This window comes from Prevotella phocaeensis (assembly GCF_900065875.1).
Classification (GTDB): domain Bacteria; phylum Bacteroidota; class Bacteroidia; order Bacteroidales; family Bacteroidaceae; genus Prevotella; species Prevotella phocaeensis.
The window spans coordinates 864,524-908,140 of record NZ_LT160626.1 but is presented as its reverse complement, the minus strand read 5'-3'; the positions used below and the strand labels follow the sequence as shown (position 1 = coordinate 908,140).

The 43,617-nt window shown below is 49.0% G+C and carries 38 protein-coding genes (1 of these 38 running past the window's edge); 20 read left to right on the top strand and 18 right to left on the bottom strand.

The features are described 5' to 3' along the window. The first annotated feature begins 295 nt into the window (after positions 1-295). From BN3912_RS11810 to mobV, 5 genes are all read left to right on the top strand, one after another. Positions 296-1,519, top strand: a complete 1,224-nt coding sequence (locus BN3912_RS11810; protein WP_004341056.1) for a site-specific integrase — start codon at positions 296-298, stop codon at positions 1,517-1,519. Continuing rightward, positions 1,516-1,905 (top strand): virulence RhuM family protein, encoded by a 390-nt coding sequence (locus BN3912_RS11805; RefSeq protein WP_004341058.1) that lies wholly within the window; start codon positions 1,516-1,518, stop codon positions 1,903-1,905. The genes BN3912_RS11810 and BN3912_RS11805 overlap by 4 nt, the downstream gene beginning before the upstream one ends. A gap of 506 nt (positions 1,906-2,411) precedes the next feature. Further along, positions 2,412-3,623 (top strand): primase-helicase family protein, encoded by a 1,212-nt coding sequence (locus BN3912_RS11800; RefSeq protein ID WP_036881910.1) that lies wholly within the window; start codon positions 2,412-2,414, stop codon positions 3,621-3,623. An 11-nt stretch (positions 3,624-3,634) separates the two neighbouring features. Further along, complete coding sequence (locus BN3912_RS11795) at positions 3,635-4,051, top strand: hypothetical protein (RefSeq protein WP_064972250.1); 417 nt, start codon at positions 3,635-3,637, stop codon at positions 4,049-4,051. Between the two features lie 220 nt (positions 4,052-4,271). Then, complete coding sequence (gene mobV, locus BN3912_RS11790) at positions 4,272-5,633, top strand: MobV family relaxase (protein WP_004341065.1); 1,362 nt, start codon at positions 4,272-4,274, stop codon at positions 5,631-5,633. A gap of 36 nt (positions 5,634-5,669) precedes the next feature. On the opposite strand, the gene BN3912_RS11785 is transcribed toward mobV, so the two are convergent. Further along, the gene (locus BN3912_RS11785; protein WP_004341067.1) at positions 5,670-6,458 is read right to left on the bottom strand and encodes a hypothetical protein; all 789 of its coding nucleotides are present in this window, start codon (positions 6,456-6,458) and stop codon (positions 5,670-5,672) included. 211 nt (positions 6,459-6,669) lie between these two features. Here BN3912_RS11785 and BN3912_RS11780 point away from each other — a divergent pair, with 211 nt between their 5' ends. From BN3912_RS11780 to asnS, 5 genes are all read left to right on the top strand, one after another. Further along, on the top strand, positions 6,670-7,455 hold the full coding sequence (locus tag BN3912_RS11780; protein WP_064972251.1) for a class I SAM-dependent methyltransferase: 786 nt from the start codon (positions 6,670-6,672) through the stop codon (positions 7,453-7,455). A gap of 267 nt (positions 7,456-7,722) precedes the next feature. Beyond that, positions 7,723-9,183 carry a lipopolysaccharide biosynthesis protein gene (locus BN3912_RS11775; RefSeq protein ID WP_023983853.1) on the top strand — a complete coding sequence of 487 codons (1,461 nt, stop codon included), beginning with the start codon at positions 7,723-7,725 and terminating at the stop codon, positions 9,181-9,183. 333 nt (positions 9,184-9,516) lie between these two features. Then, on the top strand, positions 9,517-10,866 hold the full coding sequence (gene purB, locus BN3912_RS11770) for an adenylosuccinate lyase (protein ID WP_023983854.1): 1,350 nt from the start codon (positions 9,517-9,519) through the stop codon (positions 10,864-10,866). Between the two features lie 105 nt (positions 10,867-10,971). After that, positions 10,972-12,411, top strand: a complete 1,440-nt coding sequence (locus BN3912_RS11765; protein WP_023983855.1) for a pseudouridine synthase — start codon at positions 10,972-10,974, stop codon at positions 12,409-12,411. Positions 12,412-12,506: 95 nt separating this feature from the next. Beyond that, positions 12,507-13,901, top strand: a complete 1,395-nt coding sequence (asnS, locus tag BN3912_RS11760) for an asparagine--tRNA ligase (protein WP_023983856.1) — start codon at positions 12,507-12,509, stop codon at positions 13,899-13,901. Between the two features lie 47 nt (positions 13,902-13,948). Here the strand turns inward: asnS and BN3912_RS11755 are convergent, their stop codons facing one another. From BN3912_RS11755 to BN3912_RS11745, 3 genes are all read right to left on the bottom strand, one after another. Next, on the bottom strand, positions 13,949-14,806 hold the full coding sequence (locus BN3912_RS11755) for a CvfB family protein (RefSeq protein WP_064972328.1): 858 nt from the start codon (positions 14,804-14,806) through the stop codon (positions 13,949-13,951). Positions 14,807-14,811: 5 nt separating this feature from the next. Then, a complete protein-coding gene (locus BN3912_RS11750; protein WP_004368766.1) occupies positions 14,812-15,504 on the bottom strand; it encodes an ABC transporter ATP-binding protein in 693 nt (230 codons plus the stop codon). A 404-nt stretch (positions 15,505-15,908) separates the two neighbouring features. Then, a complete protein-coding gene (locus BN3912_RS11745; RefSeq protein WP_023983858.1) occupies positions 15,909-18,032 on the bottom strand; it encodes a cation:proton antiporter in 2,124 nt (707 codons plus the stop codon). Between the two features lie 203 nt (positions 18,033-18,235). Here BN3912_RS11745 and BN3912_RS11740 point away from each other — a divergent pair, with 203 nt between their 5' ends. The 4 genes from BN3912_RS11740 (at position 18,236) to BN3912_RS11725 (ending at position 24,357) form a co-directional block, all read left to right on the top strand. After that, positions 18,236-19,249 (top strand): aspartate-semialdehyde dehydrogenase, encoded by a 1,014-nt coding sequence (locus BN3912_RS11740; protein WP_064972327.1) that lies wholly within the window; start codon positions 18,236-18,238, stop codon positions 19,247-19,249. A gap of 537 nt (positions 19,250-19,786) precedes the next feature. Then, complete coding sequence (pflB, locus tag BN3912_RS11735) at positions 19,787-22,036, top strand: formate C-acetyltransferase (protein ID WP_023983860.1); 2,250 nt, start codon at positions 19,787-19,789, stop codon at positions 22,034-22,036. Between the two features lie 144 nt (positions 22,037-22,180). Then, positions 22,181-22,975, top strand: coding sequence for a pyruvate formate-lyase-activating protein (pflA, locus tag BN3912_RS11730; RefSeq protein WP_051403439.1), 795 nt, complete (start codon positions 22,181-22,183; stop codon positions 22,973-22,975). Positions 22,976-23,082: 107 nt separating this feature from the next. Beyond that, positions 23,083-24,357, top strand: coding sequence for a serpin family protein (locus tag BN3912_RS11725; protein ID WP_036859480.1), 1,275 nt, complete (start codon positions 23,083-23,085; stop codon positions 24,355-24,357). A gap of 154 nt (positions 24,358-24,511) precedes the next feature. On the opposite strand, the gene BN3912_RS11720 is transcribed toward BN3912_RS11725, so the two are convergent. Continuing rightward, complete coding sequence (locus BN3912_RS11720) at positions 24,512-24,886, bottom strand: RidA family protein (protein ID WP_023983863.1); 375 nt, start codon at positions 24,884-24,886, stop codon at positions 24,512-24,514. A gap of 440 nt (positions 24,887-25,326) precedes the next feature. On the opposite strand from BN3912_RS11720, the gene BN3912_RS11715 reads away from it, so the two are divergent. Continuing rightward, positions 25,327-26,046 (top strand): IspD/TarI family cytidylyltransferase, encoded by a 720-nt coding sequence (locus BN3912_RS11715; protein ID WP_004368775.1) that lies wholly within the window; start codon positions 25,327-25,329, stop codon positions 26,044-26,046. Then, a complete protein-coding gene (locus BN3912_RS11710) occupies positions 26,034-27,083 on the top strand; it encodes an NAD-dependent epimerase/dehydratase family protein (RefSeq protein WP_023983864.1) in 1,050 nt (349 codons plus the stop codon). Before BN3912_RS11715 ends, BN3912_RS11710 begins: the two co-directional genes overlap by 13 nt. Here BN3912_RS11710 and BN3912_RS11705 read toward each other — a convergent pair. After that, positions 27,061-27,867 (bottom strand): LicD family protein, encoded by an 807-nt coding sequence (locus tag BN3912_RS11705; RefSeq protein WP_004368777.1) that lies wholly within the window; start codon positions 27,865-27,867, stop codon positions 27,061-27,063. The two genes, BN3912_RS11710 and BN3912_RS11705, sit on opposite strands and share 23 nt — an antisense overlap. A gap of 389 nt (positions 27,868-28,256) precedes the next feature. Between BN3912_RS11705 and BN3912_RS11700 the strand changes: the two genes are divergently transcribed. Next, entirely contained in the window at positions 28,257-29,282 is a 1,026-nt protein-coding gene (locus BN3912_RS11700) for a hypothetical protein (RefSeq protein WP_004368779.1), read from the top strand. 29 nt (positions 29,283-29,311) lie between these two features. Next, a complete protein-coding gene (locus BN3912_RS11695; RefSeq protein ID WP_023983865.1) occupies positions 29,312-30,322 on the top strand; it encodes an acyltransferase family protein in 1,011 nt (336 codons plus the stop codon). Positions 30,323-30,338: 16 nt separating this feature from the next. Here the strand turns inward: BN3912_RS11695 and BN3912_RS11690 are convergent, their stop codons facing one another. The 8 genes from BN3912_RS11690 to BN3912_RS11655 all read right to left on the bottom strand — a co-directional run bounded on the left by BN3912_RS11690 (position 30,339) and on the right by BN3912_RS11655 (position 39,303). Further along, entirely contained in the window at positions 30,339-31,688 is a 1,350-nt protein-coding gene (locus BN3912_RS11690; RefSeq protein WP_036859306.1) for a DUF6080 domain-containing protein, read from the bottom strand. Between the two features lie 9 nt (positions 31,689-31,697). Next, on the bottom strand, positions 31,698-33,119 hold the full coding sequence (locus BN3912_RS11685) for a DUF6080 domain-containing protein (protein WP_023983867.1): 1,422 nt from the start codon (positions 33,117-33,119) through the stop codon (positions 31,698-31,700). A gap of 192 nt (positions 33,120-33,311) precedes the next feature. Further along, entirely contained in the window at positions 33,312-33,716 is a 405-nt protein-coding gene (locus tag BN3912_RS11680) for a GtrA family protein (RefSeq protein WP_023983868.1), read from the bottom strand. Further along, positions 33,673-34,302, bottom strand: coding sequence for an HAD family hydrolase (locus BN3912_RS11675; protein ID WP_023983869.1), 630 nt, complete (start codon positions 34,300-34,302; stop codon positions 33,673-33,675). Before BN3912_RS11675 ends, BN3912_RS11680 begins: the two co-directional genes overlap by 44 nt. Continuing rightward, positions 34,299-35,177: a decaprenyl-phosphate phosphoribosyltransferase gene (locus BN3912_RS11670; RefSeq protein WP_023983870.1), complete on the bottom strand. Its 879-nt coding sequence runs from the start codon at positions 35,175-35,177 to the stop codon at positions 34,299-34,301. The genes BN3912_RS11675 and BN3912_RS11670 overlap by 4 nt, the downstream gene beginning before the upstream one ends. Continuing rightward, a complete protein-coding gene (locus BN3912_RS11665) occupies positions 35,174-36,175 on the bottom strand; it encodes an acyltransferase family protein (RefSeq protein WP_023983871.1) in 1,002 nt (333 codons plus the stop codon). Before BN3912_RS11665 ends, BN3912_RS11670 begins: the two co-directional genes overlap by 4 nt. A gap of 54 nt (positions 36,176-36,229) precedes the next feature. Continuing rightward, on the bottom strand, positions 36,230-37,384 hold the full coding sequence (locus BN3912_RS11660; protein WP_023983872.1) for an acyltransferase family protein: 1,155 nt from the start codon (positions 37,382-37,384) through the stop codon (positions 36,230-36,232). A 2-nt stretch (positions 37,385-37,386) separates the two neighbouring features. Further along, a complete protein-coding gene (locus tag BN3912_RS11655; RefSeq protein WP_036859485.1) occupies positions 37,387-39,303 on the bottom strand; it encodes a phosphoethanolamine transferase in 1,917 nt (638 codons plus the stop codon). Between the two features lie 37 nt (positions 39,304-39,340). Between BN3912_RS11655 and BN3912_RS12600 the strand changes: the two genes are divergently transcribed. Then, entirely contained in the window at positions 39,341-39,475 is a 135-nt protein-coding gene (locus tag BN3912_RS12600) for a hypothetical protein (protein WP_262502684.1), read from the top strand. 45 nt (positions 39,476-39,520) lie between these two features. On the opposite strand, the gene BN3912_RS11650 is transcribed toward BN3912_RS12600, so the two are convergent. The 4 genes from BN3912_RS11650 to BN3912_RS11635 all read right to left on the bottom strand — a co-directional run bounded on the left by BN3912_RS11650 (position 39,521) and on the right by BN3912_RS11635 (position 42,953). Further along, positions 39,521-40,228: a porin family protein gene (locus BN3912_RS11650; RefSeq protein WP_023983874.1), complete on the bottom strand. Its 708-nt coding sequence runs from the start codon at positions 40,226-40,228 to the stop codon at positions 39,521-39,523. A gap of 92 nt (positions 40,229-40,320) precedes the next feature. Continuing rightward, positions 40,321-40,926: a nicotinate (nicotinamide) nucleotide adenylyltransferase gene (gene nadD / locus BN3912_RS11645; protein ID WP_023983875.1), complete on the bottom strand. Its 606-nt coding sequence runs from the start codon at positions 40,924-40,926 to the stop codon at positions 40,321-40,323. A gap of 17 nt (positions 40,927-40,943) precedes the next feature. Continuing rightward, complete coding sequence (gene gmk / locus BN3912_RS12065) at positions 40,944-41,984, bottom strand: guanylate kinase (RefSeq protein ID WP_023983876.1); 1,041 nt, start codon at positions 41,982-41,984, stop codon at positions 40,944-40,946. Between the two features lie 93 nt (positions 41,985-42,077). Further along, positions 42,078-42,953, bottom strand: a complete 876-nt coding sequence (locus tag BN3912_RS11635; protein WP_004368793.1) for a YicC/YloC family endoribonuclease — start codon at positions 42,951-42,953, stop codon at positions 42,078-42,080. Positions 42,954-43,042: 89 nt separating this feature from the next. Here BN3912_RS11635 and tsaB point away from each other — a divergent pair, with 89 nt between their 5' ends. Next, positions 43,043-43,617, top strand: partial view of a tRNA (adenosine(37)-N6)-threonylcarbamoyltransferase complex dimerization subunit type 1 TsaB gene (gene tsaB / locus BN3912_RS11630; protein ID WP_036859312.1) — the 5' portion only. The gene runs 121 nt beyond the window's last position; only the first 575 of its 696 coding nucleotides appear in the window; it begins with the start codon at positions 43,043-43,045; its stop codon lies off the right edge, out of view.

The window sequence follows — 43,617 nt, the reverse complement described above, 5'->3', positions numbered from 1 at the left end:
AAAATCGCTGTAATATTTGCAGGAAATCGGAAGTTTAACGCAATTCGGCTTGATTATTAGGGCTATACGGTGTAAATCGCAGCAAATCCGCCACCTGCCACGAGGCAGGAAAATGCGGATTATTGAAACAGAAATGTTTTCAAATCGTTACCCGAAAGCAGGATAATTACCTCCGCTAAAGAGGAGAAAAACAGCGGTTTTCCGTGCATCCGTTGCTGTTGCTCTATTGCTCTATATTTTGCATAGCAGGGTTAGGCTCTTTCATGTTTAATTTTGCAACCAAAAAGAAAAGACAATGGCAAGAAGCACATTCAAGGTGCTGTTCTATGTGAACGGCAGCAAGGAGAAAGACGGCATCGTCCCCATCATGGGACGGGTTACAATCAACGGCACGGTGGCTCAGTTCAGCTGCAAGCGCACCATCCCAAAGGAGTTGTGGGATGTGAAAGGCAACAGGGCGAAAGGCAAGAGCAGGGAAGCCATCGCCACCAACCTCTCGCTCGACAACATCAAGGCGCAAATCATCAAGCACTATCAGCGTCTTTCCGACCGTGAGGCGTTCGTCACGGCGGAGATGGTGCGCAACGCCTATCAGGGGCTGGGCAGCGAGTACGACACCCTGATGAAAGCGTTCGACAGGGACTGCGCCTCTCTGTTCAAGCGTGTGGGTAAGGACAGGAGCATGGGAACATACAAGGTGATGCTCAGGGCGAGGAACAACACGGCGAGGTTTATCCGCCACAAGTACAACCGCAGCGACATGTCGATGCTGGAACTCACCCCCGACTTCATCAGGGACTTCGCCGTGTACCTCAGCACGGTGAAAGGAAACAGGAACGCCACGATATGGATAAACTGCATGTGGCTCAAAGGCGTGGTGATGCGTGCGCACTTCAACGGCAAGATACCGAGAAACCCGTTCGCGCAGTTTCATATCAGCCCGAACACGAAGGAGCGTGCGTTCCTCACGGAGGACGAGTTGAAGACACTGGTTTCGCACGAGTTCAAGGACAGCCATTCCGCCTTCGTGCGTGATTTGTTTGTCTTCGCCTCCTTCACCGCCCTTTCCTTCGTGGACTTGAAGGAACTCACCACCGATGAGATTGTGGAGGTGAACGGCGAGAAGTGGATACTTGCAAAAAGGCACAAGACACAGGTGCCGTACCAAGTGAAACTGCTCGATATACCCTTGCAAATCATCGACAGATACCGACCGTTCCAGAAGGACAACTCCATATTCGGGGACATCAACTACTGGACGGTCTGCAAGAAGCTCAAAAAAGTCATCAGCGAGTGCGGGATAACAAAGGACATCTCCTTCCATTGCGCAAGGCACGGCTTTGCGACATTGGCTCTGAGCAAGGGCATGCCGATTGAGAGCGTGAGCCGTGTACTCGGACACACGAACATCGTAACCACACAACTCTATGCGAAGATAACCACCGAGAAACTCGACACCGACCTCTCCATGCTCGGCAGCAAGCTCAACGCCTCATTTGGCAATATTAAGATGGCATGACAATGAAAGGGAAAGACATAAGCAGCAATGCCCGTCGAATAATCACGATAGACGAGCACGGGAACATCGTCATACCCAACGGCGAAATATGGATGGGCGAGTTTGAGATTGCCGACCTGTTTGGCGTGTTCGGACATACCATCCACACGCTGGTCAAGAAGATATACAGGGATGGACTGCTGCACCCCTGCACGGCAGAGAGGAACATCAGGGTGGCGGAGGGTCGCTGGCTTGATGCGTACAGCCTTGAAATGGTCATAGCCCTTGCGTTCCGTATCAGGTCGCAAAGGGCAAAAAGGCTTTGGGAGCATGTCATCGCAATGCTGAACGAACGGCACGAAAGGTTTGTCATGCTCCTTCCTGCACGGGCAGGCAGTCCCTGCTGAAACGCCTTGACAGAGGTTTATAGAGGTTTATCCCCTTGTGTCGATGGGGGAAATAAACCTTTTTCTTTTTGGGTGGTTGAAGGGCAGGGATAACAGTTAGGGACGAGTCGTATAGGACTGCCGAGAAAAGAAAAACATACCGAACACAACTTCTTTTATTTTGATGAATTGATGAATATTGATATAATATGATTGAATATCAAGCGATTGCAAGTTCATCAACATATCATCAGACGCTTGCGAACGATGAAAGAAAAAGGCATTTTCCCTTTTTCAGCAACCCTCGACAAATCCTGCAAAATTATCCTCCTGTTCCCCTCAATTATTGCTCCGCACCTCCCTGCTTTCCCCTGTTTTTATTCCATTCCGTTTTTCTTTCACCGTTCCGCGCCATTCTTCACAAGTAGTTTTCCGAACGATGTCCGTAACTTTGCACGATGCTATATATCAACCATTTAAGCAAGAAAGAAATGGATAAGAAAAACAATGACGGGCTGCTGGAAGATATGCCCGAAAAAAGAAAAAAGGACGGGGCTTTCGTCCGTGTGGGCACAACGCTCTACAAACTTGCAGACATGCCTCTTGTCGGAGGCGGTTTTGTAAGGAAGCGCATCGTGTGGAACAACGAGACGCTCCGTCAGGACTACGGCAGGGACTATCTGGCGACCGTCCCGAAGTATGACGGTTTTTGCACCGTCCCCGACCATGTGAACTATCAGCCCGTAGTAGGCAGTTTCCTCAACCTCTACGAGCCGACGGGGCATCATCCGAAGCAAGGTGTGTTTCCCCATATCGAGGCATTGGCAAGGCACATCTTCGGGGAGCAGTACGAACTTGGCATGGACTACCTGCAACTACTCTACCTGCAGCCCATAGAGAAACTGCCCATCCTGCTGCTCGTATCAGAGGAGCGCAACACGGGCAAGAGCACGTTCCTCAACTTCCTCAAAGCCCTCTTCGGGGGCAATGTAACCTTCAACACCAACGAGGACTTCCGAAGTCAGTTCAACTCGGACTGGGCAGGGAAACTGCTCATCCTCGTGGACGAGGTGCTTCTCGACCGCAGGGAGGACAGCGAGCGGCTCAAGAACCTCAGCACCACCCTTTCCTACAAGGTGGAGGCGAAGGGCAAGGACAGGGATGAGATTTCATTCTTCGCCAAGTTCGTACTATGCTCCAACAACGAACGTCTACCCGTCATAATCGACACAGGAGAGACACGCTATTGGGTGAGGAAGGTGGGGAGGATAGAAAAGGACGACACGGACTTCCTGCAAAGGGTAAAGGAGGAAATACCCGCCTTCCTCTATTTTCTCCAGCACCGCACGCTCTCCACGAAGAAAGAGAGCCGCATGTGGTTCAGTCCCGAACTCATCCACACGCAAGCCCTGAGCAGGATTATACGGAGCAACCGTAACAGGACGGAGGTGGAGATGGCGGAAACCTGCCTTGAAGTCATGGACTGCATGAAAGCGTCCGCTTTCTCTTTCTGCATCAACGACATGCTCCTTCTGCTGAACTGCGCAGGCTGCAGGACGGACAGGACGCAGGTAAGGCGTATCGTGCAGGATATATGGAAACTCACTCCTGCCGAAAACACGCTCACCTATACGACCTGCCAGCCGAGCTATGACAACATGCGCCCATATACGGAGATTAGGCGCACGGGGCGTTTTTACACCATCGGCAGGAAGCAGTTGGAGGAAATGCAGGGATAGAGGAATCGGAAATGATGAAACTCCACTTTGACAAGCGGCTTGATGAGGGCATGATGAAAGCATATTATGTTGATTTCCAGATTATTGGAACGACATTCATCAATTCATCAGAATTTTCATCACTCCGACTTCGGTGGGAAACGGCAGTGGCATTACAGGCTGAAACGGAACAGGCAAGACACGCTGATATAAGCAACAGAAAAAGGCAGTCACGGCAAGCCGTGCATTCTGTATTTCCAAGCATGCAGGGTATTCAGATATTCGGGTGCAGTCCAAGTATGCCTTCGGAGAAACAAGTCCAATCGGCAGCACCGATGGAGAAACCGTGGGGACTTCAGGTTATAAGGGAAAGAAGTGGCAGGGGCAAATGCCCACGTGGTAAGCACGGTAAGGATATTTTCAAAAGAGAAAATACCGTAGCTTATTAGGGGATTTTCCTCACGCTTCACTCCGTGTCCGCTGAAAATCTCCCAATAAGCCAACGGGGTTGCACCCCTCTGGACACCCCTGCCGAGCCTGTCGGCATAAAGAAACGAGCAAGCCGAAAGGAAGTCTTTCCTCCTTTCAACGATTGTCCACCGACCGTATCTAAGGACATCAAGGCAACGAAAACAAGATAATGACAACATCTAAAAAAGACAAAAGGATATGGGATATTGCGTATTGCATTTGGAAAAGGCAAAGGGAGCCGACAGCGGAATGTCGGCTCACATCGAGCGCACCATCGTGCCGAAGAACATAGACCCTACGAGAACGCACCTCAACCGTGAGTTAATCAGGTTTCCCGACGGTGTGTGCAACCGCACGGCTGCCATACGCCACCGCCTTGACACGGCAGGGCTGAAACGCAAGATAGGGAAGAACCAAGTACAGGCAATCCGCATCGTGCTGAGCGGAACGCACGAGGATATGGAACGAATGGAAAACGAAAGGAGGCTCGGAGAGTGGTGCGATGACAGCGTGGCGTGGCTGAGAGAGACCTACGGGGCGGACAACCTCGTGTCGGCAGTCCTGCACATGGACGAGGAAACACCGCACATCCATGCCACCGTAGTGCCGATAGTGCAGGGTGAGCGCAGGAAGCAGAAAAAGGAAGAGAAGGCAAAGCGCAGGTACAGGACGAAAGCGACAGCCCCACGCCTCTGCGCAGACGAGGTGATGAGCCGTGCCAACCTCATCAGGTATCAGGACACCTACGCCGAACACATGGCGAAGTACGAGCTGAAAAGGGGTGTCAGGGGCTCGACAGCCAAGCACCTCTCCACGCATGAGTATTACCGCAATCTCATCACGCAGGGCGAGGACATACAGGAGAACATCGCCAACCTGCTGGCAAGGGAGGCGGAAGCACGGTGCATCATCGAGGAGGCGGAGCAAGCAAAAATGGAACTCGCACGCATCAAGGCGGAGAAAAAAACGGTGGAACTGAAAAACTCAGCTACCAAGACCGCCACAGCAGCACTCAACGGCATCAACTCCCTGTTGGGCGGTAATAAAGTGAGCAGGCTTGAAAGCGAGAACAGGCAGTTGCATGGTGAGGTGGCGGAACTGAAAGAGAGCATCGGACAGATGCGCACGGATATGCAGAAAATGAAGGAAAGCCACGTCGCCGAGCGGTTGCGGGCATCGGAGCAGCATCAGCGTGAAATCGGCAATCTCAGGCGCATCATCGACAAGGCAAAGGAATGGTTTCCCATGCTTGCCGAGTTTTTCCGTATTGAAAGGCTTTGCCGTTCGGTCGGATTGTCAGAGAGACACACGGACGAACTCCTGCAAGGCAAAGTACTCGTTGTTACGGGGAAACTGCATTCTGATGAGTACAGGCGTTCGTTCGCCGTTGAGAAGGCACGCTTGCAGGTGGGCAGGGAGGAAAGGGATGGCAAGACCGTACTCGACCTGCTCGTGGACAGAGTGCCGATTGCCCGTTGGTTTAAGGAGCAGTGGGAGAAATTCAGACATTTGTCCGTCCATTCCTCCCAAGAGAACAGGAGCAAGGGAGTGAGGCTGTAACCGTGCCTCCGCATGCTCCACTTCCTTTCCTGCATCTCACTCCATGACTTTCTCAGGCAAGGTTGCTTCCTTATAAGTCATTTCCGCCATGATATGCTCTTCCATGTCGTGTTCGTCAAGAAAGACGGGACAGATGAATTTCTCTTCATTCGGAAGAAGTCCGAGCCTGCCTAATCTCCCGAGTTTTTCCAAAGCCTCTTTCTTGTTTTTCCCTGTCAAGGTGAAATCACGGACAATTCCCTGTTTCTTGCTTTGCAGGCGCAAGTTCGTCGGAACGCCGTCTTTCATGACAATCTCATATACGCCCGAGAGAACGGCAGGACTGACATACCGATAGAGAGTGGGCTTGTAACGGCACAGATAAAAAGAATGCGCTGCGTTCTGGACAAGGAAAAGTCCCGAAACTCCGCTTCCTATTGACCATACAGGGTCTGAGCCTTCGTGAATTTCCAGTAACAGATAAGGCGGGAGGACTTTAACGGTCAGTTGCTGTCTTTCCTTTGTGAGGTTGTCGGTCAGTGAGACCTGAAATTCTCCCACTTGCAGGGCTTGGATTGAAAGAACACCTACATGCCCTGCCTGTTCGGGAGTTCTCGCATAGGCAATTCTAGCATAGTCCTTAAACGCATTGGAATTGCTTATCTGCAAGTCTCCACTGCCACTCGTGATGAACACACGGAGCGTAGAGCCTTGCATGATTTCCCTATAAGGTTTATCCAATTGAAAAGAAGATTTCCTGTCCTCGTCTTGGGGATTGGAACAGGACGCGCATGCCAGCAGGAATGCCAAGAACAATAAAACAAAACAAGTTTTACGGTGTGCCATATTTACATCTTTTTTAGTCGTACCTCGCAAATATACGAATTTTCCCGCCATTCCGCAAACGAAAGAGCGGAAACTTTGGGTTGCACTCGTCCATATCGCATTGCCATATAATCATTTATAGGTATTTTTCATGGTAACGAATGAAACATGCGGTCTTATTCCATGATTATTGCTACCTTTGTCGTTGAAACCATAACACCCCTAAAATAAGATGCAGTCAAGACAACTTAACCGAAGACAGTATTTCAACGAACTCGCAACCACAAGCGAGAAGTATTTCATTCCTTACATCAAGCGGTACAGGCAGGTAGGGAAAGGCACGAAAGTGTTGGAGATAGGCTGCGGGGACGGTGGAAACCTCCTGCCTTTCTCACGCATGGGCTGCGATGTAGTGGGCGTGGATATGGCAGAGGGACGGATAAGGGACGCAAGGAAGTTTTTCCAAGAGAACGGAGCAAAAGGGCGTTTCATCGCCTCCGATGTGTTCCTGTTGAAGGAACTCAGGCATCAGTTCGACCTGATTGTCTGCCATGATGTGATAGAGCATATCGACGACAAGGAGGAATTTATGCACAAGTGTAAACAGTTGTTAAAAACCCGGGGGGTAATTTTCATGTCCTTTCCTGCTTGGCAGATGCCTTTCGGTGGGCATCAGCAGATATGCCGAAGCCGCTTCCTCTCGCACCTGCCTTTCTTTCACCTGCTTCCGACGAGATTGTATGAGCGGATATTGAGGGCTCGGAAGGAAGACGAGGGATGCGTCAGAGAACTGTTGAACATCAAGAAGACCAAATGCCCGATAGAGTTGTTTGAGAGGACGATGAGAAAGGAAGGCTTTGAAGCCATTGACAGGACTTTCTATTTCATCAATCCGCATTACGAGGTGAAATTCCACCTGCGTCCCCGAAGGCTGTACGCCGTGATAGGGGCAATTCCATATATCCGCAATTTCTTCACAACATCGTGTTTCTACTTCTTGAAATCGGCAGGGGAATAATTTTTTCCTTGCCTTGAAAAAATAAAGCAAAGAGTAGAATTGTTCGGGAATAATCATTATCTTTGTCGGAGATAAAGAGTTCTTTGCAAGCAAAACAAAGCAGTACACAGCAAATGGAACGGTTGCCAAATCGTTACCCCAAAATCAGCCAATCGCACAAGGTGCCCTTGTATAAAGGATTGTCGCTATTCTATCCAAAGTTACACAAAAAACTTTGATTATCATTACAATATACATTACTTTTGCACACGGCAACAACAACTCATAATGACAGAAACGCTAAAGGAAAAAACGGCGAAAGGGCTCTTTTGGGGCGGCATGAACAACGGTGTTTTACAGTTGGTAGGTGCTTTGGTGGCAATAATATTGGGCCGATTGCTGTCTACCCACGACTATGGAATGCTCGCAATTATCAGTGTTTACTCGCTCATAGCCACAGCCTTGCAGGAGAGCGGGTTCAAGATTGCGCTCGCAAACATACAGCATCCCACCGACAAAGACTACAACTCGGTGTTCTGGTTCAATATCATTGTGGGGTGTTCCGCCTATGCCATCCTCTTTTTCTGTGCCCCTCTTATTGCGCTGTTCTACCCCGACGAAGATGCCGCAAGCATCGTCCAATTGTGCCGTTACGCCTTCCTAAGCATCATTATTGCATCTTTCGGCACCGCACAAGGGACTTTTCTTTACAAAAACCTGATGGCCAAACAGCAGGCAAAAGCCTCTATTGCAGCCGTAATGATATCGAACGCCATCGGTATTACGATGGCATTTCTCGGCTGCGGCTACTGGTCGCTGGCCTCGCAGGGACTGGCCTACGTCTTCGTGAACACCTCCTTGCTGTGGTATTACTCCCCATGGCGCCCCCATTTCGAGATAGATTTCGCTCCCGTCAGGCGCATGTTCCGCTTCTCGTGCAAGATTTTAGCAACCACAATCACGATGCATATCAACAACAATGTGCTCAACTTGCTCTTGGGGCGCTACTTCGGAACGAGCAATGCCGGTATCTATAATCAGGCTTACCAGTGGAACTTCAAGTGCTTCTCGCTTGTTCAAAACATGGTAAACCAAGTGGCTCAGCCCGTTCTTGTTGATCTGAAGAACGACGGGGAACGCCAGCTAAACGCCTTACGCAAGCTGATGCGCTTTACTGCTTTTATTTCCTTTCCGCTGCTCTTCGGCTTCGGATTGGTGGCAAAGGAGTTCATCGTTATTACCATCGGGGCCAAATGGCTGGCCAGTGCCGAACTTGTACGGATATTATGTATTGCAGGCGCCACGATGCCATTGAGCACCTTGCTGTCGAATATGATACTGAGCAAAGGCCGATCGGGCACCTATTTCCTTTGTACGCTGGCGTTGTGCGTAGTACAGATCGCTACTATGCTGCTCATCTATCCTTTGGGCATACGCACAATGGTGGTGGCCTACGTTGTCATCAACGTAATATGGCTGTTCGTATGGTACTTCTTTACGCACCGTCTTACGGGCTATCGTGCAGTGTGGTTCATTAAAGATACGGCGCCGTTTGCACTGGCTGCGCTCGGTGTAATGGCACTTATCCACCTCGTTACGGCATCTGTCGAGGTGCTATGGTTACTGTTTATCGTGCGTATTGCCATGGCCGTGCTGCTTTATTACGCCGTTATGCGCATCGCCCGCGTACAGATACTTGCCGAATGCATGCAGTTCGTCATGGCCAAAATAAATAAGAACAGAAAATAGAATGCCCATTCAGAAGACAAGTTTTATGGGCATTCGCAGCATACAGCCATAATTTTAAATCATCTACAAAAACGCTTATTAAAGCTACATTCTACACTTACAGCAAACAGAGCACCTACCTAACGCTCTCAGACGTACCATCTGCCCGAATTATATGTACCGTTTAAGAGCGCTACTTGCAACATATCCTTGTCGCACTATACCATATTATCGTAACCCTTCTTTCCTTCTTCCGCAAACACTCCGCCTTTTTTACAAACTTTATATAAAAATTCAACGCAAATATCAGGTAAAATTCGTACTTTTGCAACATAAGAATAATACGTGTTAGTTATGAAGCTCGACTTGCTGACTGCTATATCTCCCGTCGACGGGCGTTATAGAAGTAAAACCGAACCGCTTGCTGCTTATTTTTCAGAGTACGCGCTTATCCGTTATCGCATACGCGTAGAGATAGAATATTTCATTGCATTGTGCGAATTACCGCTGCCGCAATTGGCTTCTTTCGACCACGCTTTGTTCGAACGTTTGCGCGATATTTACCGCACATTCGGCGAAACATCGGCGCAACGGGTAAAAGATATCGAAGCTGTTACTAACCACGATGTGAAAGCAGTGGAGTATTTTATCAAGGAAGAGTTTGATAAGATCGGCCATCTGGAGGCCTACAAAGAGTTCATCCACTTCGGTCTGACATCGCAAGACATTAACAACACGAGTGTTCCGCTGTCTGTCAAAGAGGCTTTAGAGGCCGTCTACTACCCACAGATAGAAGAACTGATAGCCCTGTTACGGCAATATGCCGATGACTGGAAAGCCGTACCAATGCTTGCAAAGACACATGGACAGCCGGCATCTCCCACACGTCTCGGCAAAGAAATCATGGTTTTCGTGTATCGTTTGTCGGAACAGCTCGAACAGATGAAGGGTACATGCAAGCTATCTGCCAAGTTTGGCGGTGCAACAGGCAACTACAATGCCCACCACGTGGCTTATCCGTCGATAGATTGGAAAGCATTCGGCAACCGTTTCGTGGGCGAGAAACTCGGTTTGGAGCGCGAACAATACACCACACAGATCAGCAATTACGACAATCTGGGGGCACTGTTCGATGCCATGCGCCGTATAAATACCATCATTATCGACTTAGACCGCGACTTCTGGATGTATATTTCGATGGAATATTTCAAGCAGAAAATCAAGACCGGAGAGGTGGGTTCGAGCGCCATGCCCCATAAAATAAACCCGATAGACTATGAAAATAGCGAGGGTAACCTCGGCATTGCCAACGCCATTTTGCAGTTTCTTGCGGCGAAACTACCGGTAAGCAGGCTGCAAAGAGACCTTACCGACTCAACCGTATTACGTAATATAGGCGTACCATTCGGACACAGTATCATCGCTATTCAAAGCACATTAAAAGGATTGCGCAAACTTATTCTTAACGAAGAAAAGCTACGTAACGACTTAGAAAATAATTGGGCGGTGGTGGCAGAAGCCATACAAACCATACTCAGACGCGAGGCCTATCCGCATCCTTACGAGGCTCTGAAGGCACTCACCCGAACCAATGAGAAGATGACAGCGGACACCATTCGGCGTTTTATCGACGAACTAAACGTAAACGATAGCGTGAAAACCGAACTTAGAGCTATCACCCCGCTCAACTACACGGGCCTTTAAGCCCTTAAAAAGAAGAAAAAGAAAGAGATTATCATATTAAATTATTCATTTTAAAAAATTTATTAACCGGAGCCGTGAGGCCCATCGTAAAGCATTATTAAAGTTATGGAAATGGAATTAGACAACAAACTTCAGGATCAGTCTGCCGAGCAGAATGAAACTAACCGAGAGGGTTATAGCAGACCTACAGGTAACTATCAGGGAGAATATCGCAATGTAACGCGCCCACAACGCCCACGTATTCGTTCTCAACGTGCCTACAGTACCGACAAAACAAGTGGTGAAGGCGGCTTCCGTCCCAAAGGTTTCGGTGCCGGACTGCAGAACAACAATGAAGGAATGCAGCAACCGCGCCCGTATCGTCCGCGGTTCAACAACGACGGAGGATACCAACAGCGTGGAGGTTACGGCCAACGGCCGCAAGGAGGTTATCGCCCTCGTTACAATCAAGACGGCGAACAGGGCGGATATCAACCGCGCGGAGATTATCAGCAGCGGCCTCAAGGTGGCTATCGCCCACGCTACAATCAAGACGGGGAGGGCTATCAACCGCGTCAAGAAAGCGGGTATCAGCCTCGCCCGCAGGGTGGATATCGTTCTCAAGGAGGCTACCAGCAACGCGGAGGCTATAACAACAACCGCGGTGGATACAATAACCGTGGCGGTTACAATAATAATCGCGGAGGCTATAACAACTATGGCGGCTACAATAACAACCGCGGCTATAATCAAGGGGGCTACCGTCAACGCACGGCAGATTATGATCCGAATGCGAAATATAGCTTCAAAAAGCGCATTGAATATAAGGAAGAGCACATCGATCCCAATGAACCGATACGTCTGAATAAGTATCTTGCCAATGCCGGAATATGCAGTCGTCGCGAAGCAGACGAGTTTATACAGGCAGGAGTGGTTACGGTAAACGGTAACGTTGTAACGGAACTCGGCACGAAGGTGCTGCGTTCGGATGAGGTAAAATTCCATGAACAACCCGTATCTCTTGAGAAGAAGGTGTACGTTCTATTGAACAAACCGAAAGATTATGTTACTACAAGCGACGATCCGCAGCAACGTAAAACCGTTATGGAGTTGGTAAAGGGCGCCTGCGAGGAACGAATTTATCCGGTAGGGCGTCTCGACAGAAACACTACAGGGGTGCTGCTTCTGACTAACGACGGCGATCTTGCCAGCAAACTCACACATCCTAAATTCCTCAAAAAGAAAGTTTATCACGTCTTCCTCGACAAAGCGGTAACCGAAGAGGATATGCAAAAGATCGCCGAAGGCATAGAACTGGAAGACGGAGAGATACATGCCGATGCTATTGAATATGCCGACGAGCGCGACAAGAAGCAGGTGGGAATAGAGATACATAGCGGAAAGAACCGTATCGTGCGCCGCATTTTCGAGAGTCTCGGCTACCGTGTAATCAAGCTCGACCGTGTACAATTCGCCGGTCTTACCAAGAAGAACGTGCGACGAGGCGACTGGAGATATCTCACAGAGAAGGAAGTCGACATGCTTCGCATGGGCGCTTTCGAATAACGTAATATATGTGTATATATAATAATGTGTAAAGATGTAAGAACGACATACTGTCTTTTGCATCTTTACACGTTGCTTTTAAATAGATTTCCAAGATGAAAAGAACGAAGATTGTCGATGTTCTGCGCAGCACCGACTTTGGTAATAACGTAAACGTAAAGGGTTGGGTACGTACACATCGCAGCAGTAAAGCCGTAGATTTCATTGCATTGAACGACGGCTCTACGATAAAGAACGTGCAGATTGTGGTCGATCCGTCGAAGTTCGATGCCGAAACTTTGAAGAACATCACCACGGGTTCGTGCCTCAATGTGATAGGAGAATTAGTAGAAAGTCAGGGAAAAGGTCAGACCGTAGAGATACAATGCAAGACTTTGGAGATATACGGACCGTGCGGAAGCGACTACCCTATGCAGAAAAAAGGACAGACTTTCGAGTACATGCGCCAACATGCACACATGCGATTACGTACAAACACCTTCGGTGCAGTGTTCCGTATCCGCCACAATATGGCCATTGCAATCCACCGATATTTCCATGAACACGGCTTCTTTTACTTTCATACGCCCATTATAACGGCGAGCGATGCCGAAGGAGCGGGCGAAATGTTCCAAGTAACCACCAAAAATCTCTACGATCTGAAGAAAGATGAGAACGGAAAGATCATATACGATGACGACTTCTTCGGCAAGATGACGTCGCTCACAGTATCCGGACAGCTCGAAGGAGAACTCGGTGCAACGGCGTTAGGGCAGATATATACCTTCGGTCCAACGTTCAGAGCAGAGAATTCGAACACCCCTCGACACTTGGCAGAGTTTTGGATGATCGAGCCCGAAGTGGCATTTATCGACCTCAATGACCTAATGGATTTGGAGGAAGACTTTATAAAGTACTGCGTTAAATGGGCACTCGACAACTGTAAAGACGACTTGGAATTCCTCAACAACATGATCGACAAGGGACTCATCGAACGCCTGCAAGGCATTTTGAAAGACGATTTCGTGCGCCTACCTTATACAGAGGGCATCAATATCCTTGAGGAAGCAGTGAGACAGGGACACAAGTTCGAGTTCCCCGTATCGTGGGGTACCGACCTTGCAAGCGAGCATGAACGCTATTTGGTAGAAGAACATTTTAAGAAACCCGTCATCATGACCGATTATCCGAAAGACATCAAAGCCTTTTACATGAAGATGAACGAAGACGGAAAGACCGTTCAGGGCACCGACGTATTGTTCCCTCAAATCGGCGAAATCATAGGTGGAAGCGTACGAGAAGAGAATTACGACAAGCTTCTTGGCGAGATCAAGCGTCGAGATATCCCCATGAAAGACATGTGGTGGTACCTTGAAACACGCAAATACGGTACATGTCCGCACGGTGGATTTGGCCTCGGCTTCGAACGGCTGATACTCTTCGTAACGGGAATGCAGAACATTCGCGACGTTATTCCATTCCCCCGCACGCCGAAGAGCGCCGAATTTTAAGGAAAAATAAAATATATGTCACAGAAAAGGGAATTGAGTAAAGCGTCTCAATTCCCTTTTTGTTTGCCATCTACCAGCCGTATGCCGTCGTCAGACAACGTAATCAGCCGCCGTTTATAGAGGTCTCCCACGGCTTTCTTATAGACTTTCTTGCTTACTTGGAAGCGTCTTTTAATCTCTTCGGCGTCGCTTTTATCGCCTAAGTCGCACATTCCGCCGTGCTCTTTCATGTATGCAAGCAACGTGTCTGCAAAACCTTGCGCCTGCAGAAAACCGACCGGCTGAAGCGTTACGTCTATCTTGCCGTCGCGCCTCACGTTCCCGATATAACCTTTCATGCAGTCTCCCGTCTGCACATGTTTGAATATCTGGTCTTCGTAGGCCAATCCGGCATACTTATCGTCGATGAGCACTTTAAATCCGAGGTTGGTCTTCTGCCAGACGAGCAGGTCTACTTCTTGCCCTTTGTCATATTGCGGAAAGTTTTTACAGAGGAAATGCTCCACTTTGGCAGAAGCTACGATGCGGTAGCTCTCCTCGTCTATATACACGAAAACAACATACTTATTTCCGATTTCCATGCGTTTTTTCTGCTCGCGAAACGGACAAAAGAGGTCTTTCATCAGCCCCCAGTTCAAGAAAGCGCCATATTCGTTCACCCAAGAGCATTCAAGAAAGGCGAAGCTGCCGACTTTTGCCAAAGGCGTCTCCGTGGTAGCAACCAGCCGCTCGTCTTGATCGAGATAGACAAACACCGCGAGCTTTTCGCCCATTCGGTATGTCTGGGGCACATAGCGCTTGGGCAAAAGAATCTCGCCCTCATCTCCCCCGTCGAGATAAAGCCCGAAGTCTACCTCTTTTACAATCTCCAGATTGTTGTAATCTCCTAATTTAATATCTTCCATACGCGCTATTTGTTTTCGTCAGCCGTCGGTTTGGCCGGCGTATCCATGCCCACTATCAGGCCGTCTTTCAGGTGAACGGTGCGGTCGGTGATCGATGCGAGCCCCTCGTCGTGGGTAACGATAACGAACGTTTGCCCGAACCTGTCGCGCAATTCGAAGAAAAGCTGATGCAATTCCGCCTTGTTCTTCGAGTCGAGACTGCCCGAGGGCTCGTCGGCGAGTATCACGGCGGGATCGTTGATCAGCGCCCTTGCCACCGCCACGCGCTGTTTCTCGCCGCCCGAAAGCTCGTTCGGCTTATGTTCAGCGCGCTCGGCAAGCCCCATAAACCGCAGAAGCTCTTCGGCTTTCTTCCGCGCTTCGCCCCCCGACAGGCCCGCAATATAAGCCGGAATCATTACATTCTCAATGGCCGAGAATTCGGGCAGCAGCTGATGAAACTGAAACACGAACCCGATGTGGCGGTTACGGAAGTCGCTCAGCTTGGCAGCGGAAAGCTCACGCAGCTCCGCCCCCTCTATCTTCACGCTACCGCTGTCGGGCTTGTCCAGCGTACCGATGATCTGCAGCAGCGTGGTTTTGCCCGCTCCGCTCGGCCCCACAATGCTGACAATTTCTCCCCGCGCGATGCTTAGATCGATGCCTTTGAGCACCCGCAGCGAGCCGAAGCTCTTCTTTATGCCTTTAATTTCTATCATAATTTTACTTGAATGTGCCGACAAAGATACGCCAAAAAAACGAGTAAACAGACGCTATCGCCGATTTTATTTTGCGGCATTCGGCCGTCGCGGCGGCAGGGCGTAAAAGTCCGGCGCGCCGTCTGAGCGTTCCCGTTGATCCACCCGCCGTAATAGCGCTAACCGCTTATCGTGACAACTCTAACCGTTTGCCGTGACAACGCCAACCGCTCGCAAGAATATCGCCAACCGTATGTAGAGATATGTGCGACCGCTTGCAGAGAAATCGCCAACCGCTCGGAAAAATATGGCCATCCGCTAAGCCGGTCGCCGCGGCACGGGAAGAGCCGGCAGGGCGGTCGGCGGGGAAAAAGACGGCAGCAGCGAATCTGCAACAGGCAAGCTGCGAACAATGTATTCGCAAGCTACTTCACCTGCTTGCGTATCCACGTGCTGATAACGTCGTAGGCGCTGTTCTCTTCCGTATGTTGCGGCTGCGCGAAGGTCATCTCGTCCATTGCGTCGCCAAATTGGTCGGGGAATATGATCAACAGGTTCTTGCCCGAAAAATGGCGCTTGATCTCATCAGACAGGCCCTCTTGCGCGCTTTTGTAAGACACGGTGCCCTTGCGCGCCGTCACCACCACGAAGAGATGGTCGTCGGCAATGGTTTCCGCCAGCCGCGGGAGGCCGTTCCAGTGCGTCATCTCGGCATAATCGGCCCGCACGTCGGGGTGCCTGTTGCGCACGTATTCGCTGATCAGCGCCAACGTGTCGGCCCGCCCGTGGAACTGTATGCGGCATTCCAAGTAGCCGGCCACGCGCGACAGGCGCTCCAGCCAGCGATAGAAGCCCTGCTCGAACTGTGCTCTCGAGGGCACTACTACCTGTATCCGGCGCAACGTGTTGAGCGGCTGCATCAGCCGGCACATGATGATCTGCCGGTTGAGTCCGTTGAACAGGCTCTGATGAAACTCTCCCCAAAACTTTGCAGACACATCCTTGTGCATGTGCATCCCGATTAATATTTCCGACGCGCTGAACTCCTTGAACGCGTGCTTGATACCGTTGGCAATGTTGGCCGCAATGCGCACCTGCGTTTGCATCTTCACGTCGGCCGCCGCAGCATACTGCGTGACGTGTTCGAGCAGTCGCCTTCCCTTTTCTTGATTGGCTCTCATGTGGTCGTCGTCGTACACCACGTTGAGCCCAATCAGCTCTCTGTTCAGCTTTGCATTGCGCATGAGTATCGCCAAATTGACCAACCGGTCGGCGTATTCGGGATATTTTACGGGGATGAGTATTCGCTCGTCGTCGCCATTCTTGTCTTCTTCCACGGGTATGTCCTTGTCGCGCAGCGTGATGATCTGGGCGGAGCGCTCGGTAATCATCGAAGAAATGACGCACGTAAACAAGATGACGAGCACGATGCCGTTGAGTATTTCACTGTCGACCAGATAACGCCCTTCCGACACCTCTATCTTCATGCCCACCATTACCATAGCTATGGCGCCCGCAGCATGGGCGGACGTGAGGCCGAACATCATATGCCCCGACGACCGAGGCAGCCTGAATATCATGGCCGAGAGGTATGCGGCGAGGCCCTTTCCCAGCGTTCCGAAAAAAGTGATGCACAGCACTACCCAGATGATATTGCCCCCGCGGAAGAGCCAGCTAACATCGATGAGCATGCCCACGCCTATGAGAAAGTAAGGTATGAACAGCGCATTGCCGATGAATTCGATGCGGTTCATCAGCGGAGACACGTGGGGTATGTATCGGTTGAGTATCAGTCCGGAGAGGAAAGCGCCGAAGATGCCTTCCACGCCCGCTACTTCCGACAGCGCCGCCCCCATGAACATGATGGCCAAGATAAACGTGAATTGCATCACAGCGTCGCTGTATCGCCGCAGAAACCAGCGCGTAAGTCGGGGCACAAGCCATATCATACCCGCGCAATAGAGTGCAAATTTCGCAACGAACAGCAGCCAGAAACCCACGTTATTGCCATTGTTATAAAAGGTAACGATGCCTGCAAGAAAGATCAGGGCAAGCAGCAAAGCTATCATCGACGAGCCCACGCTGAGGATGACACTCGGCTTTCGCTGCAGGCCGTAGCGCCCTACGATGGGATAGGCTATGAGCGTGTTCGAAGCCATGATGCATCCCAAGAGCAACGAAACCGCCAAAGAATAGCCCAGAATAGTAATCCCCATGAGAAAGGTGAGCAGGAAAGGGAGTACGAACGTCAATACACCGAACACAAGCACGCGGTATTTATTCTTTTTGAAGCCCTCCATGTCCATCTCCAACGCGGCAAGAAACATGATATAATACAGCCCAACTTTGCCGAAAAGCTCGAAAGAATTGTCGCGCTCGAGGATGTTGAGCCCGTATTTTCCTATCACCACGCCCGCCAGAACCATGCCGATAATGTGTGGGATGCGCAGTTTTCCCATGACGATCGGCGCAAACAATATAATAAGGAGCACGACAAAGAACACCAAAGTCGGATCTGTAAAGGGAAAATAGGACGAAAGATGGAACATAGAGCTATTGTTTAAAGGTACAAAGATACAACAATAATCCGAATAAGATTGCTAAAAAATGGCTTTTCATCGCTGCTTTCTCATTTTAGTACTGCACATATTGCAACGATATTCTTTAAATTTACAATAAATCGTTCTTATAATCAGCAGGAATATAGTAATTTTGCAAGGCAATCGAGTATAACATATAAATAATACAGATTATGAAAGTAGCAATTGTAGGCGCAAGCGGAGCGGTCGGTCAAGAGTTCCTCCGTATCCTCTCCGAGCGCGATTTCCCGCTGGACGAGCTGGTGCTTTTCGGTTCTGAACGCAGTGCCGGGCGAAAATACAACTTCAGGGGAAAAGACTATGAAGTAAAACTTTTGCAGCATAACGATGATTTCAAGGATATCGACATCGCCTTTGTATCGGCAGGAGGTGGCACCTCTAAAGAATATGCAGACACTATCACGAAGCACGGGGCGGTGATGATAGACAATTCGAGTGCGTTTCGTATGGACGACGACGTGCCCTTGGTAGTGCCCGAATGCAATGCTAAAGACGCGCTGAACCGTCCGCGCGGCATCATTGCCAACCCTAACTGCACTACCGCCATGATGGTTGTAGTGCTGCAACCGTTGGAAAATATCTCGCACATCCACCGCATCCACATAGCAAGTTACCAGAGTGCAAGCGGGGCAGGCGCTGCGGCAATGGCCGAACTGCAGCAGCAATATAAAGAAATGGTGGAAGACGGAAAGGTAACAACCATCCGGAAATTCGCCCATCAGCTGGCCTACAACGTAATACCACAAATAGATGTATTCACGGAAAACGGCTACACCAAGGAAGAAATGAAGATGTTCAACGAGACGAAGAAGATTATGCACACCGATGCGAAGTGCTCGGCCATGTGCGTCAGAGTAAGTTCGTTGCGCGCTCATTCTGAGAGTGTATGGATAGAAACCGAGCGGCCTATCTCCGTTGAAGAAGCAAAGAAAGCGCTTGCAGCAGCCCCCGGAGTCACATTGCTAGACGATCCGTCGAAAGAACTTTACCCGATGCCGCTCGATACGGCAGGTAAAGATGATATCTATGTGGGGCGCGTGCGCAAAGACCTTGCCGACGATAACGGCCTTACTTTCTGGCTCAGTGGCGACCAAATACGCAAAGGAGCGGCGCTGAATGCCGTACAGATTGCCGAATATCTTATTAAAGTAGGCGACGTGAAATAGTTTTCTGCCTGTTTAGGCGCACTGATCGTGTGCGTTACAGTTATGGTGTAATCTTTATGCTGTCAGCGGAATATCAGTTCAGACCGATGTTCCGCTGATTTCGTTTCACCCGTAACGCACGATTACATAGCCCCTGTAAGCTCGATACATCCCATGCCTATACCAGACATACGGGCCTTTTACGTCCGATATACCATACATTTAATATCCATACGGTGGCGAAATATGTCGCATATTCGTACCAATTATTCTCCCCAAATGTGCTCTAAAGCAGGAAATAGCCTCTGAGTAAAGCCCGTCGTATCATGTATCTACACAAATTATTTCCTTTATTTTGCAATATTAATATAGCAAAATAAGGGTACTATTTGCAATCTCTACATTACAAAAATCATCATTTATTAGTATTGCAACGATAGGATTTTATTCATACCTTTGCAGCGTCGGAGAATTAGAACGCGCTTCTTCCCCTTCGACATTATCAGGATATTAGTGCTCTATGCACAATTGTCTAATTCTAAATAATACAAAATTACAATGAAAAAGGAGTGGAGAGAGTTCAAAGGAACCCGATGGACAGATGATATCGATGTAAGGTCATTTATACAGGATAACTACACTTCGTACGAAGGCAATGAAGGTTTCTTGGAAGGACCTACGGCCGCAACAGAGAAACTGTGGCTCATATTGCAGGGACTGCAGAAAGAAGAACGCGCTAAAGGAGGCGTTCTCGACATGGAGACCGAAGTTGTATCGGGACTAACCGCATACGGTGCCGCCTATATAGGCGAAGGAACGAAAGATTTGGAACAAGTTGTAGGGCTGCAAACCGATAAGCCCCTGAAGCGTGCTTTCATGCCCTATGGTGGCATAAAGATGGCAGAACAGGCTTGTACTACCTATGGTTATGAGCCCAGCAGCGAACTCCATAAGATATTCACCGAGTATCATAAGACGCATAACGATGGCGTTTTCGATGCATATACCGACGAGATGAAGCTCGTGCGTCATAATCATATCCTCACCGGACTGCCCGACACTTACGGACGAGGCAGAATTGTAGGCGACTATCGCCGCGTGGCTCTCTACGGTATAGACTTCCTTATCGAGAAGAAAAAGGAAGACCTGTCGAACGTAGGCTGTGGCATAATGACCGAAGATGTTATCCGTCTAAGGGAAGAAGTCTCCATGCAAATCAAGGCTTTAAAGCAAATGAAAGAGATGGCGGCCATCTATGGGTTCGACATATCCCGTCCGGCCAAGAACGCCAAAGAGGCCGTGCAGTGGCTCTACTTCGGCTATCTGGCAGCCATCAAAACGCAGAACGGCGCCGCCATGTCGGTAGGACGTGTGTCTACTTTCTTGGATATATACATCCAACGCGATATGAATGAAGGCGTTCTTACCGAGGCGCAGGCTCAAGAACTGATAGACCATTTGGTGATGAAGTTCCGTATGGTGAAGTTCGCCCGTATTCCTTCTTACAATCAACTGTTCTCCGGTGATCCCGTATGGGCCACTTTAGAGGTGGCAGGCATGGGACAAGACGGCCGTTCTATGGTAACTAAGAATGATTTCCGCTTCCTCCATACACTCGAGAATATGGGGCCATCGCCAGAACCCAACCTCACTGTGTTGTATTGTTCGCGCCTTCCGGAGAATTTCAAGTGCTATGCATCGAAGATATCTGTCACTACGAGCTCGATACAATATGAGAATGACGACGTTATGAGGCCGGTTTGGGGCGACGACTACTCCATCTGTTGCTGCGTTTCAGCCACCCAGACAGGAAAGGAGATGCAGTTTTTCGGCGCAAGAGCCAATTTAGCGAAGTGTCTCACGTATGCTATCAGCGGTGGAGTGGACTCCAAGACGCGCGAACAGTGTGGTCCGGCGCTGCGACCTATAGAGGGTGATGTCGTTACATACGATGAATTCATGCCACGTTTCGACGATATGATGGAATGGCTGGCAGGTATATACGTGAATACCTTGAACCTTATTCACTATATGCACGACAAGTATTTCTACGAGGCGGCCGAAATGGCTCTCATAGATACCGATGTACGCCGCACGTTTGCCACAGGTATCGCCGGTTTCAGTCATGTTGTCGACTCTATAAGCGCCATCAAATACGCCAAGGTCAACATTATACGCGACGAAACCGGCTTTCCGCTCGAGTTCAAGACCGAAGGCGACTTCCCCAGATACGGCAATGACGACGACCGGGCAGATGAGATAGCCGTGTGGCTGCTAAAGACTTTCATGAAAAAGATACGCAAATACCACACTTACCGCAACTCTGAACCCACGACAAGCATCCTTACAATAACTTCGAACGTGGTGTATGGAAAGTACACAAGCAATATGCCCGACGGACGTCCTGCCGGTGCACCGCTCTCGCCCGGGGCAAATCCCTCCTACGGAGCAGAGAAGACGGGCCTGTTGGCATCGCTCAATTCGGTGGCAAAGCTACCATACGAGTATGCTCTCGACGGCATTTCGAACACACAGACCATCAGTCCGTCGGCATTAGGTCATTCTCAAGACGAGCAAGTAGAGACGCTCGTCGGCGTTATGGACGGCTACTTCGATCGCGGCGCCCACCATCTGAACGTGAATGTCTTTGGGGTTGAGAAGCTTATAGACTGCATGGAACACCCCGAAAAGGAGGAATACGCCAACTTCACCATCCGTGTAAGCGGGTATGCCGTGAAGTTTATCGACCTTACACGCGAACAACAATTAGACGTTATCGCGCGTCAGGCGCACGAACGTCTGGCCTGATCCGCTTTCAGCCGCCCTGTTCGGGGCGGTTACACACTGTCGGAGGAGCAGTTTTAATCACAATACATTCAAGGAAATCCTCCCATAATGAGAGGATTTCCTTATTTTTTACAGCGAACAAAGACAATGATATCAGGCAATAACATGTTAACAGAAGCAACACAAATCACCGTTCCCGTCGCCACGAAAACAAGCGGCGAGCCTCTCATGGGGGCCGTTCATTCGGTAGAGTCGTTCGGTTCGGTGGACGGACCGGGTATACGTTTCGTCATTTTCCTTAAAGGATGTCGGATGCGGTGCCGCTATTGTCATAACCCAGACACATGGGACAAGCATTCCAAAGATATGCGCTCGGCCGACGAACTGATCGAACAAGCGCAGCGATACCGCTCGTATTGGGGTGCTAAAGGAGGCATAACCGTGAGCGGGGGAGAAGCTCTGTTGCAGATAGATTTCCTGATCGACCTCTTCAGAAAGGCAAAGAAACTGGGCATCAACACCTGTTTAGACACGTCGGCACAGCCTTTTACGCGCCGAGAACCGTTCTTTTCGAAGTTCAACGAGCTGATGCAATATACCGATCTTATACTTTTAGACATCAAACACATCGACTCCGAAGAACATAAGAAACTCACCGGCTGGGGTAATGAGAACATTCTGGACTGTGCACACTACCTGTCTGACATCGATAAACAGGTATGGATACGCCACGTACTTGTGCCCTCAATCACCGACAACGATGCTTCTCTTCGCCGTTTACGGGCGTTTTTGAAGACTCTCCGCAACGTCCGTCGCATCGAGGTGCTGCCTTATCATTCGATGGGCATGTACAAATGGGAGGCTTTGGGCATCCCCTACACCCTCAAGGATATAGATGCACCGACAAAAGAGCGCGTGCGCAATGCCGAAAGGATATTGCGCGGCGAAGACGAGGCATAGCCTCTTAGGCATAAAAAATTTTCCTCTGTGTGCGCAAGATTATTCGTTTTCTGCGTTTTAAGCATATAAACACATTCGATAGATGTATCATTTATATACCACAGATTATGAAAATAACCTTCTTACACACATGCTCTATCGCCCTTATAGGAGCGGTCTGTCTGGCATCTTGCAGCACTTCTGAAAACACAGAAGGCTACACTTACACCGAAAAACGCCTTTACGATTTGGTAAAGATAGACTTGGATGCCAAGCAAAAAACCTACGTCAACAGCAACAACCGGTTCGCCTTCAACCTCTTCCGCACAGTTTCGGATGCAGAAAATGCACAAAACAGTTTCCTTATTTCGCCGTTGAGCGCCACCTATGTGCTCGGTATGCTCAACAATGGCGCCACAGATGTCACCCGCGAAGAGATCAACCGTGTGCTCGGTTTCGGCGGTGCAGATGCGCAAGGCATCAATGCTTTCTGCAAAAAACTTATCGAAGGAGCGCCGAATGTAGACAAGAGCGTAAAGATAAACATAGCCAACTGCATTGAAGTGAACCGCGACTATGCGCTGAAAACCGATTTCAAAAAGACGGTAGAAACAGCCTATCACGCTCAAGTAGAGAACTTGGATTTCGGCGACAGCCACACCCTGACGCATATTAACGACTGGTGCAATCGCCAGACCAACGGCATGATTTCTTCGATTTTGGATAAGATAAATCCCTCGGCTGTAGCATATACGCTCAACGCCATCTACTTTAAAGGCGTATGGAGCACTCCGTTCGATCCGAAAGAAACCAAAGAGAAACCCTTTACAACGGCTTCGGGCAGCAAACAACAAGTACAGATGATGCACATGAACGACCTTCTGGCCTACACAAAGAACAAAGATTACGCCACTCTGCAGCTGGGCTACGGCAACGGGGGATACCGTATGTTGCTGCTACTTCCCAATGAAGGCAAGACAGTGGGCGATGTTATCGGCGGTCTTACTGCCGACCGTTGGATAGAAAACCTGAATGCATTGACGTCGTACAAGGTAGATGTGGAGCTTCCGCGCTTCGAATCGGAATACAAGATAGAGCTTAACAAAGCGTTAGAAAGCCTCGGCGCAGCAAGTATGTTCGACAAGAACAACGCACGGTTCCGCAATCTATGCGAAAGAGATACATATATTTCGATGATTCTGCAGCGCTCCAAAATAAAGGTAAACGAAGAAGGAACCGAGGTAAGCACGGTAACTGTCGCCGAAAGCGCATGCACATCAATCGGTCCGCAGCTTGTTAAAACGGCTGTATTCCATGCAGATCGTCCGTTTATCTATGCCATTGTAGAGAGCACCACAGGCTCTATCATTTTTATAGGTACCTACAAGGGCGCCGAAAAATAAACAAATAACGACCGCAATATATCCAATACGTTTGCCCCGACAGCCATTTCCGTCAGGGCAAACATATTCTTTTTTCGGTTGTTTACAGTGCTTTTACCGTTACCGTATCGCCGTACTGCCGACCTTACACTGCCTATCTGTCGAAACCGCCCACCTACTTTACGGCGATACATTCTACTTCTACCAGCGCCTCTTTGGGCAATGTTCTTACGGCAACTGCCGAACGCGCCGGAAACGGTTCCTTGAAGAACTGTGCATACACCTCGTTCATGGCAGCGAAGTTCCCCATGTCTGAAAGAAATACAGTGGTCTTCGCAACGTGCGAAAGGTCTGTTCCGGCCTCGACAAGTATATGTTGCGCATTAGTCAGACTTTGCCTTGTCTGCTCCTTGATGCCACCTTCAACGAACTTACCCGTTACAGGATCGACGGGCAGTTGTCCGGATACGAACACTAAACCATTGGCCTCGATGGCCTGACTGTAGGGGCCGATTGCCTTGGGCGCCCTGTCTGTGTGCAATGCTTTCATAAGCTGTGAAATTTATATCGGTTCTGTTTTATTGATAATCTTCCCAAATACATGCCACGTTTTATAGGAAATCTCTAACCGCAACATCTTCCTATCATTCTTATCCGGTTGCAAAATTAATCATTTATCAGGAATGTAGGCCACACGGAAGCATATAAAAATCTATTTTCTTTCTCCAAATATGCGAATTATATATAAGTGGTAATAAAAACAACTCATTCGCACATCGTAGATAGAAGTACGTTCTAAGCCCGACAGGCATACGGTTTAACGATGATAGGAGTACGGTTTGTCTGCGACAGACAACACATATATTGGCAACGGCTGAACAGAGCAAGACAAACGGACACTGCAAATTTAAACGACGGTTGCCATCGTTTTTCAAGAATATTTGTGTATCTTTGCCTGCAATCCCGCATCACTACGAACACTATACGATTATGAACGTTGCATTACTTACGGCCGGCGGCACGGGAAACCGCATGGGACAAGACATTCCCAAGCAGTTTATGGCCATCGATAACATTCCCGTTATCATCTATACCCTGCAGGCTTTCCAAACACATCAGCAGATAGATGCCATTGCAGTGGTATGCCTTAAAGGTTGGGAAGTGGCCCTTCAAGCCTATTCCAACCAGTTTAATATAACCAAACTCAGATGGATTTTCGAGGGTGGAGACAGCAACCAACACTCCATTCGCAACGGTCTTGAAGGGCTGAAGCAGGGCGGTTGCGCCGACAGCGATATCGTATTGGTGCACGATGGCGTGCGTCCGCTCGTGTCGGAACGTATCATTTCGGAGAATATCGCTAAGTGCAAAGAGTTCGGTTATGCCGTTACAGGCATGATATGCAAGGAAGCTATCATGCAAAAAGTAGACGACACGGTGAAGAATATAACCATCCCACGCGAAGAACTCGTGCGCACTCAGACACCTCATACCTATCGCTTGGGCGATTTGATAGACGCTCATCGGCGGGCAGAACGCGAACATATCGAAAACACAGTGGCCTCATGTACGCTCATGGGGGCACTCGGAATTGAAGATCAGCACTTGGTTATGGGCTCCGAACGCAACGGATTGAAGCTCACTCAGACCGAAGATATAGAACTGTTCAAGGCACTTATTCATACCGAGCACGACACATGGCTGAAATAAACGCAACGAACCTCTATGCAAGAGATATTCTCTCCGTGGGACAGTTCGACCTGCCATGGCAGCAACTCGATGGAAAGAACATCCTTATCACCGGCGCCACGGGGCTCATCGGGGGCTGTATAGTAGATGTACTGATGGCCGATAGGCATGCCGATTACACCGTCTATGCCGCCGGCCGCAACGAACTACGCGCCAAAGAGCGTTTTTCCGCCTATTTTGCATCGCCGTATTTCCGGTTTCTGAAATTGGATGTAACGCAGCTGATCGACTGCGATATTCCTTTCGAATATATCATCGATGCCGCCGGAGGAGCCGCTCCGAAGCTCTACAGTACCGATCCTGTGGGCGTTATGATGTCTAACTTCTACGGCGCGAGCAACCTTCTAACCTACGGAAAGCGCCACGGTTTGAAGCGTTTTCTGTATGTGTCGTCGGGCGAGGTGTACGGTGAAGGCGACGGACGTGCCTTTACCGAGGACTATAGCGGTTATGTAGATTGCACACAGGTGCGCTCTTGTTATCCGTCGGCCAAACGGGCTACCGAGACTCTGTGCGTATGCCATGCGCAACAACATGGCATTGAAACGGTGATAGCCCGCCCGAGTCACACCTACGGACCGTGCTTTACAGAGGCCGATAACCGCGTATATGCACAGTTTATACGTAATGTCTTGCGCGGCGAAGACATCGTTCTACAGAGCAAAGGCGACCAGTTTCGCTCGTGGATATACGTGGTAGACTGCGCCAATGCCATACTCTTTCTGCTGTTAAAGGGCGAAAACGGGCAGGCTTACAACGTGGCCGATACGCACTCGAACATCACTATATTCGAATTGGCACGCACGGTTGCCGACCTTACCCGCCGCAAAGTGGTGTCCAAGATACCCGATGATGCGTCGAAAGGCGTAACGACTCCCATCACCAAAGCCGTATTCGACACCTCTAAACTGCAACGCTTAGGATGGATGCCCCGCTACTCTATCCGCGATGGAATGGCCCATACGCTCGATTATTTTACAGCAATTCGGGAAGAATAAATACCGCGTGGAACTCACGTTTGTCTACAGGCGGCACCGTCATATAGTCGCCATAAAGGTCTGTAAGGTACGAGTGAACGTCGCAAGGACATGGAAATTCGCGTCCTTCGAATAATATCTTCTTCAGCGGTTTGATGGCTTTTTTATCGAAAGACACACCTCTTCCGTTCAACACAGGTATGTCGGAACAGCGCGTTTTCTTCCCCCAAAAGCCGACAAACCGCCACAATAAACTCAACAGACAATACTTTCCGCCGAACCAGAAGAACTCTGCAAACGAACGGAACGAATAATAATGCATGCGGTGGAGCACCGAATAGCTCTTCGATATGCCCTTTGTAATATGCCTGATCCATGCAGACGGAAGGTTCGGATAGTCTACAAACGGGAAGATATCCACAAAGATACCTTTGCCGTAATCGGCTTCGAACGTATCTGCACGTTCGATGTAAAGCGAATTGAGATCGCGTATTTTGGTAATAGGTTCCCTTACGCCGGCATCGGTTCGCCTGTTTTGCAGAAAAAGATGTGCGGGCAATTCCTGCGGGGCTATGGCTTCGAACTTCTTAAAGTCCTCGAGTGTCATCGCTATGTCTATATCATCGTCCCACGGAATGAACCCTCTATGGCGCACAGCTCCCAAAAGACTGCCCCCATCCAGCCAATATTCTATGCCTTGACGGGTGCAAATGCGGTCGATTTCGGTTAATATATCAAGCTGTTTTTGCTGACATATCCGCAGATTTTGCTGTGTATATCGCTTCAGTTTATCTTGTTTGTCCATCGTTATTCTTTATTGTCAACACCTTATTCATAACTTCTAAGCGCGACAGGCAGCATGCCTATCGCCGACAGGCGGCACATATAAAACGGTTAAACGGCATATCTATGCTTATCATTCGTATTTCTTCTTTGTGCAATTTTACTCGACCGAATGAGTAAAATCGGGCATTCACGCCTTGCAAATATAGCTCATTTCCCTGATACGAGCAAGTAATATGCAAAGAAGTACATACTTTATTTTGCAGAATATGCTTTGTTTTTTAACGCGTTTCGTGTATCTTTGCAGTCGAATGTCATGCTTTCAAACCATCTGAACAAATATTCTTAATGCCGAAGACATGTCGTTTCTTTACGAAACAAACGCTATCAAAAAAGTATATAACATAGAATATGACAACCCAAAAGCCCTATAAAACCGATGTAGCGGTACTGATTTTATTCTTTAACCGCCCCAAACAACTGCAAGACGTATTCGATGAAATCAAGATAGCACGCCCGAGCAAGCTGTTTCTTTATCAAGACGGACCGCGCGGAGAACACGATATGGCAGGCATAGAAGCCTGTCGGAAAATCGTCGAAGATATCGACTGGGACTGCGAAGTGCACCGACTATACCAAGAAAAAAACTATGGTTGCGATCCTTCAGAGTACATGTCGCAGAAATGGGCATTCTCTCATGTAGACAAATGTATTGTGCTCGAAGACGACGATGTGCCCTCCCAATCGTTCTTTCCGTTCTGCAAAGAATTGTTAGACAAGTACGAAAACGATGAAAGAATCAGCATGATCTGCGGTTTCAACTACGATGAAGTAACGAAAGATATGCCTTACGACTACTTTTTTACTACCGCATTCAGCATCAGCGGATGGGCTTCATGGAAGAGAGTTATCGACTCTGGCGACGAAAACTATACCTTCTTAGACGATCAGTTCAACCGTCATCAGCTCCAAGAGCTTATCAAAGAGCGCAGATTTCAGCAGGATTTCATCCGCTTCTGCGAGTATCATCGGTCGTTAGGCAAGGCATATTACGAGACTATTCTGCATGCCACGATCTTCTTCAACTCGGGGTTAAGCATCGTACCCCGTGCAAATCTCATCAATAATGCAGGCGCCACGGGCGAAGGAGTGCACCTTTCAGGAAGCAATGACGACCTGCCTCGCGCCATCAGACGTATCTTCACAATGAAACGCCACGAGCTTTCGTTTCCGCTGAAGCATCCGCGTTACGTTATCGAAAATGTGGAATACAAGAAACGTATGTTCAAGATTATGGCGTGGGGGCACCCGTGGATCAAGATCGGGCGATCGTTCGAAGAGCTTTGGCTCAACCTTTTACACGGCAACTTCAGGCGCATCGTCTCTGCCATAGGTAACAGATTACGCATAATGACTGGCCGTTCACGTTTCGATTAATCCCTGAACACCACCGAAATACGAACAGTTTGCAGACTAAAGAAAACAATCTTATCGAGATTACACGTACAAGAGCGCTCGCCACAGTGCTCATTGTATTGGGCCATAGCTTTGCCTTTTACGCCACCGGAGAGGGCAGTTGGCGCATTCACAGTGCCGTGGGAATACCCGCATACGGTTATTGCGCCACACTTTGTTCTACTATCGGACTGGCTTCTTTCATCATCATATCGGGCTATCTCTATGCCTATTTTCTTTATTTCAAGGACAGATATGCCGACACCAAGACCTTTCTGTTGAAGAAATACAGACGACTTCTCGTACCTTATATTATATGGGGAGCGGCGCAGATCGTGCTCATGCCCGACCAATACGGTCCGGGCACGCTCCTTAACGGGGCTGCCCATCTTTGGTTCCTGCCCATGCTGGCGGTCGTGTTCACCGTGTTTGCACTTACCAAACGCCTGTGGTTTCGGGCTTCGACAGTGCAAGAAACGCTGTTGCTCGCAGCACTCGTCGCCTTTTTCGCCCTATCCAAAGCGCTGCGCACATACGGCATATTCCCGCCGCCCATACTGAAACAGGCGCTTTACTTCATGCCCTTATTCTATTTGGGTATGCTTACGGCGAAAGAAAACCTACGGTCTATGCTCGACAGGCAGCCTCTCTATGCCCGCTACATCTACAGTCTGTCGGCGATAGGTATTATCTCTGCCTGCATCGTCCTCGGCATCAAGGTGGGCATCAACATGTTTTCATCGGCAATACTGGTGCTACTTATGCTCTCCGTATTCGCAACGAAGTCCTGCAACAAGACGCTCCTACCCGCCGTAAAAAACATTGCCGACAACAGTATGGCTATCTACGTTCTGCATCATATCCTCATTTGGTTCGCCATCAGATACGCATGCGTCGCCGATACCCTTACCGCATGGGGCTATTGGGGAGCGCCGGCAATCTTCCTTGCGGCCTTCTCCGTATCGTGGATATTGGCCGTATGTATAAGGAAAACGGGCGCCTATAAACTGCTGTTCGGCTGAACTGTTTCCGATATGCCTACCGAATCATGTACCCGACCAGCAGGCCTCCGTTATATATCCATAGGTAAACGGCCAGACAAACAAGCAAAACACGCAGACCGCAGGCATAATGCACCGGCAGTTGTTTCAACAGATATGCCACCGACAGCGGCACGATAAACAACCAATTCGCAGCCATTATATACACTTCATTGATAGCAAAGCCGAAACCGATGTGCATTATCATATCCACAGCAAACCAACTTAAGCAAAGCAGAAGTAACTTTTCGCGCCGTCCGCACCATAGTCCGGCAACGAAAAGCAGTACCACTAAGGCCTCTACCGCATAGCGAAAGGGATGACGATACGGCACGAAAATGGGCCTGCTTATCTGCACATCCTCGAGCAGATGGTCTTGGTGAAGCTGCAACGACTCACCGAAAAGGTTCTCAACCACAGTTTCTATGCGCGACGTAGAGAGATCCATCCATTGTAGGAGTGGCACCTCGGAGTCTAATCCCTTACCGTTATGCTGCTCCACCCATACATTATGCCTTGCTGTTTCGGCACGGAAAGCCGCATCGGTCTTCGCTTTATCTTCGCCGATCTGCCTGCTTTTCTCGTTTTGAGGTATCACAATCTCGCGGTATTGATAGCGCTCAACAGCGAAAAGCAGTATTAGCGGCACTGCTACAACCGGCAAAACGAACCGCAAGGAGAACACTCTTCGACCGTTGACAAACCATGCTGCGAGGAGTGTCTTTAGCCCATTGGTCAACGTAACACCGGCTGTAAGCGTAAAAAGCAGTGCGGTTTGCCACCATCTGAATACCTTCTGCTGCTTCAGATAGCAACCTGTAAGATACAAAGTCGTGCTGAGTAAGAACAGCGAAAGGCCAAAATGGTCGGGTACAAGTACGGTCAACATGATATGGGCGAACGAGAAAAAAAGAACGCACAATATAAGCGAATCGGTTAAAGATAACTCTATGACCTCACGAAACGTACGAAAAAGAAAAACGAATGTATAAAATGCGCACATTACAAGTAATGCCATCATAAGGAACATGGCGAAATTAACGCCGTATTGTGCCATCAGAAAATCGTTAAACAGATAGAATGGATAGAGTAAAGAGTACAACAACGGATGACGGGTGGTCTCGTAATATGAAGCAGCATTAGAAAGTTCGATGTACGAATAGGCATCGTAACCGCTTACATGGAAGTTTTTAAAGAACAAAGACCAAAAGCCTACGTTCTTTGCCCGCGTAAAGAGTCCGAAATATTTGTATGCAAGCAGTGCGTTCAGAGCTATAAACACGACCATTGCAACAAGCGAAGGAAGTGCTTCTTCGCGCCTTATTCGAAAGATATTCCGCATCTTCATCTTGAACGTTTAGCAATTATAGCCCATCAGATAGGCCGATATCAGCGTGCCGTTGTATATCCACAGATACGCCGTAAGTACTGTCAACAGCCCCAACAGCATGCGCCTGTAAGCGCCGTTCGCAGCAATCAATAGGTACGCAACGGCTATCGGGATGGCATAAATCCAATGGGCCGCCATGATATACACCTCGTTCAGCCCAAATCCCAAGCCCATGTGTAACAGCATATCAAGCCCGAAATACGACAATACAAGCCATAGAAAGCGGCTTCGCCTGCCACACCAAACGCCCATGACGAACAGCAACAGAACCACTGCTTCTACCACATAACTCAACACCCACCGGTATTTAACGATCATAGGCCTGCTGTGAAGCCCGTCTTCAAGCAGGTAATTGCGGTGCAACTGTATAGATTCGCCGAACAAATTCTCTACTGCCGACGCCATTCGAGATGTGGAAATGTCGGTCCAACTCATAAACCCGTCATTGCCAATCGGCACACTTTTCTCCTGTCTGTTTATCTTCTGTATCTGTTTTCCGGCCGGTTCGGGGCACCCGATTGCTGTGTCCGCCGGCCGCAAGCGTACCGTCTTTCGTTGCTGCATGGCAACTTCTTTTTCCTTATCCTCAGCCCTTTTCTTCGCTTTAGCGGCATGGCATGCCACTTCCGTAGGCCATACAAGCGTGGCATATTCCCATTTGCTGAAGCTCCACAGTAGAGCTACCGGCAATATAACTGCCAAGAACAGATACTTGGGCCTAAAGAAACGACGGCGATTTACGAAAAGTACCGACAGAAAAACCTTTATTCCGTTGTTCAACGAGATACCTGCAACGAGCATGAAATATAGAAAACTCTGCCATATCTTAAACACCTGTCTGCTCTTCATACGGCGTCCGGATATGTAAAGAGTGACAAGCAAGAGCATCATAGAGATGATGAAATGGTCGGGAACCATTGCCGAAAGCATGACATAGGCAAAAGAGAAGAAGAAAAAAGAGAGCAACAAAGCCTCTCGGCATGCCAATCCAACGATCTCGCGCATGATGCGAAAGAAGAATACGAAGGCATACAAAGCGCAGAATATCTGTATGGCAGCAACGATAAACACGGCACAGTTGATACCTGTAAGCCACATCAGCGCCTGATTGAGCAGATAGGGAACGTACATATAAAAGGCAAGCAACGGATGCCTGTACACGTTATATCCGGCCGACCAGTCGCTTACGACGGCATAAGTAATAGGATCGAAGCCCGACACATGGAAATTGCGTATGAACAACGGCCAATAAGTATTCCGGATAGGCGTAAAAAGTTCATAGTATTTATAGACGACAAGAGCATTGAACAAGGTCAAAACAAACAGCATAAACACTGTGCCCATGCGTTCTTCACGACGGATACGAAAGATATCGAATATAGGTTTCACTCCACTATACCAATTTGTTAGATTGTGCAAAAGTAATAAAAAACATTAAATAAATACGTTTTCGCAGGAAGATAAAGACCATTTAGAGAGGACATTCGCAAACGTCGTCGTTGACGGCCTTTACGAACAGTACAGACAGGATGCCTCCCTACGGTTGTTAAACAGGCATTCTAAGGGGCTTAGAGTTATGGTTTATCGTTTCAAGAAATAACGAACAAGCACGAAGTTCACGGGAACACACACGGCAAACATGGGTATCATGGCGAGTTGTTTGCTCATTCCAAAGAAGATAAACAGATTGAGCAGCAGCGTTTGGAGCAGGTAATTCACCGCATGAGAGAGGGCAAAACCGGCGCCATGAGTTACGTTCGACTTCACTCGGAACGTGAAACGTGTGGACGCAAGGTAATTGAAAACGAAGCTGAGTGCGTATGCCATCGTGTTTGCCACGGTGGGCGAAAGCCACTGAACAATAATTAGATACGCGCCATACTGTATGAGTACGGCCGCCACACCCACTATGCCGAAGCGCAACACCTCGGCCAATCGGTCGTTACGCCCTCCGTCTGAACGGCTTAAAATATCCCTTATCCGCATACGCAAGCATCTCCTTATCGCCACAGCTGTCGCCATAAGCGGTCAATTCATAGGTTGTACGGTCGCCGCAGTGTGCCTCTATGCGCCTTACCTTTTCCGCCCCGTAGCAATTCTTGGTAGCGAAACGGCCGGTAAGCAGCCCGTTTCGGTCGGTTTCTACCTGCGTTCCGAGCACCGAAACGCGCTGTCTGTCTTCATCGCTCGTGCCGAAATAGGGCACGAAACATTTCACCCAATTGTCGATACTAGCACTTACGATGAGCACTTCCGCCCCGTCTGCCAACGCTCGGTTCACCGCTTGTATGGCCTGCGGGCGCAAGATACCACCGCGATGCTCGGCAAACGACCGGCACAGGACATCGAAATCTGTCAAACGCATGCCCCTGAAAAAGTGGGCAAACACCCGCTGTTTCACCTTATAATTTGGTATAAATCCGAGTTTCATAGCCACAAGAAGCGGACTATAAAGCAGAAATCCCGTCGCGAAACACACTGTGCCTTTGGCATATGCGATAAAACCGAGGAGCGTATCGCTATAGGTCAGCGTACCGTCAAAGTCGAAAGAACAAACTTTCCTACACCTCATAAACAATATATAATGATGAAGAACGACAGACACCATAACAATACGATGAGCTGAATGAACAGGTCTTTGAGCATTACCTTGGTGGGATCGCCGCTTCGTTTGTCTACTACGGCGAGCTGAATGTAGCGCAATAATCCGAGTAGAACGAACACGCTCGTGAGATAGAGCTTATCGGTATGGAAACGTTCTACCACCTCCGGCGACACCGTGTACATGATGTAGCACACGAGCGTGACCGATGCAGCAATGGTAATGGCTTGGTTGATGAACGTAAGGTTGTAGCGGATGGTGTTCTTGCGGGGCGCTTCGCCAGTGTCGTTCATACGCACTACGTCGTCTCTCCGCTTGGCAAAGCTGAGGAAGAGGGTAAGCAAAAAGGTCATGAGCACGATCCATTTGCTGAGTACAACGCCCGTAGCAATGCCTCCGACGAATATCCTAAGCACGAAACCCAGCGCCACTATGCACACATCCAATATGGCATATTGCTTCAAGCGCATGCAATAAGCAAGGTTGAGCGCGTAGTAAAATAAGATTACCGCGCCCGTTTCGAGACGCTTTTCGGGCAACAGCAAGAGCATAAACACGCAGAACAGCAGCATCAGGCCCATGAGCATGTAGGCCTGCACGATGCTTATAGCACCCGAAGCAATGGGGCGCAGGCGCTTTACAGGGTGCCGGCGGTCGGCCTCCGCATCGTATATATCGTTGAAACAATAGACAGACGATGCCGCAAAACAGAAAGCCAAAGTGGCAATCACACCGCGGACAACAGACGTAGCGTTAAGTAATTCGCCACCAAAAAATAACGGAATCAGCACGAAGAAGTTCTTTATCCACTGCTGAGGACGTATGAGTTTTACAATTGCTTTCATCTTTTAATTCTCTTAAAAACGCTTCCTATTGATGCATGAAGTGCCCACGACAAGGGCAAGGTGATGGCTACGGTAACCGCAAACGTTACCCAATAGCCCAGTCGATAGGCCTCTAAATAGTCTAATACGAAGTGTATATGGATGAGATATGCCTCAAGACTCACGGTTCCGATGAACTTGCAAAAGCGGTTGAAGCTCTTCGGAGTGCGCCTGAATATACGGTTCAACAGCAGTACACTGGTAATTGTGAACGGTATGTATAGCATCCGTTCCACGAAGAGGGGGAAACTACCATGCCTAAACTGCTCGAGGTAGAGGCATGTACCGAAGGTCAAAAGCCAGATAACCATAAGCATCCACACGGATTGTCCATCAAGTTGTCGCTTTTCTTTTACCATCTGTCCCATGTTGATGCCAATGAAAAAGATGGGAACACGGCTCCAGAATATCTCTAAATGGCCAACTACGCGGTGTATAGGTACCACCCATTCCACCATTACGCACCATATAACCATGACAAGCGGCAACCAACGGTACATAGGATGATGCTGTATGAGCTTCATATAGGCAGGCGCGAAGGTGTAGAGCATCATGATGGCGGGCACATACCAAAAGGTTAGCTCGTCATGAAGCCAGAAATCCCAGTTGAAGGTGATATCTCCGATGAGGTCGACAAGGCTTGTTGTGTGCCCTCCCCCATGCAGATAATCGGGAATGTAGTACAGACAAGCGATGATAAGCCATGCAGGATACACCCGTAGGTAGCGGCTCTTGAAGAAATGTTTCAATGAGGGAGTCTTCGTCCACGAGAACCATAAGCCCACTCCACTAAGGAAGAGAAACATATCTACCCCCACATTACCGCACCTACGCAGCCCGAAGAAAGGATCTGAACGGTCGAGACCGACGTGAAAGAGGATAATGAAAAGCATGGCAACCCCCATCAATTCCCCGCGATAACGGCTGATATTCGCCAGTTCTATGTTCGGTATTTTCATCGTCTTTCTATTGTCTGTTCGTGGTATATGTTCCGCCCATGCCGCCTCCGGTATTTATTTAAGGCGCGTATCGGGTATGCGTTTCATCAATTCGCGTACCGCCCATGCCACGGCAATGGATGCTATAACGTACAAAAGCAGGCCGGTATAAACGTCTCCCCTACGGCTGTAAGGGATGAATATCTTGCGGATAACGGGATGACACACAAAGAGCGCCGCCGACAGGCTGCCCATCCATGCCAGCCACGAAACCGCCGTACCGCGCTCAGGTAGCAGTTTTACTGCCGCTACACAGCCGAAACACACAAATAAAGGTACGAAGAACCACGCTTGGAAGTTATAACTAAAAGCAACAACCGCCCCGATCGATAATAACAACACGGCAGCATAGGCAGGCTTGGAGCACTCTCTACCGAAACGGGCATATAGGTATCCCGCCCCAAAAGGCAGCATTCCGCCCACGAAGTTGTACCGTATACGGTTGAGAGTTTCGCCTTCCGGATCGCAAAAAGCCTGCATGAGCCAGCAACAGACGATAAGCGTAACGGTGACAGACCAATGTTTTCGGTACATCAGAAGTCGATATACCACATATAGTTGCAGCATCAGTCCGAAGAACCAGTAAGGTCCGGGCCAGATAATACGGTCGGGATCGGGCAACAGATTGTTGAACATGCCCAGTTGGGCTATGATGTTGACGAACTTATAATGAAAGGACGGGGGCGTAAGAGCATCTACTATCGTGAATAAAACGAAGCCTATAAGCATCATTTTGAATAGCTTTAAAAAGTGAGAAACGATGAAGTTCAGGCCTTCACCTGCCCCGCTAAAGACGGCAAAGCGAGACTCTGTTACCCCTTGAGAGGGGATTGAAGAGCCGCTTTCGTACTTCCTGACCAGCCCATACGCACTCAAAAACAAGAATACAGGTACGCCGTAATGACCGAAAAACGACAATATATGCAAGGGGAACAGCATGTCCGGATGTAACATCACCTGCGTAAATCGCTCTACATTGTACCGTGTAAAGGTGTATTCGTTCTCCTTTACCACCGGATTAAGCCAGTGGCAATAGTTATGGAGGAATATTCCGAGGATGGCAACCCCACGCAATAGGTTGCATTGAGTGCGCGAAAGAAGCTCGTTTCCGCATGCTTTTATAGCGCAAGAACTATTCTCTTCCGGAGCTTTATGTACCTGATCGTTCATCTTTACTTATCTTTTGCAGACCTTAGCTTATCGTAATCGGCCACACCTTTCAATATTCTGGGGCGTTTCTCATCATACTTTGTCGAAAGAACATTATACTCCTCGCGGTAATCGGGTGCCGATATGCCGGCAAGATACAGCAGTGTATGCGCCAACGCATCCGTCATCAAAGGGCGGTCTTTTGCCTGCACAATTTCCTTATATACTTCGGGATGCTTCACTGCATAGCGGTGAGAACACCATATCCAGAACGGTATTTCGAACTCATACCGTGCAAGATCGTAGTCTATTTCGGCGGAATGATTGCGACAGATAAAATTCCTTGTGTCCTCGAAGCACTCTTCTCCGTGGTCCGGAACATAGATCACGATGGCATCCTTATGCTCGAAAAGACTGCAAATGCGGTCGACTATCGAGTCATTATACAGCACCGCGTTGTCGTATTCGGCAAGCATACGCCTCTGTTTTGCATTCAATTCGGGGCGTAGATCGTTATAATCGTCGCCCTTGAAGTGCTTCCTGTCTTTCGGACTTCGTAGTTTATAGGCCACATGCTGCCCCATCAAGTGGAATATAATCAGATTTCTATGCTGCGTATTTGCTGCCGGCACAGCATTCGAACGCACAGGGCGATAGGCGTTTCCGGTATCATCGACCTTCACGCGCCCGTCTTTTATCATCTGTTCATAGTCGGTAATGAGCGCCTCGTCGTACTGGTGAAGTTCGGTATTGCGCGTATCGAACTGTGCTGCACTTAGCTTCGGATTGTTCAAGAAGAAGCCTCCGCTGAAGTCGTACACGGCCTCTTTAGCCTGCGGAAGGAACTGATTGGTGATAAAGGTAACATGATAACCGGCCTTACGAAATAGTTCCGTGAACAACGGATAGTCGCACCATTCGCCTTGTTGCCCCACTACATGCATGGAAAACAGATTTTTAAAGACGAAACTCGTAAGGTTCCACGGCGACACCACATCGGTGTATTTCACGAGTAAGCCGGTTCTTTCGCGCTCGATCTGGCGGGGCGTGGTAGGCATGAAGTAGCCATATTGCTGCGAATGATGCTTGCCGTAGCTCTCGCCGATAATCAACACGATGTTCGGCGAAGTAAAAGAACAGCTGTCTACCCGCACTTTGTCGGTAGCAGCCACGAGTTTTTCAATCTGTTCCGACGCCAAAGAATTGGCATAAAGACTGAACACAAGGCGCATGATGGGCGTGTATAGCACAGCATGATCGCGCTCCGTGAGCACATGTTCCACACTCCCGATAGTAGAAGACGTCATAAGTTTCCACGTTGCAAGCTTATTATGACAGCTCGAAACAGCGCTCCACACGAGCAACACCGCACATGCAAAACCTATATACGGACTTGTCGAACGAACGGAAGCCCTGAACCGTCGGCCGTATTCCGCCCGAACGCTGTCGACGGCAGGCGGCAGCAAGCGTTCCAAGCGATGCCTGCAAGCGAAAATAATGTGCAATGCGATGAGCAGGAACAGCCACCCTACGGCGCTGAAAAGCACATCGAAAGACAGATAGGAACGCAGAAATTCGCCGGCTTCGCGCCCGTTCGTCTCGCCTACAAGCAACAACATCGTGGGTGTAAGCGTAGATTCGAACTTTACAAAGCAGTAAACATCTGCCACCGCAACGGCATAGAACAGGGCATAGAGCAACCTTCGAACCCACTTGCGCAGGCGTTCGGGCAGCGCTGAAAGCACCAAACAAACCAGATAGATGTCGAGAAACAGCTCTAAATAGAGGTTTCCGTACAGCTCGGCTCCCTTGCTTTGCGGCAACGTAAGCCATGCACAAAGCACTCCCAACACGTACATGAATACGAAAAACGCCGCATTCACGCGTACCGGATGGAAAACCTTGCCGAGAAATTTGCCCAGAATGCTTAAAATATCCATTCTCTCTGTCATTCACGGACAAAGATACAATAAGAAAATGACACCTGCAAAAAAACGTGAAAAATTAAGCTCTATCGGCGACGGAAATTGCTTCTGTCTGCACCGCCATAACGGTGTTCGCCGCAGACAAGACGTCCCTGTCGGCGACAGACGGCATACCTATGCCGCATAGATACATCGTCTATGCTGCTTATCCCTACGCTCTATCGACGATAGACTATAGGGACAAGGGCACACAAAGCGCACCCTGAACAAAGTAACTCTTGGCACTACGACCGCCCCAATGCGTGGTCAGCGGCGTAAGACCTATGCCCCCTTCCAGAGAAACATTTATTATACCGAAAGCAACGACATCTACTCCTGCAGCTACACCTGCCTCGCATCGGTTCAGTTTGTCCAGATAAGCAGCCGTACCATCGGGAGCTTGCAGAGACAGGTTATTGTAATTGTAAGAACGGCTGTAAGGGTTACCGTTCACAGGCAGCCACTCTCCTGCTGCACTCTTCTTCAAACGTCCACCCAATCCGTAACCTACGTAAGGACCGAATTTCAGGGTTATGAGCGAAGAAACAAAGCCGTAATGGTTTTCGGCATCGCCCATAGGGATGTGATAGGTAAGGAAAAGAGGTGCATACACCCCATGCAAGCGCATACGAAAGCGGACTGCAGTTCCGTCGGGCGCACTGTTTTCAACAGTCCACAGAGCCCCCTTGTTCATATACGACAGCCCTGTTTGGAACCCGAACGTACGCGATAGCGGGATTTCCACCGTGCCCCCGATCTGCAAAGAGGGTACACCGTCGCCGTTGGAATGTATCCAATCGGATATTCCATACCCCACACGTATCGTCCACATAGGGCGCTTCTGTGCTGCGCAAGTAAGCACTACGACGCTCAAAAGCAATACAAAGGAAAAACGTTTCATACCATTTTATCTTTATTTTAAGCCATATAGCAAACAAAGATACAGAATGCGAGCGGAATAACTGAAACGTTGCGCGTTAAAAAAACTGTCGGTTACGGCTGCTCGCCATGCGGTTTTCGCTCGGCATTTGCATAGTATGCCTTTACAAGGGGGGCTATGCAGGGCGGCACAAGACCGTCTATAGACTCGCCGCACCTTACGCGTTGCCTTATCATCGTGCTGCTCAAATCGTAGAGTTCGGCATGTACAAGGTGCACGCGCGGAGGCAATAGCGCCTCTTCCACCGGTGATTGTTTGCGGGGATAGATAACGATATCGAAATTACGAACAATGTCTTGGTGCCTGAACCAGTGCGGAAAAGCCTGCCAATTGTCTGCTCCGATGAGCAAAACAAAGGTTGTATCGGGCATATCCCTACGCATCGACTGCAGCGTATGCCACATGTACGAGGGTTTGGGCAGATGAAATTCGTAGTCGCATGCCGTGAGTTTCGGCTCTTCTTCGAGCGCCAAGCGCACCAACTGCAGCCGTTTATCGTCGGCGAGCAGTTCGGACGATTGCTTAAAAGGGTTCTGCGGAGACACCACGAACCACACTTCGTCGAGCCTGCACGCACGGAGCAACTGCTTCGCCAAGGCGATGTGACCGTTATGAATGGGGTTGAAAGAACCGCCGTATATGCCCACCCGTTTCGACATACGCTGCTTTTGTTTGTTTATGATTTATCTTTTTCGGCGTTCAGGAATGCCTCGACAAGCGCCAATGTATCGCGTTTGGCTTGCTCAAGATCATCGTTTATCACGATTTTATCGAACTTCCGAGCGAACGAAAGCTCATAAGAAGCACGGGCGATACGGTCGTCTATCACCTCCGGAGCATCGGTGGCACGCCCTTCGAGCCGCCGTCTGAGTTCTTCGACCGACGGCGGTTGTATGAATATACTCAATGCCCTATCGCCATAGAATTTCTTCACGTTGCACCCGCCCTTTACGTCTAAGTCGAACACAACGTTCTGTCCGGCCTCCAACTGGTGGTCTACTTGCGCCTTCAACGTACCGTAGAAGCGGTCGCGATATACCTCCTCGTACTCCAAGAACTCATCGTTAGCGATCCTACGCCGAAACTCTTCGGGCGATACAAAGAAGTACTCAACCCCGTCTTTCTCCATTCCGCGCGGTTGTCTGCTGGTACAAGAGATGGAAAACGCAAGGTTCAGTTCCGGATGTTCTGCCATCAGCCAATTGATGATGGTGCTCTTTCCTGTGCCGGACGGGGCGGAAAAGATGATTAACCTCCCCCTTCCCCTCCAAAGGAGGGGGGGGCCTAACGGGGTTAAAGCTTCTTTTTTGTTACCATATATAGGATATTCTTCGTTCATAGTTTCTCTGATTTTTGAAAGTACATAATCAATATTTGCCACCACTTCTTCATTGGTAAACCGGATAACGCGAAAACCTTGCGTTTCAAGATAATGCGTGCGTTCCTCATCTCTCAACGGTTGAGTGCCGATAAAATGATATCTACCGTCGATTTCTACGACAAGTTTCTTCGATAGACAGACAAAGTCGGGGATATATTCGCCAATAAGATGTTGTCTGCGAAAACGATATCCCAAGGCTTTACCACGCAAACATTGCCACAATATGCTCTCTGCTTGCGTGGAATAACGCCGATTACTTCTGGCATTCCTACGTAATATTCCATACGAAATGGCAGGAGAAGTTTCATAATTAAATTTATTATTATTATCAGGCATTCGTAAAATTAAAAATAAAAGCAATAGCTTTCAACCCTATATGCCCATCCCCCGTAAGGCACACCCCTCCTTCGGAGGGGAAGGGGGAGGTACCTACAGCACATTCAGCACCTGTTCTTTGATCTGTTCCAGTTCGTCTTTCATCTTTACAACGATGTTCTGCATCTCTGCAAGGTTACTTTTAGAGCCGGTAGTGTTGATTTCTCGCCCCATTTCTTGTGCGATGAAGCCCAGCTTCTTGCCATTGGGACGGGCCTCGTTCATTGTCTCCGTGAAATATTTCAGGTGGTTCGAAAGGCGTTGTTTCTCCTCGCTAATGTCTAATTTCTCTATATAATAGATCAGTTCTTGTTCCAAACGATTCTTATCGTAATCCACTCCGGGGAGCTGATTCAGCCCCTCTACGATCCTTGCACGTATCTTCTCGACGCGCAATTTCTCGTAAGTTTCGATGCTGGAAAGCAATATAGCGATGTTATCTATCTTCTCTGTGAACTTTTTATGTAATGCCTCGCCTTCCTGTTTGCGGAAAGCGACAAGATTGGCAATGGCCTCTTCGATGGCTTGGCGCGCTGCTTTCCATTCTTCTTCGGTAAGCGTTTCTTCTTCGGTACGTGTGGTTACGTCGGGCAGATGCAGCAAAGTGGCAAACCAGTCTTGCGGTTCGGGTATGCCCGAAACGGCAACTATGTTTTTTATCTGCCGGTAGTAATTGTCTACAAGTGCCGTATTGATGGGGGTAGCAGCCACGAATTCGTCTTTTTCCACCCATATAGAGAAGTCTACTTTCCCACGTTCGAGCGCCTTAGCTATCATCTGCCGCATCTCCATTTCCTTCTCCCGATAGAGCGGGGCAATACGTGTAGACAAGTCAAGCGCCTTGCTATTCAATGATTTCACCTCTACATTAATCTTCTTCTCCTTATAAGTTACGACCGCCTTGCCATAACCTGTCATTGATTGTATCATCGTATATTGCAAGTTAAATTTATGCAAAAGTAATCAATTTGCGGGAAAAAAAGCGTAAATTTGCACCTTATTTAGTATATATTTGTATTATGTCGTGCATATTGAACATAGAAACAAGTACGGATGTGTGCTCGGTTGCCGTAAGTAACGATGGCGAATGTATCTTCAATGAAGAAGATCATAGCGGGCCGAACCATGCTGTTAAGCTCGGTATATTCGTCGATCAGGCTCTTTCGTTCGTCGATAATCATGCCATACCCCTCGATGCCGTGGCCGTTAGTTGTGGCCCCGGATCGTACACGGGCCTACGTATAGGCGTAAGTATGGCTAAGGGTATCTGCTACGGACGCAACGTGAAACTCATCGCGGTGCCCACTTTAGAGTTGCTATGCGTGCCCGTTTTGCTGCATGAAATGACCGGAGAAGAAGGCAATGCACTGCTTTGTCCGATGCTCGATGCACGACGTATGGAAGTTTATGCGCAGTTCTTCGATCGTTCGCTCAAAGAAATACGTCCGATACATGCCGACATCGTAGACGACACCTCTTATAAAGAACTGCTCGATAAATATCCTGTTTATTTCTTCGGCAACGGTGCCGACAAGTGTACCGGCACCATTCGTCACAAGAATGCACACTTCATAAAAGACATAGAACCGCTGGC

Coding starts and splice junctions, on each gene's coding strand:
- BN3912_RS11810 (WP_004341056.1), top strand. CDS start 296: ATGGCAAGAAGCACATTCAAGGTGCTGTTCTATGTGAACGGCAGCAAG.
- BN3912_RS11805 (WP_004341058.1), top strand. CDS start 1,516: ATGACAATGAAAGGGAAAGACATAAGCAGCAATGCCCGTCGAATAATC.
- BN3912_RS11800 (WP_036881910.1), top strand. CDS start 2,412: ATGCCCGAAAAAAGAAAAAAGGACGGGGCTTTCGTCCGTGTGGGCACA.
- BN3912_RS11795 (WP_064972250.1), top strand. CDS start 3,635: ATGATGAAACTCCACTTTGACAAGCGGCTTGATGAGGGCATGATGAAA.
- mobV (WP_004341065.1), top strand. CDS start 4,272: ATGGGATATTGCGTATTGCATTTGGAAAAGGCAAAGGGAGCCGACAGC.
- BN3912_RS11785 (WP_004341067.1), bottom strand. CDS start 6,458: ATGGCACACCGTAAAACTTGTTTTGTTTTATTGTTCTTGGCATTCCTG.
- BN3912_RS11780 (WP_064972251.1), top strand. CDS start 6,670: ATGCAGTCAAGACAACTTAACCGAAGACAGTATTTCAACGAACTCGCA.
- BN3912_RS11775 (WP_023983853.1), top strand. CDS start 7,723: ATGACAGAAACGCTAAAGGAAAAAACGGCGAAAGGGCTCTTTTGGGGC.
- purB (WP_023983854.1), top strand. CDS start 9,517: ATGAAGCTCGACTTGCTGACTGCTATATCTCCCGTCGACGGGCGTTAT.
- BN3912_RS11765 (WP_023983855.1), top strand. CDS start 10,972: ATGGAAATGGAATTAGACAACAAACTTCAGGATCAGTCTGCCGAGCAG.
- asnS (WP_023983856.1), top strand. CDS start 12,507: ATGAAAAGAACGAAGATTGTCGATGTTCTGCGCAGCACCGACTTTGGT.
- BN3912_RS11755 (WP_064972328.1), bottom strand. CDS start 14,806: ATGGAAGATATTAAATTAGGAGATTACAACAATCTGGAGATTGTAAAA.
- BN3912_RS11750 (WP_004368766.1), bottom strand. CDS start 15,504: ATGATAGAAATTAAAGGCATAAAGAAGAGCTTCGGCTCGCTGCGGGTG.
- BN3912_RS11745 (WP_023983858.1), bottom strand. CDS start 18,032: ATGTTCCATCTTTCGTCCTATTTTCCCTTTACAGATCCGACTTTGGTG.
- BN3912_RS11740 (WP_064972327.1), top strand. CDS start 18,236: ATGAAAGTAGCAATTGTAGGCGCAAGCGGAGCGGTCGGTCAAGAGTTC.
- pflB (WP_023983860.1), top strand. CDS start 19,787: ATGAAAAAGGAGTGGAGAGAGTTCAAAGGAACCCGATGGACAGATGAT.
- pflA (WP_051403439.1), top strand. CDS start 22,181: ATGTTAACAGAAGCAACACAAATCACCGTTCCCGTCGCCACGAAAACA.
- BN3912_RS11725 (WP_036859480.1), top strand. CDS start 23,083: ATGAAAATAACCTTCTTACACACATGCTCTATCGCCCTTATAGGAGCG.
- BN3912_RS11720 (WP_023983863.1), bottom strand. CDS start 24,886: ATGAAAGCATTGCACACAGACAGGGCGCCCAAGGCAATCGGCCCCTAC.
- BN3912_RS11715 (WP_004368775.1), top strand. CDS start 25,327: ATGAACGTTGCATTACTTACGGCCGGCGGCACGGGAAACCGCATGGGA.
- BN3912_RS11710 (WP_023983864.1), top strand. CDS start 26,034: ATGGCTGAAATAAACGCAACGAACCTCTATGCAAGAGATATTCTCTCC.
- BN3912_RS11705 (WP_004368777.1), bottom strand. CDS start 27,867: ATGGACAAACAAGATAAACTGAAGCGATATACACAGCAAAATCTGCGG.
- BN3912_RS11700 (WP_004368779.1), top strand. CDS start 28,257: ATGACAACCCAAAAGCCCTATAAAACCGATGTAGCGGTACTGATTTTA.
- BN3912_RS11690 (WP_036859306.1), bottom strand. CDS start 31,688: ATGAAGATGCGGAATATCTTTCGAATAAGGCGCGAAGAAGCACTTCCT.
- BN3912_RS11680 (WP_023983868.1), bottom strand. CDS start 33,716: ATGCGGATAAGGGATATTTTAAGCCGTTCAGACGGAGGGCGTAACGAC.
- BN3912_RS11675 (WP_023983869.1), bottom strand. CDS start 34,302: ATGAGGTGTAGGAAAGTTTGTTCTTTCGACTTTGACGGTACGCTGACC.
- BN3912_RS11670 (WP_023983870.1), bottom strand. CDS start 35,177: ATGAAAGCAATTGTAAAACTCATACGTCCTCAGCAGTGGATAAAGAAC.
- BN3912_RS11665 (WP_023983871.1), bottom strand. CDS start 36,175: ATGAAAATACCGAACATAGAACTGGCGAATATCAGCCGTTATCGCGGG.
- BN3912_RS11660 (WP_023983872.1), bottom strand. CDS start 37,384: ATGAACGATCAGGTACATAAAGCTCCGGAAGAGAATAGTTCTTGCGCT.
- BN3912_RS11655 (WP_036859485.1), bottom strand. CDS start 39,303: ATGGATATTTTAAGCATTCTGGGCAAATTTCTCGGCAAGGTTTTCCAT.
- BN3912_RS12600 (WP_262502684.1), top strand. CDS start 39,341: ATGACACCTGCAAAAAAACGTGAAAAATTAAGCTCTATCGGCGACGGA.
- BN3912_RS11650 (WP_023983874.1), bottom strand. CDS start 40,228: ATGAAACGTTTTTCCTTTGTATTGCTTTTGAGCGTCGTAGTGCTTACT.
- nadD (WP_023983875.1), bottom strand. CDS start 40,926: ATGTCGAAACGGGTGGGCATATACGGCGGTTCTTTCAACCCCATTCAT.
- gmk (WP_023983876.1), bottom strand. CDS start 41,984: ATGCCTGATAATAATAATAAATTTAATTATGAAACTTCTCCTGCCATT.
- BN3912_RS11635 (WP_004368793.1), bottom strand. CDS start 42,953: ATGATACAATCAATGACAGGTTATGGCAAGGCGGTCGTAACTTATAAG.